This window comes from Nannocystis bainbridge (assembly GCF_028368995.1).
Classification (GTDB): Bacteria; Myxococcota_A; Polyangia; order Nannocystales; family Nannocystaceae; genus Nannocystis; species Nannocystis bainbridge.
This window is the reverse complement of record NZ_JAQNDL010000001.1, coordinates 57,672-115,342: the sequence shown is the minus strand read 5'-3', so window position 1 is coordinate 115,342 and position 57,671 is coordinate 57,672. Positions and strand designations below refer to the sequence as shown.

Genomic DNA, 57,671 nt, shown 5'->3' with positions numbered 1-57,671 from the left:
CTGCAACGCGCAGGCGAACAACTCGATCCAGACCACCAACTTCCAGTTCTCGCAGGCGGTCAACAACTCGTGGCAGGTGGCCAAGGGCTTCGGCACCTACACCTACGATCACGACAACGATCCGGCGACCCCGAACAAGCTGCTCTACAGCCCGCGCGAGGGCGACGCCTTCCTCATGCTGTCGTCGGGCTTCATCGCCGCGCCGAACGGCCAGGGCGTGGTCACCGAGGCGCCCAACTCGCAGACCCACGACAACAACGGCAACCCTGACGGCAACGTCGCCCAGGTCCCGCTGCCGCCGCCGTTCAAGAACCAGAACGGCAGCAACAACGGCGCCGGCGGCACCCCGTTCAAGAGCTGCGACAACGGCGTCCCGAACGGCGACAAGGACTGCTCGGACACCTTGCAGGCGCAGTGGGCCATGACCAACGGCCAGGCCAACGACCGCATCTACTTCACCTTCAACACGAAGGTCCCCGCGGGCACGTTCGGCTACCGGTTCGACTTCGTGTTCTGCTCGGCCGAGTGGCCGTCGTGGGTCGGCTCCTCGTACAACGACCTGCTGATCGCCTACCAGGTCGACCCGACCGCGGACGATCCCAACCAGGTCCCGCCGGTCGATCCGTACAGCGGCAACGTCACCTTCATCCCCAACCCGAACAACCCGGCCAGCGGCCTGCCGCTGACCATCACCGCGCTCGATCCGTACTACGACGGTCCGGGCTACACGTACAACGAGCCGCAGCTCGCGGGCACCGGCTTCGAGTCGCACGCGTGCTCCGACTGGTTCACGGCCAAGGGCGGCGTGCAGCCGGGCGCCGATGTCACGATCGGCTTCTTCCTGGCGGACATGTCCGACCAGTACCTGACCACCGTCGCGCTGCTCGACAACTTCCGCTGGGACTGCGAGGGTTGCGTCCCGAGCGAGGTCGACGACTGCGGCGTCCAGCCGATGTGATCGCCTCGCAGGCTTGAGCTCGAAGGGCGCGCACGGCGACGTGCGCGCCTTTGTTGTGTCCGCTGCGGACCTTCGTCCGTGTGATGTCGAGGCGAGTCGAACAATCGCGACGTCCAATCATCACCCATGGTTGGAGCGGGCGTGCGCCCTGTCAGGGCGCGTCTTCGCCAGCTTGGCGCAGGATCGGGCCTCGAGCGGGTCGGCGCTGGGGACGGCTTGATAAGCCGCGAAAGATGGGAAATCGTGGCGGCGCCGTCCCGCACTCGAGGACGGCCGTACTCTTTGCGAGTAGGACACGACCATGACGACTCGACCGATCATTCGACTCCTTACGACTGGTTTCATCGCTTCGGCGCTCGCTGCGTGCGGCGACGACGGCAACAACGTCACGGGCGCCTCGGAGGGCCAGACCCAGGGCACCGACGCGACCACGGACGACACGAACGCGACGCCCGGGACCACCGGCAACTCGGAGAGCGACAGCACGCCGACGACGACCACGCCGACCACCGGCGTGAGCGACAGCGACACCCAGGGCACCACCGACGCGACCTCGACGACCTCGACGTCGACCACGACGGAGGGCGTGACCGAGGCCGCGCCGGAGTGCGGCAACGGCGTGCAGGAGGGCAACGAGGAGTGCGACGACGGCAACGACGTCGCCGGTGACGGCTGCGAGCCGACCTGCACCAACACGCCGGTGTGCGGCAACAACATCGTCGAGGGCGGCGAGGTGTGCGACGACGGCAACACCGAGGACGGGGACGAGTGCAGCGCGGACTGCCTCACGGCGACGCCGACGCAGGAGTGCGGCAACGGGACCGTCGAGGATCCGGAGCAGTGCGACGACGGCAACCAGGAGCCCGGCGACGGCTGCGAGCCCGACTGCACGTTCTCGCTGGCGGAGTGCGGCAACGGCATCAAGGAGCGGGGCGAGCAGTGCGACGACGGCAACGAGGTCAACGGCGGCCCCGGCGACTTCTGCCTCAACAACTGCACCCCGTTCTTCCCGGCCAACTGCCAGGCGCCCGCGGACTACGTCGTCTGCGACAACGCGCCCGCGGTCGTCACCGACAAGAACGACAAGACGAACATGCTCAAGGCGATCGGCATCTGCAACGCGATGCCCAACAACTCGATCGTCACCACCGACTTCCAGCACTCGAGCCCGGTCAACAAGAGCTGGCAGGTGGCCAAGGGCTACGGCACCTACATGTTCGACCACGACAACGATCCGGCCACGCCGAACCAGCGGCTGTACAGCCCGCGCGAGGGCGACGCGTTCCTGATCATCTCCAACGGTGACATCGTCGCGCCGAACGCCGACGGCATCGTCATCGAGGCGCCGAACAACCAGGGCACCACCAACAACGGCAACCCTGACGGCGGCCCGCTGCCGATGCCCTTCAAGGCCAAGGACGGCAGCAACAACGGCGCCGGCGGCACGCCCTTCATGGGTTGTGACAACGGCGCCGGCGACAACGACTGCTCGGACACCATCCAGGCGCAGTGGGAGATGACCAGCGGCGACGGCAACGACCGCATCTACTTCAGCTTCAAGACGGTCGTGCCGCCGGGGACCTTCGGCTACACCTTCGAGTTCGCGTTCTGCTCGGCCGAGTGGCCGACCTACGTCAACAGCTCGTTCAACGACCTGCTGATCGCCTACCAGGTCGACCCGACGCCGGACAACCCGAACCAGGTCCCGCCGGTCGATCCGTACAGCGGCAACGTCACCTTCATCCCCGATCCGAACGACCCGACCAAGGGCCTGCCGATCAGCATCACCGCGCTCGACCCGTACTTCGACGGCCCGGGCTACACGTACAACGAGCCGCAGCTCGCGGGCACCGGCTTCGAGTCGCACGCGTGCTCCGACTGGTTCACGGCCAAGGGCGGCGTGCAGCCGGGCGCGGAGATCACGGTCGGCTTCTTCCTGGCCGACATGTCCGATCAGTACCTGTCGACCGCGACGCTCATCGACAACTTCCGCTGGGACTGCGAAGGCTGCATCCCGAGCGAGGTCGACGACTGCGGCGTCCAGCCGATGTGAGCCATGTGGCGTGCGACGCGGGCCGCACCATCGGGGGCGGCCCGCGTCGCCGTTTAACCGTGAGATGTGTCGTCAGGGAGACGTCGCCGCTTGCGGGCTTACGCCCTTGAAAGGCGGGAGCGGATGGGAAACGCTGGCGTTCGATCGGCCAGGCGCGCGTGCGGACGGCCACGACCTTAGAACCCCAGGAACATGACCATGAAGACCTCCATGCTTCGACTCTTCTCCACCGGGCTTTGCGTGACCGCGCTCGCGGCGTGCGGCGACGCTGTCGACAATGTCACGGCCTCGGGCGGCCAGACCCAGGGTGACACCTCGACGAGCACCACCAGCAACAACCCGACGCCGGGCAGCAACAGCAACTCGGAGAGCGACACCACGCCGACGACGACGACGCCGACGACGGGCATCAGCGACAGCGACACGCAGGCCACGACCGACGCGACGACGTCCTCCACCACCGACGCGACGACGACGACCGAGGGTGTGACCGAGACGTTGCCGGAGTGCGGCAACGGCGTGCAAGAGGGCAACGAGGAGTGCGACGACGGCAACCAGGAGCCCGGCGACGGTTGCGAGCCGAACTGCACCAACACGCCGGTGTGCGGCAACAACATCGTCGAGGGCGGCGAGGTGTGCGACGACGGCAACACCGAGGACGGCGACGAGTGCAGCGCGGACTGCCTCACGGCGACGCCGACGCAGGAGTGCGGCAACGGCTCCGTCGAGGATCCGGAGCAGTGCGACGACGGCAACCAGGAGCCCGGCGACGGCTGCGAGCCCGACTGCACGTTCTCGCTGGCGGAGTGCGGCAACGGCATCAAGGAGCGGGGCGAGCAGTGCGACGACGGCAACGAGGTCAACGGCGGCCCGGCCGACTTCTGCCTCAACAACTGCACCCCGTTCTTCCCGGCCAACTGCCAGGCGCCCGCGGACTACGTCGTCTGTGACAACGCGCCCGCGGTCGTCACCGACAAGAACGACAAGACGAACATGCTCAAGGCGATCGGCATCTGCAACGCCGCGCCGAACAACTCGATCGTCACCAAGGACTTCCAGCACTCCAACCCGGTCAACGTGAGCTGGCAGGTGGCCAAGGGCTACGGCACCTACATGTTCGACCACGACAACGACCCGGCCACCCCGAACAAGCGGCTCTACAGCCCGCGCGAGGGCGACGCCTTCCTCATTATCTCGAGCGGTGAGATCGCCGCCCCGAACGCCGACGGCGTGGTCATCGAGGCGCCGAACAACCAGGGCACCACCAACAACGGCAACCCCGACAACGCCCCGCTGCCGCTGCCCTTCAAGGCCAAGAACGGCAGCAACAACGGCGCCGGTGGCACCCCGTTCAAGAGCTGCGACAACGGTGCCGGCGACAACGACTGCTCGGACACCATCCAGGCGCAGTGGGAGATGACCAGCGGTGACGGCAACGACCGCATCTACTTCAGCTTCAAGACGGTCGTGCCGCCGGGGACCTTCGGCTACACCTTCGAGTTCGCGTTCTGCTCGGCCGAGTGGCCGACCTACGTCGGCACCTCGTGGAACGACCTGCTGATCGCCTACCAGGTCGACCCGACGCCGGACGACCCGAACGCGGTGCCGCCGGTCGATCCGTACAGCGGCAACGTCACCTTCATCCCCAACCCGAACAACCCGGCGCAGGGCCTGCCGATCAGCATCACCGCGCTCGACCCGTACTTCGACGGCCCGGGCTACACGTACAACGAGCCGCAGCTGGCCGGCACCGGCTTCGAGTCGCACGCGTGCTCCGACTGGTTCACGGCCAAGGGCGGCGTGCAGCCGGGCGCCGAGATCACGGTCGGCTTCTTCCTGGCCGACATGTCCGACGAGTACCTGTCGACCGCGACGCTCATCGACAACTTCCGCTGGGACTGCGAAGGCTGCGTCCCGAGCGAGGTCGACGACTGCGGCGTCCAGCCGATGTGAGCCGCGCCTCGCGGCGCGCACGTCGAGGGCTCCGGAGCGTCGCTCCGGGGCCCTCGGGCTTTTAAGCGGCCGCTCTCGCGGTCACCTCGCCGGGGAGCGAGCGCTCCGCGGGGGAGAGGCGGGCAGGGCAGGGCGCGATGCGGAGCGGCGAGCGCTCGGAGCGGCACGTGGGGAGATGGTGGCGCTCGCAGCGAGCGCTCGTGGCGGGCCCGGTGCCGGCTGCCACACAGGACGCGCCTGGTGCCGGCTGCCACGCAGGGCGCGCGCCACGGCGAGTCAGCCCGGACGGCCCGCGCCCCATCCGCTCGTTCGCGCGGACAAGCATGTCCCCGAGGACATGCGCTGAAGGACAGGCCCGAACGGGCATGTCCGAGCGGACATGCCCGCGAGGTCAGCCGGGGCTCAGGGCTTCTTCTCGACCGGAGTCGCGGCCGGGGCGGGCGCGGCGGCGGGCAGGGCCTTGGGGGCGACCTGCTGCTGGGCCTTGAGGCGCTTGCGACGGGGCTCCCACACGGCCTTGGGGCGCAGCGGGATCCGGCCGCCGAACAGCGAGAAGTAGCGCTGGGCGCCGTCGTTGCCGCCGCCGACCAGGCCGAACAGGGCGCGCCAGTGGAGGCCCTTCTTGACGCCGATGTCCTGGCCCTCGGCGTCGCTGAGCTTCTGCTCGGTGCGCCACCACCAGCCGAGGCCGGGGCCGAGCACCTGGACGTCGCGGCCGCGGCCGCGCTGGCGGGCCCACAGGGCCGGGACGACCTGGGTGACGCGGCCCTTGCGGCGGATGTCCCACCACATGAAGGCGCCGAAGGTGCCGGAGCTCTCGCCGCGCTCGATGTGCCAGATCAGCGGGAACTGGACCCAGTCGTTGTCCTGGCCGCGGCGGCGCTGGAACACCAGGGCCGGGAAGACGCTGGTGAACGAGCTGTCCTTGGCCCAGTTGTTGTCGCGCAGGAACAGCGGGAGCAGCCACGTCATGCGCCGCTCGGCGTAGCTGTGCGCGGTGAAGAAGATCGGCGGCGCGACCACGGTCGTGACCTTGTGCGGCCGGCGGAAGTTCCACACCATCAGGCCGGCCTGGAACCACCGGTAGTCTTCGCGGTGGGCGCCGACGAACAGCGGCGGCAGCACGACGGTGGTGCTGCGGTCCTGCGTCCGGTAGGCCTTGCGGAAGAACAGCGGGAAGAAGACGGTGGTCTTGAACTTCCGCGTGGTGGTGTGGCCGAAGTTGAGCGCGTACCAGGTGAGGCGCTCGCCGGGGCGCACGTTGGCGCCGCCCAGCAGGGTGAGGAACCGGCGGCCGCCCGGGTCCTTGTCGAAGTAGTAGAGCATCAGCGCGCCGTGGCTGGTGCGGCCCTTGCCGTCCTTACCGTAGAGGAACAGCGGCCACGAGCCCCACAGCGTGTAGCGGCAACGATCGTCGTCCTCCTCGCGGAAGCCACACTTCTGGTAGCGGAACGCGAACGGGACCACGCCGGTGAAGCGGTAGTTCTTGTGGAGGCGGAAGATGTCGTAGAAGATCGGCGGCGTCAGGCTGAAGCGGGTGAAGTTGAACTGACCCTTGACGCCGACGACGAACGGGAAGGCGACCCACGAGCGGCGACCGTTGGCGCGGCGGCGGTCGAACCACAGCGGCACGGCGATGGTCGTGTGCTCGAGCTTGTTCTTGTCCGCCTGGTGGAAAATGAGCGGCAGCGAGATCAGGCGCCGCTTCTCCGCCGAGTCGTGCCACCAGTAGACGGGCACCACGCCGGCGTTCAGCGAGGTGCGGGTGAGGCGGTGGAACGCCGGGCCGGCGATCAGCGTGTGCGTGCGCCGGACCTTGTCGCGGCTGTAGAAGAACGGGAGGATCAGGCCGGCGTCGACGTCGATGCCGTCGGGCTGGCGCTGACGGAAGTAGAACGGGATGACCGCGAGGTTCTTGCGCGGCTTCTCGCCGCGGGTGACCGTGCGCCAGACCAGCGGCGACCACATGTCGAGGTCTTCGCTGGGCGCGCGGTGGCGGGCGAACAGCGGCGCGACGACGACGTTGCTGGCGACCCCGCCGTCGACCTTGCGGCGGTCGTAGAAGACCAGCGGGATGAGGCCGAAGCCGCGGCGGTCCGGATCCTTGATCCCGCGGAAGCCGTAGAGGATCGCGGCGGCGGACCAGGTGCGCTGCTCGGGCGTGCTGTAGGCGCCGCCCAGCGGGGTGAGGGTCAGCGTCTTGCCCTCGCTGTGGCGGCGGTAGAACAGCGGGAACAGGGCGGTGTGGCGCTCGCCGCCCGGGCGCTTCACGTCCCAGAACAGGTTGAGGACGCCGAGCGTGCGGTGGTCGGGGCCCTTGTCGCGCGCGAACACCAGCGACACCGTGCGCGAGCGCTGGGCCTCGACGTCGTGGACGTGGCCGAACAGCAGCGGCGGGACGATGCCGTAGCGGAACTTGTCGTCGCGGCCGGCGAACACCAGCGGGGCGAGGCCGCCGTGGCCGCCCGACTTGACCTTCTTGGCGTAGGCCGGGCCGAGCACCCACAGGTCGCTCGGGTTCTGCGGGTCGGTGTCGCGGCGGTGCCAGAACAGCGGGGTGATGGTCTGGTACGAGCGGGTGCCGTCGCGGCCGACGAACGCCAGCGGGGCGAAGCCGGCGTCCCAGCGCTCGCCGCGGCGGCTGTAGTAGCCGAGCACCGCGGCCGAGACCGTGCGCGAGCCCTTGCCGCCGTAGGCGCTCGGGTCGTGCGAGTGGCCGAACAGCGGCGTGACGACCTGGAAGCTCTTGCCGCCCGGCTCGTTGCGGACGAAGGTCAGGAGCGGGGTGATGCCGAAGCCCCAGCGGCCGTCCTTGCCCGAGCGGCCGCCGCCGAGCAGCGTGTAGACCCGCGTGTCCTGCGGGCTCTTGCGCGCGTACACGAGGGGCACGAACACGCTGCTGGTGACGCCGGACTTGACGTCGCCGAACTGCCAGAACAGCGGGAACAGCACCCGGTTGCGCTGCTCGGGGTCGCGGTAGCTGACCCACGGGAACACCGACCAGGCGACGCTGCCGCGGTCGCGGTTCTCGGCGCGCCACACCAGCGGGGTGGCCGAGAACAGCTTGTGCGTCGGGGTCTGGCGCGAGAACGTGAGCAGCGGCGGCACGGCCCACGAGCGCTGGCTGCGGGCCTTGTCGCTGCGCTGCACGTACAGCAGCGTCCACAGATCCTTGCGGTTGCCGTACTCGCTCGACTGCCAGTGCACGAACGGCAGCACCGTGTGCCACTGGACCCCGCGGGCCTTGTTCTGACCGCCGAGGTACAGCGGCACGCCGACGTTGACGGTGCTCGGCCCGCGGGTCACGCGGTAGAACAGCGGGAAGCCGACGAAGTAGCGCAGGTCGTTGAGCGGGTCCTTGTCGGTGGTGTTCTTGTGACCGTACCAGAACAGCACCGCCGAGAAGCCGCGCAAGCTGTCGGGCGTCTTCTGGTGGTAGTGGAACGGGACGACGACCAGGTTCTTGACCGACTTGTTGCCCCACCGCCAGACGAACGGGAACTGGCCGAAGCTGTACTGCTCGCCGACCCGCTTGTAGCCCATCAGCAGCGCGACCGAGCCCCAGCCGGTGGTGCGCTCGCTGAACGAGCCGAAGAACAGGATCGCCGGCGACAACCACCTGCGCTTCGCCGTGCGCTCGCTGTACCAACCTGTCGTGAGGGACAGGTTGAAGTGGAACAGCTTCTCCGGGTGGTTGGCGGTGCCGTTGCGGTGGAAGAACAGCGGCGGCAGCGTCAGCGCGCGCGTCCGGTGGGTCGTGAAGGTGCGATCGATCCAGAACGGCGGGACGCTCTTGCCCTTGAGGAGGCGCGGCGTCTCCTCCTGCGGCTCGGGCTCGGCCTGCGGCTCGGTGGTGGCGATCGGCGCGAACAGCTGACCCTCGGCGACGGCGGCCGGGGCAGGGGCCGGCGCGGCGGCCTCGGTCTCGTCGCCCTCTTCGCTCTCGGGTGGCGGCGCCAGGTTGGGCGCCGGCCGCGTCAGCGGGCTGCCCGTCGGGGCAGGTCCCGAAGACCCTGTCGTTCCGGACATGTCCTCCGGAGCAGGTTCAGTCGGCGGCTCGCTCGTCGGCGCTTCGGAGGTCGACTCGCTCGGCAGGCGGCGCGGGGTGGTCCGCGGCGGCGGTGCGAGCAGCAGCGGCGCGCCGAGGCCGGCGACCAGGTCGCTGGCGCGCAGGCCCGGGGCGGCGCGCAGGCTCGGCAGCAGCGGCGGCGCGGGCGGGGCGACGACGCCGAGCGCGGCGCTGCGGGTGCGGGCCTGGCTGTCCCGAGGGACAAGTGCGATCAGACAGGCGCCGACCAGGCACGACACCGCGAGCACGCGCGAGCGACCGGCGGAGAACTCGAGCCGCGGCTCGGCGAGCGGCGAGACGTCGCCGGGCGCGTCGAGGCGGGGGCTCGCGTCGGCGCCTCCGAGGCGCGCAGTGGGCTCAGAGGCGACCAAGGGCCGGGAGGCAATAGCCAATCCGCGTTTGCCGTGTCAACCAAAGGATCTGGGGCTGGCGGCGAAAGGATCCGGGCTGGCGGCGGTTTGACAGCCCTGGCGCCACGCGCTACATGCGGCCGGATGAAGGCCACGCCCCGCGACGACGGCACGCAGCTCCCGCCGGAGCTTGACCTCGATCTCGTGGCCCTGGCTCGCTCCGGGCTGGGCCCCTACGAGGTCCAGGCGGAGCTCCCGGCGCCGTGGATGGCGACGGTGCTGGCGCACACCGACGCCGAGGTCACCAGCGGCGGCGCCACGTCGCTCGAAGTCACGGCCATCGGCGAGGGCACCAGCTATCTGGTCCGCGGCCGCATCCAGGGCGGCTACAGCGTCCCCTGCGCCCGCTGTTTGGCGCCAGCGCCGGTCTCGGCCGGCGGGGAGATTTGCGTGCACTTCGTCCGCGATCGCGTCAGTGACGCCGACGACGAGGAGAGCGAGACCGAGTCGCCGGACGAGCGCAGCTTCTCCGGCACGCACATCGATCTGCGGCCGCTGCTCGTCGAGCAGGTGCTGCTGTCGTATCCGATCCGGGCGCTGTGCGCCTACGGCGAGGCGTGCCGCGGTCTGTGCATGCGCTGCGGGGCCGAGTTGAACGGTCAGCCGCTGGGCCCGTGCGCGGCGTGCGGAGCGACCGACGCCCAGGTGCCGATCGTCACCCTCGCGGAAGAGGATGACGACGAGGCGCCGGCCAAGCCCACGACCTCGTGGCAGGCGGCCTTGCGGCAGCTCGCCGACGCGGGCGTGGACGGGGACGACGACACGGACGCCGACAACCTGGGCTTCGCCGGCCCTATTCCCGGGGTCGACGATTTCGATCCCGGGTTCGGCGAGCCCGAGCCGCGGCCGGGCGACAAGTCCCCCTCGGCCGGCAAGCGATCCGGTCCGCCGGTCGCCAAGCCCGCGAGCAGATCGTCCGCGGCTCCGGCGGGCAAGTCGGGCCCCGCGAGCAAGTCGGCCGGTGCGCCGAGCAAGACGTCCAAGTCGCCGGGCAAGGCGGCCAAGCCGGCCAAACCGGCCAGCAAGGCGTCTGCCCGCCCGGCGCCGAAGTCCTCGGGTAAACCCCCGAGCAAGAAGAAGTAGTGATCCCGGCCCGGAGGTTTGAGTTATCTCAGGTCCTCCGGGCGCTCTACCGCCCCCTGCGCCGATTGTGGCGCCGGGAAAAGCGATAGACTCCCGCCCCCGCTTCCAAGGCGGTTCGTGCCATGGCTGTCCCCAAGAAGAAGAAGTCCCAGTCCCGCCGCGACATGCGGCGCGCCCACCACGACAAGCGCTCGGCGCCGACTCTCGTCGCCTGCCCGAACTGCCAAGAGCGCGTTCGAAGCCACCACGTGTGCCCGGCCTGCGGCCACTACAAGGGCCGTGAGGTGATCACGATCGCGCAAGAGTAAGTAAGAGGTGGCGGCGACGAGGAAGATCGCGCTCGACGCCTTCGGCGGTGATCACTGTCCCTTCGTCGAGGTCGAGGCCGCAGTCCTCGCCGCGCGCGCCGGGCAAGAGGTGATCCTCGTCGGCGACCGGGCGCGCCTCGTGCCGCAGCTCGCCCTCCTGGGGATCTCTCGCTACGACGGGGAGGACGGGATCACCGTCCACCACGCGTCGGAGACGATCACCATGGAGGACACCCCCTCCAAGGCGGTGCGCTCGAAGCCCGACGCGTCGATGGTCGTGTGCTTCGACCTGGTCCGGCGCGGTCAGGCGGCCGCGGTCGTCTCGGCCGGCAACTCGGGGGCGATGCTCGCCTCCGGGCTGTTCCGGTTCGGCCGGCTCAAGGGCATCGACCGCCCGGCGATCGTCTCGAGCTTCCCGCGGCCGAAGGGCGGCCCGTGCGTGCTCATCGACATGGGCGCGAACGTCGACTGCAAGCCGATCAACCTCGTGCAGTTCGCGGTGATGGGGGCGATCTTCTCCAGCACCGCGCACGGCAAGCGGCCGCGCGTCGGCGTGCTGTCGAACGGCAGCGAGGAGGGCAAGGGCACCGACCTCACGCGCGCGGCCCATCGCCTGCTGGCGGCCCACCCGAGCCCGGCGTTTTCGTTCCACGGCTACGTCGAGGGCAAGGACTTCTTTAAGGACACCGTCGACGTGATCGTCACCGACGGGTTCACGGGCAACGTCGCGCTCAAGGTCATGGAGGGCACCGCGGGCGGGATCGTCGGGTTCCTGCGCGCGGCGGTGATGCAGACCGCGCGCACGAAGCTCGGCGGGCTGATCCTGCGCCCGGCCTTCCGCGCCCTCGGCGAGCAGCTCGACCCCGACTCCTACGGCGGCGCGCCCCTGCTCGGCGTCGACGGGGTGGCGATCATCTGTCACGGCGGCGCCGGCCCGAAGGCGCTGGCGACCGGCATCCGGATCGCCGGCGACTACGCGGCGCGCGACCTCACGCCGGCGCTGCGGACCGCGATCGGCGATCACCGCGAGCTGTTCGCCGCGGCCAAGCGCGAGGAGTCACCTGCATGAACGAACATGTCTCTTCGGACAGCGCTGGGGTCGCCCGGCCGCTGGCGTTTATGTTCCCCGGCCAGGGCAGCCAGGAGCCCGGCATGGGCAAGGCGCTGGCCGAGGCGTTCCCGGCCGCGCGGCGCGTGTTCGCCGAGGCCGATGACGCGCTCGGGGAGCCGCTGTCGCGGCTGTGCTTCGAGGGCCCGGCCGAGGCGCTGGCGCAGACCGCCAACACCCAGCCGGCGATCCTCACCTGCAGCATCGCCGCCTGGACGGTGGTCACGAGCGAGCTCGGGCTGCAGCCGGCGGCGCTGCTCGGGCACAGCCTCGGCGAGTTCTCGGCGCTGGTCGCCGCGGGCGCGCTGGCGTTCGTCGACGCGGTCAAGCTGGTGCGGCTGCGCGGCCTGGCGATGCAAGAGGCCGTGCCCGCGGGCGTCGGCGCGATGGCGGCGGTGATCGGCGCCGACCCGGCCGCGCTCGAGCAGTGGTGCGAAGAAGCGAGCGAGGGCGGCGAGATCGTCAGCCCCGCCAACGAGAACGGCGGCGGGCAGATCGTCGTCGCCGGTCACGCGGCGGCCGTCGAGCGGGTGGTCGCGCGCGCCAAGGAGAACCGCGCGCGAGCGATGAAGCTCAACGTGTCGGCGCCCTTCCACTGCGCGCTGATGCGGCCCGCGGCCGAGCGCGTGGCCGCGGCGCTGGTCGACATCGACATCGCCGCGCCGCGTGCGCCCGTGATCGCGAACGTCGACGCCGAGCCCTATCCTTCGACGGGCGATCCGCAGGCCGTCCGCGATCGACTCGTTCGTCAGATCACCGGCCGCGTCCGGTGGGAGGCGAGCGTGCGAACGATGATGCGCATGGATATCTCTCGCGGGCTCGAGCTCGGCCACGGCAAGGTGCTGAGCAACTTGATTAAACGCATCGACAAGGGCTTCTCGGTCATCGGCCTCGGTTCCCCGGCGGACCTCGATGTGCTAAAGCTCGGCACCTAGTGTCGGGCCTCGAAGCCAATCCTCAAGCCAGGGCGCTGCCGCCGTCGCTCGCGCTCACCGGGCGCGTCGCGCTGGTCACCGGCGCCTCGCGTGGCATCGGTCGGGCGATCGCCCGGGTGCTGGCGCAGCGTGGCGCGACGGTGGCGGTCAACTACGCGGCCCGCGAGGACGCGGCCCGCGAGCTGTGCGACGAGATCGTCGCCGAGGGCGGCGCGGCCAGGCCGTTCGGCTTCGACGTCGCCGACGCCGCCGCGGTCGACGCGGGCGTGCAGCGCATCGTCGCGGAGCTCGGCGGCCTGCACATCCTCGTCAACAACGCCGGGATCTCGATCGACGCCCTGCTGATGCGCGCCGCCCCGGCCGACTTCCAGCGCGTCCTCGACGTGAACCTCAAGGGCGCGTTCCACTGCGCCAAGGCGGCCGCCCGCCACCTGCTCAAGGCCAAGGCCGACGGGCGCATCATCAACATCAGCAGCGTCATCGGCGAGCAGGGCAACGCCGGGCAGGCGATGTACGCCGCCGCCAAGGCCGGCCTGCTCGGGCTGACCCGCTCGCTCGCCCGCGAGTTCGCCGGCCGCGGCGTGACCGTCAACGCCGTCACGCCGGGCTTCTTCGAGACCGACATGACCGCCGCGAGCGTCCACGGCGACGCCCGCGAGGCGCTGCTCAAGCAGATCCCGCTCGCCCGGATCGGCCGCCCCGAAGAGGTCGCCGAGGCCGTGGCTTACCTGGCCGCGCCGGCCGCCGCCTACGTCACGGGGCAAGTCCTCGCGATCAACGGCGGCCTGCGTATGTGAGCCCGACGAGTTCGTTCGCTTGTTTGTGACCCCGACTGGAGAGGGAACCACCATGACGACATCCGACATCGAGAAGCAGGTCATCGAAATCGTCCGTGAGCAGCTCGACGTGAAGCCCGAGGACTGCACGCTGGACAAGATCTTCACCGACGACCTCGGCGCCGACTCGCTGGCGATCGTCGAGCTCGTGCTCGCCTTCGAGGAGCACTTCGAGATCAAGATCCCCGACGAAGAGGTCGAGAACATCAAGACCGTCGGTGACGCCGTGAACTACATCCGCGCGCGTCGCAAGGCCTGAGAGGTCGCTGTGACGGGGCGCAGGGTCGCGGTCACGGGAGTGGGGCTCATCAGCCCGCTGGGCGTCGGCAACGACGACAACTGGCGGAGCTTGTGCGCAGGGAAGTCGGGGATCGGGCCGATCACGCGGTTCGACGCGAGCGCGATGACGACGCGCATCGCCGGCGAAGTGCGTGACTTCGACGCGACGCGCTGGGTCCCGAAGAAGGAGGTCCGACAGATGGACCTCTTCATCCAGTATGCGGTCGCGGCGGCGGCGATGGCGGTCGAGGACGCGAAGCTGGGGCCGCCCGACGACCCCGAGCGCTTCGGCGTCTACGTCGGCGCCGGCCTCGGCGGCCTGCCTGTCCTCGAGGCCACCCACGACTCGCTGCGCGAGAAGGGCCCGCGCCACGGCATCAGCCCGTACTTCGTGCCGGCGATCATCGTCAACCTGGCGCCGGGGCAGATCTCGATCCGCCACAATTATCGCGGGCCGAACATGAGCCATGTGTCGGCCTGCTCGACCGGCGCGCACAGCATCGGCGAGGCGTTCCACCTGATCGCCCGCGGCGGCGCCGACGTGATGATCGCGGGCGGCACCGAGGCGACGGTCTCGCCGCTGTGCATCGGCGGGTTCGCTTCGATGCGGGCGCTGTCGACCCGCAACGACGAGCCGACGAAGGCGTCGCGCCCGTTCACCAAGAGCCGCGACGGCTTCGTCCTCAGCGAGGGCTGCGGGCTCGTGGTGCTCGAAGCATGGGAGCGCGCCAAGGCCCGCGGGGCCCGCATCTACGCCGAGATCGTCGGCTACGCGGCGACCTCCGACGCGCATCACATCACCGCGCCGTCGCCCGACGGCGAGGGCGCGCAGCGGTGCATGCGGCTGGCGCTGCGCGACGCGGGGCTGCCCCCCGAGTCGGTCGGCTACATCAACGCGCACGGCACCTCGACCAGCGCCGACGCGACCGAGACCAGCGCGATCAAGGCGGTGTTCGGCGCGCACGCGCGCAAGCTGGCGGTGTCGTCGACGAAGTCGATGCACGGCCACCTGCTCGGGGCCACCGGCGGGCTCGAGGCGGCGATCTGCGCCCTGGCGCTGCACCACGAGGTGCTGCCGCCGACCATCAACCTCGACGATCCCGACCCCGAGTGCGACCTCGACTACGTGCCGCACGAGGCGCGCAAGGTCGCGGTCGACGTGGTCCTCTCCAACAGCTTCGGCTTCGGCGGCACCAACGCGTGCCTCGCGTTGAAGCGCGTCGGGTAGACGAGCCATGCGCGTACACCTCGGCAGCGACCACGCGGCGATCGAGCTCCGGCGCGAGCTCGCGGCCGCGGTGGTCGCGTTCGGCCATGAGGTCGGGAGCGAGTCGGGGCCGGCGACGGCGAGCGAGTCGGTCGACTACCCCGACGTCGCGGCGACCGTCAGCACCTGCGTCAAGGCCGACCCGGGCTCGGTCGGCCTCCTGGTCTGTGGGACAGGTCAGGGCATGGCCATGGCCGCCAACAAGCAGATCGGCATCCGCGCCGCGGTCGTGATGGATCCGTTCAGCGCGGCGATGGCCCGCGAACACAACGACGCCAACGTGCTCTGTCTGGGCGCGCGGGTGGTCGGCGTCGAGCTGGCGAAGGTCCTGCTACGGACCTTCCTCGACGCGCGCTTCGCCGGGGGGCGTCACGCCCGGCGGGTCGAGAAGCTGGAGCCCGGGGGGTAGAGATTTGCTCTGCCCGGTCTGCCGCAGCGGGAGCATCAAGGTCCTCGACTCGAGGGAGAGTCGGGACGGCGGCGCGATCCGGCGGCGGCGAGCCTGCCTCGACTGCAACCACCGCTTCACCACGTACGAGCGGATCGAGACGACCCCGCCGATCGTGCTCAAGCGCGGCGGCGGCAAGCAGGCCTTCGATCGCAACAAGATCGCCGCCGGCCTCCAGCGGGTCTGTCACAAGCGGCCGGTCGACGACGAGCAGATCGAGGGGCTGATCGTGGCGGTCGAGCTGTGGGCCGCGACACGCGGGGAGCGAGAGATCCGTGCCGAAGAGATCGCCGATCGCGTGACGCGGTTGCTGCGCCCGCTCGACCTCGTCGCGTATGTCCGCTACCTCTCCAGCCACGGCGTCTATCACAACGTCGACGAGTTCGTGCACCTGCTGAACCAGATGGAGAAGGCCGCGCACACCAGCCCGGAGGGGCAGCGCACGCTGTTCGAGATCGACGCGCGCGGGCAGATCCAGCTCAGCGCGCCGAGCCGGCTGTTCGGCGAGGCCGAGGACGAACCTGACTCTGGGGACAGGTCGCCTGCGCCGGACAGCGAGGTCCCGTGATCTCGCCGGAGCCGGCCGACCTGCTCGGCGGCGCCGACGGGGTCGCCGACGCCGGGCCGGCCGCGATCGCGGCGGCGCTGACCAGCACGCCGGTCGCGGGCGAATCAGCCGAGGCGCGTGACGTGCGGTGGATGGGCGTGGCCGTGGCGTTGGCCCGCTCGGGCACCGGCGCGACCTATCCCAACCCGTGCGTCGGCGCGATCGTCGTGCAGGGCGATCGGGTGGTCGGCGCCGGTCGCAGCGCGCCCACCGGAGGCCCGCACGCCGAGGTCTCCGCGCTCGCGCAGGCCGGAGCGGCCGCGCGCGGCGCCACCGTCTACGTCACGCTCGAGCCCTGCTCGCACTTCGGTCGCACCCCGCCGTGCACCGGGGCGCTGATCGCCGCTGGCGTCGGCGAGGTCGTGGTGGGCGCGCTCGATCCGGCGGCCCACGCCAGCGGCCGCGGCATCGACCTGCTGCGCGCCGCCGGCGTCCGCGTGCGCGCCGGCGTGCTCGCCCATGCGTGCGCGTCGGCGCACGAGCACTACCTGCACCACGAAGCGACGCGGCTGCCGTTCGTGACCCTGAAGATCGCGTCGTCGCTCGACGGCCAGATCGCGGCTGGCTCGGGGGACAGCAAGTGGATCACCGGCGAGGCGGCGCGGCGGCTCGGGCACTGGTTGCGCGCCCGTCACCACGCGATCGCCGTCGGCGCCGACACGGTGCTCCGCGACGATCCCGCGCTGTCGGTGCGCATGGTCACCGGCGTCGATCCGCTGCCGGTGATCTTCGACAGCGGCCTGCGGGTGGCCGGGGCCGCGCAGCGACCGACGCTGCTGCGGCCGGGCACGGTGGTGCTGCACACCAGCCGCGCGCCGACGGCGGCGCAGCGATCGATCGACGACCTGGGCCTGCGGCGCATCGAGCTGACGGGAGACGCCGAGGGTCGCGTCGATGTCGCGGGGGCGTTGCAGGCGCTGGGCCAGCTGCCGCTGCGCTCGCTGCTCGTCGAGGGCGGCGGGCGGATGATCGCCAGCTTCGTCGCCGCGGGCGCGTGGCAGCGGTTCTACTGGTTCCATGCGCCGGTGATCCTCGGCGACGGCAAGCCCGCGGCGGCCGGGCTCAAGGTCGCCGCGGTCGCCGACGCCACGCGGCTCCGGCCGCTGCTGCGCACCGAGGTCGGGGTCGATGGCCTCACCATTCTCGGCCCGCCCGTGGAGCCCGCCACGGAGCCCGCGACACGCGAGAGTTGACGCCCGCGGCGGACCTCACGAGACGCGCGTGCTGATGCCTGCGGCGGGCGCCGCGGGCCGTCGCACCGGCCGGTGATCTGTGCCATAACCCCCGCATGTTCACCGGCCTCGTGCGCGGCGTCGGCACGGTCGAGCGCGTGATCCCCGGCGCGCAGCGACGCACCTTCGTGATCGCCTATCCGCTGTCCGAGAGCGATCGCAGCCTCGGCGCCAGCGTCGCGATCTCCGGCGTTTGCCTCACCGTCACCGCCGCCACCGCGCGCGACTTCACGGTCGAGGCGGCGTTCGAGACCCTCGCGGTGACGACCCTCGGCGACCTGCGGCCGGGCACCCGGGTGCACATCGAGCCGGCGCTGCGCCTCGGCGACGCGCTCGGCGGGCACCTCGTGTCGGGCCACGTCGATGGCCTCGCGCGCGTGCGCAGCCGGACCGTCCGCGGCGACGCTCTCGAGGTTTGGTTCGACGTCCCGGACGAACTGGCGCGCTACGTCGCCGTCAAGGGCAGCGCGTGCGTCGACGGCGTCAGCCTCACCGTCAACGCGGTCGACGCCCGCGGGTTCGCCGTCGGGCTGATCCCGCACACGCTCAAAGAGACCACCCTCGGCGAGCGGCAGGTCGGCGACGCGGTCAACCTCGAGGTCGACCTGCTGGCCCGCTACGTCGCCCGCCTGCTCGGCGCCGGCGGCGAGCCGGCCCGCGCGGCCGCGCCGGCGGTCACGCGCGAGGCGCTGGCCCGCGCCGGCTACCTCGGCGCCGACGACTACACTGACTCTGGGGACAGGTCCGATGCGACATGTCCCGACGTACCTGTCTCCAAAGACAACCAGTAGCACCATCATGAGTGAAACGACCAACTACGAGCACGTGGAGCGCTGCATCGAGGTCATCCGCCGCGGCGGGATGATCGTCCTCGTCGACGACAAGGACCGCGAGAACGAGGGCGACCTGGTGACCGCGGCCGAGCACTGCACGCCGGAGCAGGTCAACTTCATGTGCCGGTGGGGCCGCGGCCTCATTTGCCTGGCGCTGACGGCCGACCGCGTGCGTGAGCTGCGGTTGCCGATGATGGTGCCGACCGACCCGGGCCACATGGGCACGGCGTTCACGGTCTCGATCGAGGCCCGCAACGGGGTCACGACCGGCATCTCGGCGGCCGACCGCGCGCAGACGATCCGCGTCGCCAGCGACGAGAAGTACGGCCCGCAAGACGTCGTCAGCCCCGGCCACATCTTCCCGCTGCGGGCCCAGACCGGCGGCGTGCTGGTCCGCTCGGGCCACACCGAGGGCTCGGTCGATCTGGCGCGCTTGGCCGGCCTGCGCGCCGCCGGCGTGATCTGCGAGATCATGCGCGACGACGGCGAGATGGCCCGCATGGACGATCTCGAGACGTTCGCGCGCACGCACGACCTGCCGATCCTGACGATCGCCGATCTGATCGGCTATCGCCTGCAGCGCGAGACGCTGATCGAGGAGATCGCCCGTCAGCCGCTCGAGTCGCCGATCCTCGGCATCACCGCGCAGGACGGGTGGACGATGCACACGTTCCGCTCGACGGTCGAGCCGGCCAGCTTCTACGTCGCGCTGTGCAAGGGCGACCTGCACCAGCGCGAGGACGGCGACGACGCGGTGCTGCTGCGGGCCCAGCGGTCGCAGGTGCTCGAGGACGTGTTCGGGGTGACGGGCGACGGCGCGGCCAGCCGGATGCGCGCGAGCCTCAAGCAGATCGATCGCGCCGGCCGCGGGGTGTTCCTCTACGTGCTCGGCCACCGCTGGCCGTCCGACCCGCTGCTGACGGCGCGCACCGCCGAGCCGGCGCCGGCGCTCAAGCCCGCGGAGGCGGGCTTCCGCGAGTTCGGCCTCGGCGCGCAGGTGCTGCGCAGCCTCGGCATCCACCGCATCAAGGTGATCACCAACAACCCGCGCAAGATCGTCGGCCTGACCGGCTTCGGCATCCACACCGTCGGGGCCGAGCCGCTGCAGGAGGATCCGGTTGGCTGAGGCTGGCTCGACGGACATGTCCTCAGGGACACGTCCGCGCGGCCGTCGCGTGCTGCTGATCGTCAGCGGCGGGATCGCGGCCTACAAGACGCCGGAGCTGGTGCGGGCGTTCGTGGCGGCCGGCTGCGAGGTCCAGGTGGTGATGACGCCGGCGGCCGCGGCGTTCGTCAGCGAGCTGTCGCTGGCGACGGTGTCGACCCGGCCGGTGCGCAAGCGGCTGCTCGACCCGGAAGAAGAGGGCCACGTCGGTCACATCGAGCTCGCCGACTGGCCCGACCTCGTGGTCGTCGCGCCGGCGACCGCCGACCTGCTGGCGCGCGCGACCGCGGGCATGGCCGACGATCTCGCTGCGACGGTGCTGCTGGCCACGCGCGCGCCGGTGCTGTGGGCGCCGGCGATGAACACCAACATGTGGCGGCACCCGGCGACGCAGGCAAATCTGGCGACGCTGCGCACCCGCGGGGCCGAGTTCGTCGGGCCCGATCGCGGGCAGCTGGCGTGCGGGTGGATCGGCGAGGGCCGCATGATCGATCCGCCGCTGATCGTCGCCGCCGCGCTGGCCAGGTTGCGCCCGCCCGCGCGCGGGCCGTGGACGGGGAAGCGCGTGCTGGTCTCGGCCGGCCCGACGCGCACGTACATCGATCCGGTCCGCTTCGTCACCAACGCTTCGACCGGGGCGATGGGGTTCGCGCTGGCCGAGGCGGCCCGCAGCGCCGGCGCCGAGGTGACGCTGGTGGCAGGGCCGGTCGAGCTGGCGACGCCGCCGGGCGTGCGCCGCGTCGATGTCGAGACCGCGGAGCAGATGTTCGCGGCGCTGGAAGGCGAGCTGTCCCAGGGGCCCTATGACTGGGTGGCGATGGTGGCGGCGGTGCAGGACCTCGAGATCGACGGCGGGGCCGCGCGCAAGCTCGAGAAGGCCGAGCTGCTGGCGAGGTTGCCGACGTTCGGCTGGCGAGCCGCGCGCGACATCCTCGCCGCGCTCACGGCTCGCTTCGGCCGCGGCGCGCCAGCCGGGACCCCGCGCTCGCGCTTCCTCGGGTTCGCCGCGCAGACTGTCGAAGATGGCCCCGAGGACAGGTTGCAGCAGGAGCTGATCCGCCTCGGCGAGGCCAAGCTGCGGGCCAAGGGCGCCGACGCGATCTTCGTCAACCGTGTCGGTGCGCCAGGGGTCGGCTTCGCTTCGGCGACCAATGCGGGGCTGCTGCTGACTCGCGACGTCGACGCGATCGCCGTGAACGCCTCGGGCCCGCCGATCGCCAAGGCGGCGCTGGCTACGTGGTTGCTGGACGCGCTCGCGGCGGCGTGAAGCGGAGGATCTCGTGGAGGGCGATCGACACGACGCGAGGCGAAGACTGGCGGTCCAGTTCGCCGCGCACCTGCGCCACCTCCGGGAGTTCCGGGGCTTGGCGTACGTGTCGGCCGCGGCGTCTCCACGCCGCACGCCCGAGCCGGGTCCGCGCGCGGATCCTACCTGGCCGTCCGGACAGGTGACCGAGGATCGATCCGCGAGCGCGGGCGCACCGACATGGCCCGAAGGCCAGGCCGGATCCGCACCGCGCGGATCTCACGAGCCGTCGAGTCCGCCGCAGCGCGATGCAGGAGCCGCCAGCGCACCGAGCCGAGAGGGCTTCGCAAACCCCGGCCGCGCACCGACGCGAGAGAGCCCGCCGCTTGCGGCCGCGCCCGGTCGCGCGTCGCCATCGCCGGCGCGAGAGACCGGATCGCCCGGTCGCGCGCCGATGCGAGACGAGACGTTCCTCGTCGCAGGCCGCGAGTCGCACTCGTCGGACGACGAGCCGCCGCCGAACGACTGGGAGGACGAGGTGACACCGCCTCGATCGGCACCGCCGCCGGCGCAGCGGCCCGCGAGCCCTCCGCCCGCGGATCGATCGCGCGAGCCACAGCGGCCCGCGAGCCCTCCGCCCGCGGATCGATCGCGCGAGCCGCAGCGGCCCGCGAGCCCGCCGTTCGCGGATCGTTCGCGCGAACCGCAGCGGCCCGCGAGCCCACCGTTCGCGGATCGATCAGGCGAGCCGCAGCGGCCCGCGAGCGCGCCGTCTTCGCGTGCGCCTTCGGAGCCGCCGGCGCGACCGCGCAGCGCGAGTCTGCCGCTGGCGGATCCCTCAGGGCCGCCGCGCGCGGCCGAGAGCGAGGGTCCGCCGCGAGCGGCCGACGCGGGGCTGCGCGCGCAGGCTCAGGCGTGGACGCCGGCGCAGAAGCTCGAGTATCTGCGGACCCGCAACGTCGGTGACTGCACCCGCTGCAAGCTCGCCAAGACCCGCACGAACATCGTATTCGGGGTCGGCGACCCCAACGCCCGCGTGATGTTCGTCGGCGAGGCGCCCGGCGCGGACGAGGATCGGCGCGGCGAGCCGTTCGTCGGCGCGGCGGGCCGGCGGCTCACCCAGTGGATCGAGCGCCTCGGCATGAAGCGCGAGCAGGTCTACATCGCCAACGTGCTCAAGTGCCGGCCGCCTGGCAACCGCGAGCCGGCCGCTGAGGAGATCGAGCGGTGTTCGCCGTTCCTGCGCGCCCAGGTGCGGGCGATCCGCCCCGACGTCATCGTGGCGCTCGGCAGGTATGCGGGGATGTTGCTGCTCGGCGCCGATCAGGATCTGAAGTTGGCACAGATGCGCAACCGTCGTTTTACCTACGACGACGCCGGTGCGGGCCTGCAGATCCCACTTCACGTCACGTATCATCCATCGTACGTGATCCGCCGCGAGGGTGAACTCCCGCCGGGTCAACGAAACCCGGCCGACGACACGGTGATGTCGGACCTCGAGCGAGCGCTGCGCGTGCTGCGAAGTTGATCGCCTCATGCACATGCAATGCCCGGATGATCGACGGAATTTTACGTGCGAAGCGCTGTGAAGAAGTGCGTCGCGCGGCGCGGCGGAAATTTCCAGCGTCCAATTTTCGGCGCGCGCCTCCCTGTCAGCAGCTGATGCTGTTCGGCAGTACAGTTGACGTGTCGCGTCGCCACTTCTACAGTCACCGTTCTGTGGCGACGCGATGACGAAGGCTGAACTCATCGAAAAAATCGCACGCAATCGGGAGCTGCCGCCCGATATCACGAAGAAGTGCGTGCAACAGATCCTCGAGATCGCGTTCGGGGAGCTGTCCGCCTACTTCGTCAAGGCGAGGGTCACGCGGGCTCAGAGCCCGCGCTTCACGTTCCCGGGCTTCGGCACCTTCACCAAGAAGAAGCGCTCGGCTCGCAAGGGCGTCAACCCGCGGACGCTCGAGCCGATGACGATCGACGCGGCGTTCACGATCGACTTCCGCCCCGGCGTCGAGCTGCGCGCCAGCCTCAACACGCCGACCGGCAAGTCGGCGCCCGCGGCTCGCAAGCGGCGCGCCAGCCCGGCGCAGCTCGAGCTGCAGCCGCCGAGCGTCGATCCGACCGAGCTCGACGAGGTCGACGAGGACGAGCTGGCCGACGAGGTCGAGGAGACCGACGAGGCGCCGATCCTCCGCCGCCGCTTCACCGCGCGCGAGGACCTCGAGGTGGAGGACGCGGACGACGAGTTCGACGAGGTCTCGCTCTCGGTGCTGCGCCGCCAGGGGCCGGTCGACCCGCGGCTCGAGCTGCCGCCCGCGCCGATGCAGCGCGCCGACGTGCCCGGGCGCCGCGCCCACGTGCGCACCGGCTCGCGCTCCTGAGTCGGCCCTGTCCGAATGGACATGTAGAAAGGGCCATGGCCTCGCGGTCATGGCCCTTTGAGCCTGTCTGAACGGACATGAACGAAGGGCCATGACCTCACGGTCATGGCCCTCTTGTCACGGCCGGGAGCTCACTGCGGCGCGGCCAGCCGGGTGTCGCTCTTCGGCGGCTCGGTGGTCTTCGGCGCGGCGGTCAGGCTGACGGGGGCGGCCTTCGGCGCGGGCTTGCTGGCGCCGGCGATGGTGCCGGGGCCGGTCCGGGGCTTGCTGTCGCCGGCGCTGATGGTGCCGACGCCGGGCTTGGGCGCCGCGCCGTCGCGCGGGGTCACGAGCGAGGCGGAGCGCGGCTCGGTCGGCGTGGTGCCGGGAGCGGCGAGGCGGGCCGAGGTGGCGACGGTCGGCGTGCCGGCGCGCGACGGGGTCTCTTCAGCGACGGGGGTCTCTTCGGCGGCGGGCGTGGGGTCGGCCGCGGGGGCAGGCTCGGCGGCGGGGCTCGGAGCAGGTGTGCTCGACGAATCGACCGCGGCCTGGCGCGCCGGCTTGCCCTTGCCCTTGCCCTTCGGGTTCTCGTTCTGGGTGCCCTGCTTGCCGCGCGACGACGAATACGAGAAGGAGCAGGCGGGCAGGGTGAAGGCGAGGGTCATGAGGACCGGAAGCAGCTTGCGCATAAAACCTCGGCGTCCAGGACGCGCGACTTAGTGTCTTATTCAGGAGGGGGTCCGGCCAAGGGGTAGCGTCGCGCCGGGCGGCATCGCCCTCCAGCAGCGAGCTCACGAGGACGGAGATCGACGCGTTTCGGGGCCGATACCGCCCGAAAAACCGAGACGGCCCGATCCGCCGGCCTGGCCCGGTCTACGCGGCCTTCCACGGCAGGAGGGCCGATATCACCCGTCGTTGTTGAGGCTGCGAGGCGGCTTTACAGACCGAGGGGGGTCTCCGTTAGCGTGGAGTGCAGGGGGCGCCGCCGCGGCGCCGGGAGGGTGGGAAGCAGCGATGACACGCCAGAAGATCGACGACCAGCGCAAGCAGCAGATCCGGGCTGCGGCGACGCGGTGCTTCGTGCGCCGCGGCTACTCCTCGACGCGGCTCCTGGACATCGCCCGCGACGCCGGCCTCAGCAAAGGCGGCGTGTACTTTCATTACAAGGCCAAGGAGTCGCTGTTCCACGACATCCTCGACGCGCAGCTGCTGGCCTTGCAAGAGCGCTGGGCGGCGGACGTGCCGCCGGATCTGCCGGCGGACCGGGCGCTCGCGCAGGTGGCCGCGAACCATCTGCGCCTGTTCGTGGACCACGGCGACGAGGCCAAGCTGTGCAACCTGCTGGTGACGATGTCGGGCCAGATCCAGGAGTACCGCGAGAAGCTCGAGCGGACCTTCGCCGAGATGCGGAGCTGCTACGCCGAGATCGTCCGCCGCGGCGGCGAGCAGGGCGTGCTGAGCGGCGATCCGCAGGTGGTCGCCCGCGGCATCATCGCCGTGATCTACGGGCTCGCGGCCCAGGCCTCGGTCGACCCGCAGGGACGGATCCCGCTGACGGTCGAGCAGGCCGTCGAGCAGGTCATGCGACTCGCGGGCGCGAAGGCCTGAAGTCGTCGTCGTCGTCGTCGCCGTCGTCGACGGGTCGCGTGAAGCGGGCGCCGCCGAGGCCGATCCAGCCCTCGTCGGCGCCGACCGGGCGACCCGCCGCGTAGGCGACGAGGTCGGCGCCGTAGCCGACCGGGAACAGCCGGGCCGCGGTGAGCAGCGCCGCGGTGCCGCTCGGCGGATCGAGGCCGGGCACGTCCTTGCAGCAGCGGCCGAGCTGCTCGGGCCGGCCGTCGGCGAGCGCGGCGAGCACGGCCCGGTCGCGGGCCATCAGCGCCGCGACGCGATCCTTCGTCAGCGCCGGGCGGCCGAACGCCGGGCCCTCATGCCCCAGCTCGGCGGTCACCCACCACAGCACGCGCCTGTCCTCGAGGACATGTTCCATGGTGGCCAGGAACGCCTCGACCGGCCCGCCCTCGTCGAGCTCGACCGCGCCCGGGCCGCACAGCACCGGCAGCACCGGAGGACATGTCCCATCGTACAGGTGCTGAAGGACAGCCGCCGCGAGCTCGAGGCTCATCGCCTCGCGGTGACGGATCTCCTCGCGGCGGATCCACGGCAGGCGGCGGTCGAGCGCCCGCACCAGCGCCGGGTCCGACGGCAGCTCGCCGCGCGGCGTGGCGTAGCGCTTGTCGGTGACGACGAACGGCTGCAGACCGGGGTGGTAGTCGGTGCCGAGGATGACGACGAGGTCGATGTCGCGGGCGCGCGGGAGCCCGCGCAGGACCTCGTCGGCGAGGCTGGCGGCGGCGCGCACGGCCGCGTCGGCGGGTGCGTCGGGGCTGGGCAGCGGCTGGTGCGGCAGGAGCACCCCGAGCGCGGCGTCGGTGTCGGTGAACCTGGCTGAAGGGTCAGGTAGGGTCGCGGCCAGCAGCTCGGCGAGCGCGGCCGGATCGTCGGGGTAGAGCAGACCGGCCCAGCGCGGGCGCCTCGTCGGGTTGGTCAGGAACTCGCGATGGATGGCCTCCCAGCGGGCGCGGAAGGCGGCGTCGTCGAGGTAGCCGGCGACCTCGAGGTCGCGCACCAGCGCCTCGAGCTCGGCGAGCTCGATCTCGAGGATCCCGCGCATCGCCAGCGACTGGCGGATCTGCGGCACGGTGCGCTGACCGTCGAGCGCGTCGAGCACGACCGACGCTTCTTGCGGGAACGCGACCTGATCGCTGAGGCCGGTCGGATCGCGCAGGACGAGCAGCGCCTCGTCGCCGCGCTGGAGGTTGAGGCGCTCGACCTTGCGGAGCTTGGGCTTGTCGCGGCCGGTGGACATCGTCAGCCGCCCGCGCAGGGATCGTCGAGGTCGGGGAACAGGCCGCGAACGGCCCGCTGGGCGCTGGTGGCCAGCTCCTGGCGCTTGCCGGCGGCGCACAGGGCCTGGCGCACGTCGTCGCTGGCGGGGCCCTCCAGCCGCTGCAGCGCGCGCACGAGGCGGAGCGCGACCCCGAGGTCGTCGGAGCTGCGCAGCACCGCGGCGACGACGTCGGCGCCGGCGGAGCCGTGGCGGTCGACGAGCTGACGCGCGGCCTCGGCCCGGCGGTCGACGTTCTGTTCGGCGTCGACGACCACGGCCTGCAGCGCGGCGAAGGCGTCGGGCCCGCCGCAGCGACCGAGCGCGACCAGGACCTCGCGCGCGACCGCGGCGTCGGGCTCGAAGGTGTCGCCGCGGGTGACGGTGCCGTCGCGCAGGCGGCGGAGGATCGCCGTCGAGCACGGCGCCTCGACGCGGGCGAGCGCGGCGGCGCGGACCTCGGGCCAGGCGTGGCGCTGGCCGACTTCGAGCCAGGCGCCGCTGGGCGGCAGCGCGGCGACGGCGAAGGCGGTGGTGGCGAGGCGCGGGGCCGCGGCGCTCATGAGCTGCAGGCGGTCGACGACGGCGGCGGCGCGGGTGGCATCGAGGCCGGCGAGGGCGAGGCTGCCGAGGATCTCGCTGCGCAGGGCGGTCCGCTGGTCGGCCGGCAGGTGCTGCTCGGCGAGGCGCGCGAGCACGGTCTGGGTGGCGGGGTCGCTGCGGCGAGCGACGAGCACGCGGATGGCGGCGACGCGGGTGGCAAACTCGCCGGCTGTGTCCTCGGCGAGGGCGGCGGCGCGGGTGGTGAAGGCGGTGTCGCCGGCGCCGCCGAGCGCGGCGCGCAGCAGCACGAGGCCGGGCAGGCGCGCGGGCTCGCGAGCGGCGAGCGCGGCGTCGACGACCTGGATCAGCTGCGCGCGCTCGGCCGGCGAGGAGTGGGCGCGGCGGACGATCGCCTGGCGCAGCGCGGCGCGCAGGCTCGGCGCGCCGAGGCCGACCAGCGCGACCAACTCGGGCAGCTTGTCGGCCGGGGTGACGGCGACGAGGTCGGCGAGCAAGAGGCCGCGCAGCTCCTCGCTGAAGGTCTTCTCGGCCACCAGCCCCGTCAGCGCCGGCGCGGCCGCGGGGCCCTGCGCGCGCAAGATCTCGCGCCACGGCTCGGCCGCCGGCAGCTCGACGCCTTGCTCCTGCGACTGCTTGACCGCGGCCGCGACCTCGCGGCGCATCGCGTCGGCGAACAGCGGGATGTCCTCGGGCCGGGCGATGCCGCCGAGCAGCGCGAGCAGGCGGCGCTGCTCCGGCATCGTCGGCGCCGGCGTGGCGGCCAGGCGCGCGGTGACCCGCGGCGCGGCGACATCGGCGTGCTGCTCGAGGCGCGCGCGCGCCTGCAGGTAGTCCTTGCCGCGGCCGGTCAGCACCACCTCGATGTCGGCGGCGGCCTGCTCGGGGCCGTAGGTCGGCGGGGCCAGGGTCGGCTCGGGCGCCGGTGCGGGCGCCGGGGTCTTCGGTTTGCCGCCGCGGGCCGGCGCGAGGGCGATCAGGGCTGGCCGTTCGGACATGTCCGAACGCACCTGGCCGATCGGACCTGCGCTGGAGGACATGCTCGAACCGCCAGGTGCCACGCCGGCGAGCGCGAGCCAGGCGAGGAGCGGGACGGCGGACAGGGGGGTCGCCACGGGGGACAAGACTGCCACGCCTCGGCGCTCAGCGCAGCACGATCGTCTCGATCTGCCGGCGCGAGAGGACGTAGGACAGGAGCAGCGCGCGCTTGTCCGTGGCTTGAGTCACGTCGAGCAGGCGCAGGAATTCGGCGCTGTCGGAGTCGGCCTCGGCCTGGTTGGCGATCATCCGCTGGACCACGTCGACCAGCGCGCCGGCCTTGAGCGGCGTGTCGGTCGGCATGCGGAGGAAGAAGCCGAAGTACTCGTGGGCGACGCCGGCCATCTGCAGGCCCTCGGGGCGCGGGAGGAGCAGCTGGAGCAGGCCGCGGCGGCCCTTCGACATGTTGCCGAAGCCGAGCTCCTGGACCGCGGCCTCGGTGGCGACGGCGAAGAAGCCGGCGTCGACCGGCGTGCCGACGACGAGGCGGTCGACCTCGCGGGGCAGCGTGCGCTTGCCGCGGGCGAAGTTGGCGGCGATCTCCGTCATCACCGCCGGCGGCGCGACCACCAGCTCGCCGGTGTCGAGCACGCGCAGCAGCACCTCGCCGCCCTGGTAGCGCAGCGGGGTGAGCGCCCAGATGCCGTCGCCACGGACGACCAGTCGCCCGGCGGCGGTCGCGGCGGCCAGCTTGGCGGCGAGGTCGGGGATCTCGAGGATCGCGGCGGAGCGGCGGAAATCGCCGTGCGCGAGGGCGAACGCGCCGCGGGTCCAGGCCGCCACGGTGTCGTCGCCGAGGGCCCGCGCGACCTGGCAAGTGGCGTCGGCGAACACCGGCTCGTGGCGGCGCGGTCGGCCCTCCGCCTCGGCCTGGGCGCGCCGCTTCTTGTAAGCCTCGCTGCGCTTCTTCTCCTCGGCGACGACGTCCGACATGGCCTTTTGGACAGGCACACCTGTCTCTCTGGACTTGCGCTGGGCCTTGCGGAGGATCCGCAGGTCGTCGAGCTGGCCGCGCACGTGCGGGTCGCAGGTCATGACGAACTCGGCGATCTCGTCGAGCTGCTTGGCCAGCGGCGAGGCCACGAGGCGCCCGATGTGGGCGTGGAACAGGACGTCGAAGTCCTTGGGCAGGAAGCGGGCGGTGTAGGGCAGGTGGCCGCGGCGGCTGTCGGTCTTGCCGGCGTCCCAGAAGCGGCGCAGCGCGGCCTTGAGGTCCTCGGGGCGGTCCTCCTTCTCGTACAGCTTGACCAGGCGCAGCAGGCCGTCGGTGACGAGCTCGCGGCGATCGGTGCGCTCCTCGAGCAGCGCCTCGAAGTGCTCGATCGCGCAGTCGCGGCGCTCGATCTCCTCCATGCAGTGCACCCCGCGGCGGTGCAGGATCTCGGCGCTCGACTCGCCGCCGCGGGCGGGCGCGGGCGCCAGGGCGAGCAGGGCCAGGGAGGCGGCGGCGACGAGCGTGTGGCGGGGCACTGCCGCGAGCATGGACCGTCGCCGCGGCCCGGGCCACTTGTGCGCGGCGGCGCGGGTGTGCCAAAACCCGCGCGTCTTCATGGGTCCTGAAGCCTACGACTACGTGCTGCCGCCGGAGCAGATCGCCCAGACGCCCCCGGCCCGGCGCGGCGACGCCCGCTTGCTGGTGCAGCGCGACGCGGGGCCGCCGGTCCACGCCCACGCGCGTGAGCTGCCGCGCTTCCTCGATCCGCGGGCGCTCGTGGTCGTCAACGACTCGCGGGTGGTGCCCGCGCGGCTGCGGGTGATGCATGGCAGCCGCGAGCTGGAGCTGCTGGTGTGCGACCCGCGGCCGGGGCTCGGGCCGGGCCAGACGTTCTGCGCGTGGGTCCGCGGGGCCCGGCGGCTACGGCCCGGCGACGTCGTGCAGTGCGGCGAGTGGGTCGCCCGCTACGTCGAGCCCGACGTCGTCGACCCGCGGGCGCGGGTGTTCGCGGTCGAGACCGGCGAGTGGATGGGCGCGCTGCAGAGCCGCGGCGAGGTGCCGCTGCCGCCGTACATCCGCCGGCCCGAGGGGCCGACGAGCGACGATGCCAGCCGCTATCAGACGATCTACGCCGCGCAGCCGGGCTCGGTCGCGGCGCCGACGGCCGGCCTGCACTGGGAGCCCGAGGTGCTGGAGCAGCTCGACGTCGTGCGCGTGACGCTGCACGTCGGGCCGGGCACGTTCTTGCCGCTCGAGGCCGAGGACGTGCGCGAGCACCGGGTCGGCGCCGAGCGGGTCGAGGTCGACGCGGCGGCGGCGAGCCGGATCGCCGCGGCCAAGGCCGAGGGCCGCCCGGTCGTCGCCGTCGGGACCACGGCCACGCGCGCGCTCGAGGCGGTGGCCCGCGCCGGCGGCGGGACGGTGGCGCCGTTCTCCGGGGCGACCGATCTGGTGATCGCGCCGGGCTTCGAGTTCAAGGTGGTCGACGCGATCGTCACCAACTTCCACCTGCCGCGCAGCTCGCTGTTGATGCTGGTGTGCTGCCTCGGCGGCCGCGAGCGGGTGCTGGCGGCCTACGCCGAGGCGGTCGCCGCCGGCTACCGCTTCTACTCGTACGGCGACTGCATGCTGCTGACGCGCGCGGGCGCGTAGTCGCTGCGCCGTCGAGCGGCAGATGCCCGATCGGGCATGTCCCTCTGGGCATGCTCTGAAGCGCATGTGTGATAGGACATGTCCATGCGGGCATGTCATTCGGGCATGTTCATCCGGGCTCGAAGGTCGCCGACCAGAACTCGGTGCCGACGGCGCAGCGGTCCTCGATCCGGAGCGCGGCGCGGTGCATGCCGCCGCGAACGATGAGGCCGAAGTCGAGCGCCAGCCACACGCCGCTCGCCGCGGTGCCGCAGGGCAGGTCGGCGGGCAGGTTGCCGATGCCTCCGCCGCCCTCGATCTCGTCGGTCACCTCGGTCGTCTGCATCCCGCACGCGAGCGCGCAGCCGGGGTGCTGGTAGGGGACGAGGACGGCGACGCGGCTGCCGATCACGATGGCTTCGGGTTCGGCGAAGGCGCCGTCGACGAGCCACCGCGGCTCGCCCAGAGTGGGGACGCCGCGGCACGGTTCGGGGTCGCACCATTCAGCGGACGGGTCGGGTTTCCACCACTCGAGGCCATCGAGCCCGCTCGCCTGGCTGGGCCGCAGCTCGACCGGGAAGATCCGCAGCTCCGCCTCCGGCGCTCCGGTGGTCCCGGAGCTGGCGTCGGTGGTGCTCGCTGGCTCCGTGGTGATGCCCGTCGTCGGCGCGGGACCCGAGGTGCTCGTGGTGGATTCGGAGGTCGGTGCGGGACCCGAAGTGCTCGTGGCGCCGTCGCCGTCCGAGGTCGAGGTGGGCTCGCCGTCGGTCTCCGACGGCAGCTTCGGGGCGCAGGCGAACAGGAAGGGCGAGCAGAGGACGAGTCGGCGCAGCATCGATCGAGGATAACGAACCGGGCGAGACGGAGCCGTGCGGCGATCGGACGTCGCATGCTGCGGGCGGGCGAGCCCGAGAATTCGCGTCGCCGCGCGATTGGAAGTCACGCGGAGAGTCGACGGTCGCGCGCGCTCAGCCGAGGATGAGGACGCCGAGGCCGAGGATGACCAGGTAGGGCACGAACGGCATCACGCCGACGCGGACCAGCAGGACCAGCAGCACGCGCAGGGTGGCGACGCCGACCACGAAGCTGACGACGAAGCCGATGGCGAACGCGACCGGGTCGGCGCTCGGCAGGCCGTCGCGCATGAGGTCGAGGGCCTCCTTGAGCGAGGCGCCGAGGATGGCGGGGATCGCCAGCAGGAACGAGAACCGGGCCGCGGGCAGGCGGCCGAGCCCGAGCGCCATGGCGGCGGCGATCGTCGAGCCGCTGCGCGAGATGCCCGGCAGGATGGCGACGAGCTGGGCGAGGCCGATGAGCAGCGCCTGCAGCGGGCGCGGGACCTGCTGCGGCCACGGCTGCCGGCGGGTCCGCCACTCGGCGAACGCGAGCATGGCCGCGGTGACGAGGAAGCAGGCGCCGATGATCTTCGGCTGGAGCTCGGCGGCGATGACGAGGCCCTCGACCGGCGGGGCGAGGGCGGCCGCGAGCGGCAAGGTGCCGAGCACGAGCGCCAGCAGCAGGGCGCGGGCGTCGGTCGGCGCGCTGCCCGAGCTGGCGCGGCCCAGGCTGTCCTCCGGGACAGGTGCAGAGGCGCCGCCGCGGTCGCTAGCTCCGTGCGCGGTGGGGCTCTCCGGAGGGCCATGGGGGGCCGCGACGCGTGGGTCGTGACCGTCCGGAGGAGCGGTCCCGGGAAGCCTGTCCTTCGGGGCATGTCCGGAAGCACCTGGCGTTTTGGGCATGTCCTCGGGGACATGTCCAGGACGCAGGACGCCGCGGGCGATCGCCAGCAGGTCGGCGCGGTAGTGGAGGAGGACGGCCAGCAGGGTGCCGGCGTGGACGACGATGTTGAACGAGTGGCCGCCGGCGGACGCGTCGAGGCCGGCGACCCGCTGGGCCAGCGAGAGGTGGCCGGACGACGAGATCGGCAGGAACTCGGCGACGCCCTGGAGGGCGCCGAGCAGGGCGGCGAGGCCGTAGGTGAGCTCGGTCGCGGGCATGACTCAGGCGACGGTCGCTGCGGCCGGGGCGGTCATGTCGCGGGGGCGAGGGGCGAGGGGGTCGCGGTGCGCGGCGAGCATCACGCCTCGTCTTCGCCCGGGAACGCGGTGGGCCGCTCGATCATGCCGCGCTCCCACAGGTGATTCTCGATCGCCTGCATGAGCGGGAAGGTGCTGCGGCGGTCGAGCGCGCTGATGAAGAAGGTGTCGGGGCCGCTGTCCTCGCGGCGCATCTCCAGCTCCTCGGGCGGCAGCAGGTCGCTCTTGTTGAAGACGAGCAGGCGCGGGACCTTGCCGGCCCCGAGGTCGCCGAGGATGGCCTCGACGGCGGCCTGCTGCTGCTCGCGGTCGGCGTCGCTGGCGTCGACGACGAGCAGGAGCAGGTCGGCGTCGGCGACCTCCTCGAGGGTGGCGCTGAAGGCCTGCAGCAGCGCGGGCGGGAGGTCGCGGATGAAGCCGACGGTGTCGAGCAGGACGACCTCGCGATCCTCGGGGAAGCGGATCCGGCGGACAGTGGGATCGAGGGTGGCGAACAGCTTGTTCTCGGCCAGGACCTCGCTCTGGGTCACGGTGTTGAGGAGGCTCGACTTGCCGGCGTTGGTGTAGCCGACGATCGCTACCACCGGGACGTTGGTGCTGCGCCGCAGGGCGCGGCGCTGGTCGCGACGCTGACGCAGCTCGTCGAGGCGGCGCGTGAGCGTGTTGATGCGCTCCTTGGCGCGGCGGCGATCGATCTCGAGCTTGGTCTCGCCAGGGCCGCGCCCGCCGATGCCGCCGGCCAGCCGCGACATCGCGGTGCCCTTGCCGACCATGCGCGGCAGCATGTAGCGCAGCTGGGCCAGCTCGACCTGCAGCTTGCCGTCGGCGCTGCGGGCGTGCTGGGCGAAGATGTCGAGGATCAAGGTGGTGCGGTCGATGACCTTGAGCTCGGTCTCCTCGGCGATCGCGTGGGCCTGCGAGGGCGTGAGGTCGGGGTCGCAGATCAGGAGCTCGCAGTCCTGCTCGAGCGCGCGGACGATCACCTCGCGCAGCTTGCCGGCGCCGAAGAAGGTGCGCGGATCGGGCTGCGCGCGCCGCTGGGTCACGAGGTCCATCAGCTGGATGCCGGCGGTGCGACACAGCTCGCGCAGCTCGGCGATCCGGGCCGGGACCTCGGGGCCGCCGCCGTGGATGACCAGGGCGGTGGCCTTGGTGCCGCGCGCCTCGGCGCGCGCGTCGGTGGTGGCGGCGACGAGCCGGGCCTCGAGCTCGCGGATGAAGCCGGTGAAGTCGATCGGGAGATCGGGGGCGCCCGGCGGCGGCGGAGTGGTCTCGTCGGGCCGGGTCGAGAGGTCGGGGCTGAGCGTCGAGACCGGGACTCTCGGCCAGGTCCGGACCGTGAACACCTCGGCGGCCCCGGGCGCGGCGGGGGTGAGGCTGGCGAGGTCGAGCTGGATGCCGGCGGGGCCGCGGTGGACGGCGGCGACGAGGTCGAGGCGCAGCTTGGTGAGGTCGGCCAGCTCCTCGCGCGAGAGCGGGTCGGGCACGAGGTGAGTGACGATCAGGCGGACGCCGCGGAGGCGGCCGAGCGCGCCGCGGACGCGGGCGAACTCCGGCAGGCTGAGGCTGTGCGCGTCGCCGAGGATGACGGCCTCGACCTGCCCGCGGCGATCGATGAAGAGGCCGAGCTGGCGGCCGAGCTGGTGCGAGAGGTCGAGCAGGTCGCGGGCGAGCGCGGCCGAGACCACGCGATCGGCGGGCACGCGGCGCTCGCCGAGGCGCTGCAGGGCGCGCGACTGGCTGCTCTTCAGGTTGGCGGTGTCGCCGTGGAGACGGTCAGCGCTGCTCACGGGGTCGGTCCTCGAAAATGGCCTTCAGGACAGGTCATGTCTGATCGTCGTCTTCGAGCAACTTGAGGCCGACGGCGAGGGCCTGCTGGGCGCGCTGGGCGGCGTCGCGGCGGCGGGCGAGCAGGGTCTCGGCGCGGTCGAGCTGGGCGCCGAGCTCGTCGACCTGGTGCTCGAGGCCGGCGACGCGTCGGGCGTGGTCGGCGGCGGCGTCCTCGGCCTGGACGCGGCTGTCGGACAGCGCGGCCTGCAGCGACGCGAGCTCGCCGCGGGTGGTCTCCTCGGCCTGCGCGAGGGTGTACTGCAGGCTCTGGATCTCTCGCCGCGCCGCCTCCTCGGTGGCCGACAGCGTCTGCGTCAGCTGGCTGACCTGCAGGCGGGCGTTCTCCTCGGTCTCCATCAGCGCCTGCGACATGCGCTCGCGCTCCTGCTGGCCCTGCTCGCGCAGGCTGTTGATCTGGGCGTGGAGCTGCTCGAGGGCGCCGCGGTGTTCTTGGTCGCGCTCGTCGATCTCGCCCTGGTGCTGGCGCGCCAGCGACTCGAGCGAGGCGACCCGCTCGGTCTCGGCGTCGGCGAGCGCGCGCTCCATCTCCTGGCGGTGGTGCTCCATCTGCGTCTCGAGCCCGGCGACGCTCTTGCGCGCGCTCTCGAAGCCGTCGACGAGGGTCGAGACCTGACCGTTGGACTCGAGGAGCTGAGAGGTCAGGCGCTCGCGCTCGGCCTCGAGCTCGGTGAGCATGCCGGTCTGCATCTCGAGCCGCTGCTGGGCCTCGGCGAGGGCGATGGCGGCCTTGTCGCGGTCCTGGGCGGTCTGGGCGCGGAAGGCCGCGAACTCGGTCTCGGTCTCCTTGAGCTTCTTCTGCGTGACCTCGAGCCGGGTCTTGACGCCCTCCTCGCGCTTGAGCGCGGTCTGCTTGTCGCGCACCGCGGCCTCGATGTTCTCGCGCGACGACAGGATCTGCTCCTGGGCGGCGAGGACCTGGTTCTCGAGCTCGCCGATCTGGGCCTGCAGCTCGCGCTGGAGCTTTTTGGCGTCGCCGAGGTTGCGCTCGCGCGAGTCGACCTCGTCGCGCAGCGTGAGGATCTCGCGGCTGCGCGCGTTGAGCTGGCTCTTGAGCTGGAGCACCTCGCGCTGGGCCTTGAAGCCGCCCACGGCGGTGGCGTCGGACATCTCGCCGTCGGGCGGCGGGACGGCGCCGGAGCCCTCGCGCGGGATGGCCGACGAGGGCTCGTCCTGGAGGGCGTTGAAGCCGTCCTGGAACTCCTGCTCGAAGGCCTGGCGGGCCTCGCCGCGCGCGGGGGCGTCGCGCAGCTCGATGTCGAGGCGCTCTTTCGGGCGCCCCGAGCGGGCCGGCCTGGCGGCCGCCTGGGGTGGGTTCGCGCCGTCGCGGCCGGGGTGCGCGGGGGCGGCCTCGGCCTTGGCCTCGCCGATCGGGAGGACCGGGCGGATGGCCGAGATCAGGCGGCCCTCGTCGAGCGGCAGGCGCAGGTAGTCGTCGGCGTGGGTCTTGAGGTTGCGGTGCTGCTCGAACACGTCCTCGCTGACGTTCGAGGAGTACATGATGAGCGGGATGCGCTTGGTGTCCTCGTGGCGCCGCAGGCGGTTGCACACCGAGAAGCCGGAGGTCAGCGGCAGCTCGGCGCGCAAAAAGATGATGTCCGGCGCGGCCTGGCGCGCGACGTTGACAGCTTCGGGCCCGTTCTCCGTGATCGTGAACTCGAAGCCGTAGGGGGCCAGGATGTTCTTGAGGGTGGCCGGGGTCTTGCCGTCCGCGTCGATGATGAGCGCTGAGTGCACGTGGGCCAAAATATCCGGCCTTGCTCGCTTCTACCAGGGGCCACGGGCCGGTCGCTGGCAGCCCGCACAACGACGTTTCACGGGGGGTCGCGGGGGTCCGTGGCGGTGGCTTCGGCGGCGTCTTCGCGCGGTCACCGCGAGCGCTCGCGGGGCTTCACGCGCAGGCGAGCAGGCGAGCCGCGAGCGCGGCGAGGACCGTGGAAGGGGTCGAGACAGGACGCGCGCATGCAAGCGCGCACGCTGGCGGAAGCTGGCTGCGAGCTGCGAAGGCCACGGGCGCGCGGGCGTCGGCGTCGACGAGGGCCGGGATCGCCCGGGTGTCGCCGTCGCGGGCGATTGCAGCGCGAGACGCCGGAGGGCGGCAGCTCGCGGCGCAGGGCCCGGCGAACCGCGTGCACGCGCCGGCCCTCGGGTCGGCGAGCGGCGCAGACGAGCGCAGGTCTTCGACTAGGCGCGCGAGGCCAGGAGCATCAGCGCGCCGGCGTGATCGAGGTCGACCTCGACCTGCATGCCGGCGCGGATCTGGCCGCGCAGGATCGCGTCGGCGAGCAGGGCCTCGACGCTGCGCGTAAGGACATGTCGCAAGGGACGTGCCCCAAGGGACATGTCCGTTCCGCACAGGCCGACGACGTGGCGGGTGGCGGCGTCGGTGAGGCGGTAGCGGATGCCGCGCTCGCGCAGCAGGCGGTCGGAGGAGGCGCGGACCAGGCGGGCGCAGATCCGGGAGAGGTGGGCCTCGCCGAGCGGGTGGAGCACCAGCGGGGCCTCGATGCGGTTCCACAGCTCGACCGGGAAGGCGGCGCGGGCGGCCTCGAGCACGCGGGCCTCGTCGAGCCGGGCGTCGCCGGTGGCGTCGAGGCAGCCGGCGCCGAGGTTCGAGGTCATGAGGATCGCGGCGTGGCGGAAATCGATGGTGCGGCCGCGGCCGTCGGTGAGGCGGCCCTCGTCGAACACCTGCAGCAGCAGCTGGTGGACGTCGCGGTGGGCCTTCTCGATCTCGTCGAGCAGGACCACGCAGTGCGGCTGCTTGAGCAGCGGGTCGGTCAGCGCGCCGCCCTGCTCGTGGCCGACGTAGCCGGGCGGGGCGCCGACGATGCGCGCGACCGCGTGGGCCTCGGCGTACTCGCTCATGTCGAGGCGGACGAACGCGTCGGGGCGGTCGAACAGGGCCCCGCACAGGGCCTTGGCGATCTCGGTCTTGCCGACGCCGCTGGGGCCGAGCAGCAGCACGGTGGCGATCGGGCGCTGCGAGCCGAAGCCGGCGCGGTTCCTGCGGATCAGCTGGGCGACGGCCGACAGCGCGTGCTCGTGGCCGACGACCTTGCGCGCGAGCTCGGCCTCGAGCTCGAGCATGTCCTGGTGGCCCTGGCCCTCGAGGCGCTCGCGCGGGACGCCGCTGCGCTCGCAGACGATGTCGATCCAGGTGTCGCGCTGGACGCTGCCGCGGCCCTCGCGGGCGGTGCGGGCGCAGGCGAGGTCGAGCAGGTCGAGGCTGCGGCCGGGCTGAGCCAGGCCGGCGAGGAAGCGGTCGGCCAGGCGCACGAGCTCGGCCAGGCGGCCACCTGACCCGAGAGACAGGCCATGCTGGGCCAGCACCGCGGGCGCGGCGGCGGCCACGGCGGCGCGCAGGTCGTCGCCCTCGAGCGGCTGGAGGGTGACGAGGTCGAGCGCGGCGGTCAGGCCGGGCGCCCAGGCGCCGAGGCGAGCCTGGCCCTCGGGCGAGGCGACGGCGACGATCGGCGGCTGTCCCGAAGACCAGGCCTTGGCGAGGGCGCCGAGCAGCGCCGGCGGGCCGTCGCCGCCGAGCCGATCGAGGTCGTCGAGGATGGCGACGCCGCCCTGCTTGGCGACGGCGGCGAGGTCGGCGCGCAGGCCGTCCTCGTCTTCGTAGCGGGTCGCGGACAGGTAGAAGACCGGCTGGTGCAGCAGGCCGGCGAGGTGCTTGGCGACCAGGGTGCGGCCGCTGCCGGGCGGGCCGACGAGCAGCGGCGGGCGCGGCGAGCGGCGCAGGACGGCGTCGGCCAGGCGCGCCAGCTCGCCCTCGCGACCGTGCAGCGGCGGCAGGGCCGACGGGTCGAGCGGGGCCAGACGGTGGTTGCGCGGCTCGGGCTGCGACACCGGAGCGAGGCGCGGCTCGGGCTCGACGGCGGTCGCGACCTGGGCGTTGGGACCTGGCCGCGGGGACAGGGCGGTAGCGGGTCCGGGGCGAGGATCGGTGCGGGCCAGCAGGCGCGGCTGCTCGCGTGCGGTGCGGCGAGCGGGGCGGGCCTCGGGCTGGTCTTCGGGCCAGGTGCGGGCGCGCGGGCCGTCGCCGGCGGCGTCGAGGCGGGCGCGCGTGGGCTGGTCTTCGGGCCAGGTGCGAGGCTCGAGGCGAGCGCGCGCCGGCGAACCGTCGCTGGCGTCGAGGCGGACGCGCGCGGGGTGGTCGACGGGCCAGGTGCGGACGTCGGTCGGGCGCGCGGGGACGGGGCGGGCGCGCTCCTGGTCTTCGGACCAGGTGCGGGCGCCGCCGCGGGTCGGGCGCGGGGCGTCGCCGGCCTGAGATGTCCTCGGGGACAGGTCAGCAGGGCGGGCGTCGGCGAGCGAGCGCCGGACCGGGCGCTCGCCGGCCCGGGCGGTCGACATGCGCTGGACGACGGGGCGCCGCGGGGCGGATGTCTCGGAGGACATGGCCGATCCGACATGGCGCGAAGGACCTGTCCCATTGAGCGCGGCGGCCTCGAGCGCGCGCAGGCGGTCGATCAGGAGCTTGCGCAGGGCGCCGCAGGCGGCGCCGGCGCGCTCGAGCAGCTGGTAGGCGTGGGAGTCGGCGGAGCGGACGAGGGCGAGCAGGAGATCGAGGTCGGGATCGGCCGCGCGGCCGCCGCGCTGGGTGATCCGCAGGCGCCAGTCGGCCGGCTCGGTCTCGACCTCGGCGTGGAGCTCGTCGACGACGGCGCGCAGGCGGGCGACGTCGAGCCCGTGCGCGGAGAGGACGCCCTGGACGGAGTCGGCGGCGCACAGCGAGAGCAGCAGCTCGCACGAGCAGCCGGCCCGCGGCGCGGCTGGCGAGGTTCGGCGCGAGCCGCTGCGCACGCCAGGCTCCGTGGGTCCGATCATGGAGCGACGCTACTCGCCGCGCGCCGGACCGCCAAAAAACCGGCAGACGGGCGACTTGCGGGGCCTGGGCGTTGTTCGCTACAAGGCCCGGGCGTCATGCGTAGGTTCCAGATCCTCGTCTGCGACGGCCCGAGCTGCGGCATCACCCACGAAAGCGATCGCCTGGTGACGCTGCTCAAGGCGGGGGTCGCGGCCGATCCCGGGCTGAAGGCCCGCTGCCATGTGGTGGCCTACAACTGCTTCGGCCGCTGCAGCGACGGGCCCAACGTGTTCGTGCGGCCGCTGGCCCCCAACGAGAAGGGCGAGGAAGAGCCGCGCGACGTGAGCGGGCCCGGCTTTTATCCCGGGGTGACCGAGGAGAAGGCGATGGTCATTCTCGAGCGCCACGTCGGCGAGGAAACACCGATCGCGGAGTGGGTCGAGGACTACTGAGGCGCGGCGCTCGCCGGATGTCCTTCGGGACAAGCGAGTGACGCGACAAATCGAGGTCACGAGACGACCCGCGGATGGGCTGTCCCTTGGGTCATGTCCAACTTCGGCGCCCGAAGGACCTCGCGCGTCGTCCTGCGCGCGAGGTCCAGGGTCCGCGGCGGCTCAGCCGACGCTCTCGATCACCGGCGACCAGAACAGACACTCGTCGCCCGGCTGCTCGCCGCGGGTGACGCCGCCGAGCTTGCAGCGGTCACCGCGGAGGACGTCGATGGTGCGGACCAGGACGTCCATCGGCACGTCGCCCTCGGCGGTGATCGTGACGGTCGACTCGGCGGGGAACAGGTGCTTGAGGTCGCGGGCGGCGGTGGCGAGGGCGGCGTAGTCGTAGTCGCCGCCGCTCATGGGGATCGCGCCTGGCCCGGCGTCGGCGCCGCCGGAGCGGGTGCGGAAGCCGTCGCTGCCGATGGTGACCTTGAAGCCGAGCTCGGGCTGGCTAGGGTCTCGCGGCTGGGCGGTCGGGCTGCTGACGGTGCGAGGCACCGCGATCGAGATCTGGGCCATGCTCGCGAACTCCATCGCCAACAGCAGGGCGGGGATCAGCAAGAACATGACGTTCATGACGGGCAGGAGGTCGGCGTTGACGGTCTCTTCCTCGGTCGGCTTGCGGGTGGGCACGGCGGGATCCTCCACGGCGATGCAACTGTCTCAAAGGACATGTAGCGACGGACATCGCGGCCGCACATCGGCCGCACGCGTCGCTTCGGAGGGGCAGACAGCGGGCCGGGGGCGAGGTTCCCGGGGAATATTCAACGGGGGTGGCGCGTGACCGCGATCTTCAGCCGAGCGATCGGCGAGGTCGGTGGCGCGCGACTGGAGTGATGCGTGGGCGCGAGGGTCTGCGCTCGCAGGTCGATGAGCGGAGCTCGCTCGTCGAGCGTGAGCGTGACCGCGTTCGCGCCAGGGGAGTGGGACCGCGAGGTGACGACGAGGGCGCGGTCGATGGCAGCGCTCGCTCGTCGAGCGCGAGAGGCGTGGCCGGGAGTGACGGCTCGCGCGTCGAAGAGCGGAGCTCGCTCGCCGAGAGTTGCGTTCGCGCGTTCGCTAGCCTGAGGCCTGTGAGCGGTGACTGCGATCGTCCGCGCCGTGGGAAGCCCGGGCGAGGCGCGCGCGGCTCAGGTGAGGCGGGTAATGATGTCGGCGCTCTCGGGGAAGGCGCGGACCAGCGCGGCGCGGTCGGCGAACTCGAGGTCGGCGAACTCGAAGCCGGGCGCGACGGTGCAGCTGACGAGGGCCCAGCCGCCGGGCCGCTCGACCTCGGCGCCGAACCACGCGCCGGCGGCGACCCACTGCTGCGGGGCCTCGGCGGCGGCGAGGTCCAGGCCGAGGCGCAGGACGCTGTGACCGTCGTCGGCGAAGACGTGGACCTGCAGGCCGTCGCCGGCGTGGAAGTGCCAGAGCTCGTCGCTGCGGATCCGGTGCAGGCGCGAGCGCTCGCCGTGGCGGAGCAAGTAATAGATCGCGGTCGAGGCGGTGCGCGGCTGACCGTCGCGCACGACGCCGAGCGCGGCGCGGTAGGTCTCGCGGTAGTGCCCGCCCTCGGGGTGCGGGACGAGTCGGAGCGCGTCGATCCAGGCCTGGGGGTCGTGCGGCACGGGCCGAGGGTAGCGCGCCTGCGGGACGGGCGGGGCGAAGAAGCGCGGGTGGTCGGTCGAACAGCGCCCGTGCGACTCGTCGCACGCGGCCTGTCCTTCGGTGCATCTCGGCGGCGGGGGAGCTGTCCCCGGGGACACGTCAGCCGACCGGCGCGCCGGGGCGCGTGGGGCTCATGCGACGGGCGGCGAGGATCTGCTCGCGGGTGCCGACGACCGCGAGCACGTCGCCCTGCTGCAACGGGGCGTTGGGGTCGAGCGGGAGCGGGGCCTCGCCGCGCAACAGCTCGACGACGGTGGCGCCGGTGTGCGAGCGCAGCGCGAGGTCGGCGAGGGTGCGGCCGGCCCAGCGGCGACCGACGATGATGTGATCGAGGATCATGCCCTTGCCGAGGCCGACCTCGTGGCCGTGGGCGCCGCCGCCGGTGGTGTGCATGTGCACGGCCTCTTCTTGCTGGCCGAGCACCTTGTCGCTGTAGTGGGCCATCAGGTCGCCGCGGCGCAGCACGCCGACGAGGCGCCGCTCGGGATCGACGACCGGCAAGACCTCGGCGCTGCAGCGCGCGGAGGCCAGCATGGCGCCGGCGAGGGTGTCGGTCGGGTAGAGCAGGGCGAGCTGGACGTCGGACATGAGGTCGCGCGCGGCGGCCTCGGGGGCGACGTCGCCGTGCAGGACCCGCTTGGCCAGCAGGTCGGCGTCGATCCACCCGACCACCGCGCCGGTGTCGTCGATGACGAACGGCGAGCGACCCTCGTCGAGCGCGACGCGCCGGACCTCGGCGGCGGCTGTCCCTTCGGACAGGGCGCGCGGCGGCGGGCGCATGAGGTCGGCGACGTGGCCGCGCTTCATCACCTCGACCTCGGCCTCGTGGCCGAGCACCACGCCCTGCTGGTGCAGGGCCTCCTGGAACAGGCTGCGCGGGGTCATGCGGCGGGCGACGAACACCGCGAGGATGCAGCCGAGCATCAGCGGGAGGATGATCTCGTAGTCCTGGGTGAGCTCGAAGATCATCACGATCGGCGTCAGCGGGGCGTGCATGGTGGCGGCGAAGATCGCCCCCATGCCGACGAGCGCGTAGGAGCCGGTCGACTCGGCGGCGGGGCCGAGCGCGAACTGGGCCAGCGCGCCGACGACGGTGCCGAGGCAGGCGCCGATGTACAGCGAGGGCATGAACACGCCGCCGAAGCCGCCGCTGCCGACGGTCATCGCGGTGGCGACGAGCTTGAGGCCGAGCAGCGCGAGCGCCATCTGCCAGCCGAGCGAGCCCTGCAGCGCCTCGCTGACGGTGGCATGACCGGCGCCGAGGATGTCGTTGGAGACGATCGCGGCGAGCAGGCCGACGCCGAGGGCGCCGAGCGCCGGCTTGAGCAGCTCGGGGGCCTTGAGGCGCTGGAACCAGCGGGTGGTGCCCAGCACGGCGCGGCCCATGAGCGTGCCGATGACGCCGGCGAGCGCGGCGAGGGCGATGAAGAGGCCCATCTCCGCGAGGCCGGCGTCGCCGTGCTCGACTGTCGCAAAGGTCAGGTGCTCGCCGCGGATCACGTGCGAGGTGAAGGTGCCGGCGACCGCGGCGACGATCAGCGGCACGAACACCGACATGGTGCCGATGTTGCCGCCGATGGCGCCGCCGAACACGATCTCGACGGTGAACACGACCCCGGCCAGCGGGGCGTTGAAGGCCGCCGCGAGGCCGCCGGCGCACCCGGCCCCGACCATCGCCAGGTGCCAGCGCATCCGCAGGCCGAAGAAGCGCGCCAGGCTGCTGCCCACGGCCGCGCCGATCGCCACGCTCGGACCCTCGTGCCCGCACGAGCCGCCGCTGCCGATGGTGATGCCGGTGCCGACGCCGACGACGACGGCCTGGCGCCCGTGGATCGTGCCCTGCTTGCGCGCGATGGCCTCGATGACGCCCGGGATGCCGAGCACCGGCGCCTGGCGGAGCAGGCGGCGGAGCACGAATTGGAGGCCGCCGGCCGCGAGTCCGCCGAGCACCGGGACGCCGATGACCGCGGCCCAGCGGACCAGCGCGCTGCTCTCCTCGGGCCGCGGGAACAGGCGGAAGGCGTACTCGATCCACGCCAGCAACGCGCCGGCCGCGACGCCGCTGGTGGTGCCGACCACCGCGGCCATCACGAGGAGGAACACGTGGTCGTCCTGGACCACCCGCGCGAGCTGCTGGCCCATGAGCAGGCCGAAGCGGGCCCACAGGCGCATCAGCAGGGTGCCGTGCGGCAGGGCGTCGAAGAAGCCGGTGGTCTCGGCGCTGACGAGCCGGTGGGCGCCGGTCAGCCGCGCAGCAGGCGAACTGCCGGAGGCCGCGGCGGGGTCGGGGGGCGAACCACGCGCGGGCGCTGGGGGCTCCGTCTCGGGCACGAGGATCGAAGATAACAAAATCGCGGCCAGCGCGGACTGTTACGATATGTCCCTCGGGACAGATGGATCGAGGATGTCCCCGGGGACAGGTCGAGACCGCGCGAGCGAAGGCGGTGGCGATGGAGAGACTCCTGGGGTCGTCGGGCCGCGCGCCAGGGGCGGCTAAGGAGCTGCTTAACGCTTCGCGGTCGAGGACGAGGTCTGCTCGGGAGATCGCGGGCGAGCGGATGAGGCCGGCATCGGGGCGAGGTCGGAGGAAGCCACGAGCGAGGCCGGCCTGATTGCGGCGCCGTCACCGTGACGATGCACGAGGATGCGAGAGGCGGGCCTCGAGCACGATCGCGTCGTTGCTCGGGGGTCGCGGCGACCTCGTGCGAGGACACGGAAGCGCCGCGACCCCGAGCACGACCTCGTCGTTGCTCGGGCATCGCGGCGATGCTTGCGACGCGGGTGCGTCAGTTCTTGATCGCCTGCGTGTGCGAGCGCAGGGCGTCGGCGAGGCCGGGCACGATGTCGGCGCCGACCGGGACGGTGATGCTCGAGCCGGCGAGGTCCTTGCCGACCGGCTCGACGCGGCCGCCGAGGCAGGTGCCGAGGAAGCCCTCGGCGGCGGCGGTGAAGGCCTTGTTGTTCTCCGAGCGGGCGAAGCCATGGCCCTCGTCGGGGAACAGCACGTAGGTGACCGGGATGTTCTTGGCCTTCATGGCCTCGACGATCTGGTCGCTCTCGGCCTGCTTGACCCGCGGGTCGTTGGCGCCCTGGGCGATGAGCAGCGGCTTCTTGATCTTGTCGACGTGGCTGATCGGCGAGCGCGCGAGCAGCTTCTGCTTGCCCTCGTCGGTGCGCGAGTCACCGACGCGGTGGTACCACTGCTGCATGAAGCTGGCCCAGTAGGCCGGGAAGGTCTCGAACAGGGTCACCAGGTTGGAGGGGCCGACGACGTCGACGCCGCACTTGAAGGTGTCGGGCGTGAAGGTCAGGCCGACCAGGGTGGCGTAGCCGCCGTAGCTGCCGCCCATGATCGCGACCTGGTCGGCGGTGGTGATGCCCTGCTTGATCGCCCAGTCGACGGCGTCGATCAGGTCCTCGTGCATCTTGCCGGACCACTCGAAGTTGGACTTGTTGACGAAGTCCTTGCCGAAGCCGGTCGAGCCGCGATAGTTGACCTGCAGCACGGCGTAGCCGCGGTTGGCCAGCCACTGCGGGGTGGAGGCGTAGCCGTAGCTGTCGCGCGCCCACGGGCCGCCGTGGACGTGCAGCACCAGCGGCGCGGGCGTGTTCGGCTTGCCGTCCTGCTCGGGGTCGGACTGGTGCGGCAAGGTCAGGTAGCTGACGAGCGTGAGGCCGTCGCGCGAGGGAATCTCCTGCGGCCACTGCTTGGTCAGCGGCTTGCCCTCGAGCGCGGGCCGGGCCGCGAACAGCTTGGTGAGCGAGCCGCCGCTCCGCGTGTAGCGGTAGTAGATGGCCGGGGCCTCGGCGGCCGCGTAGGCGACGATCCAGGTGCTGTCGTCGAGCGTGGTCGAGGTGACGCTGACGACCCCGGGGCCGATGGCCTTGAGGTTCTCGAGGTCGCGGCTGATGCTGTCGTCGAGCGCCTTCCACTCCTCGCGCAGGTAGTTGGTGGCGACCGCTCGCACCACGCCGGTGCGTGGGTCGGCCATGGCGCTGCTGATGTCGGCCCGCGGATCCTCGAGCAGCAGCTTCTTGGCGCCGGTGTCGAGGTCGACGGCGTACAGGGCGACGGTGTTGCGGTCGCGCGACTCTCTCAGGTACGCGGTCTTGCCGTCGGTGGTGAAGCCGCCGAAGCCGGTGCTGAGGGAGTCGTCGAACGGGATCTGCTCGAACACCTTCCACTTGCCGGGGCCGTCGGGCTTCAGGACCTCGGTGCCGCCGTCGTCGCGGGTGCGGGTGGCCAGGCGGACCTTGAAGTCGGGGTCCGTGACGTAGCCGGACAGCTTCTGATCGTTGCGCTCGACCAGGGTCCGTGCGCCGGTCGCGAGGTCGACGCGGTAGAGGTCGTGCCACTGCTGGTCGCGGTCGTTCATGCCGACGAGCACGACGTCCGGATGGAGGTGGCTGACGCCGTTGACGGCGGCGCGCGTCTTGGGGAACGGGGTCAGGTCGCGGCTCTCGCCGGTCTTGAGGTCGAGCGAGTAGAGGTGGAAATCCTCGTCGCCGCCGGTGTCGCGCATGTAGAGCAGGGTGTCAGGGCGGTAGGACCAGAAGTACTGGGTGATGCCGCGGGCCTTGTCGGCAGTGACCGCCTTGGCCGCGGTCGGATCGCCGGCCGGCGCGACGTGGACGTTGAGCACGCCGTCGACCGGCGCGACGTAGGCGAGGTGCTGGCCGTCAGGGCTGATCTGGACGTTGACGCGCTCGGGGTTGCCGAACAGGAGCTCGCGCGGGATGAGCTCGGGGGCCTCGGCGGCGGGCGCAGCGGCGGGCGGCGTGGCGGCCTTGGTGGCGGGCGGCGCGGCCTTGCCGGCGTCGGCGGGCGTCGGCGAGGAACAGGCGGGAACGACGGCCAGGCCGAGGGACAGGAGCAGAGATCGACGCATTCGGGGTCCTCCAGGGAGCTTGGGGCGAGGGTTTGGAATCCGCGGAACCCTGGTTGGATTCACGGCATGGATGAAATGTGATCGCCGGGCCCGGCGCAACCGCACGCGCGGCCCGAGCGGGGCGTGGCCGAGACGGGCACGCTGTTTCGTCGGCCGCAGCGGGGCCGCATCGCGGGCTCAGCCCTTGACGCCGCCGGCGGTGAGGCCGGCGATGAGGTGGCGCTGGGCGATGTAGAAGAGGATCATCACCGGGATCGAGACGATCAGCGAGCCGGCGGCGAACTTGGGCCAGTCGGCGCTGAACTCGGAGATGTAGCGCTGCAGGACCACGGGGACCGTGTACATCTCCTCGCGGCCGAGCATGGTGTGGGCCAGCACGAACTCGTTGTAGGCGCTCATGAAGGCGAACAGGGCGGTGACGGCGATCGCGGGGCGAGCGGCCGGCAGGACGACCTTGCGGAAGGCCTCGAAGCGGGTGGCGCCGTCGACCATGGCGGCCTCCTCGAGGTCGCGTGGGATGGTCTCGAAGGCGCCGCGCAGCTGGAAGATGGCGAACGGGACGGCGGTGGTGGCGTAGCAGAGGACCAGGCCGGAGCGGGTGCCGAGCAGGCCGAGGCCGTCGAGGATGATATAGAGCGGGATGGCGCTGGCGACGGCGGGGAACATCTGCGTGGCCAGCAGGGCCCGCATGCCGCCGTTCTTGCCGACGAACTCGAAGCGGGCGAGGGCGTAGGCGGTCGGCACGGCGATGACGACGCCGACGAGGGCGGTGGCGAGGCTGATGACGATGGAGTTGGCGAGCTGGAGGCCGAACAACCACCGGTCGGGCTCACCGGGGACCTGGAGGGTCGAGAAGGCGACGCCGCGCAGGTGCTCGAGGGTCGGCTCGATCGGGACCGGCAAGACCCGCGGGGTCGGCTCGACGGCGCCGGAGAAGGCCAGCGAGACGACCCACAGCAGCGGGTAGAGGGCGAAGGCGACGGCGACGACGAGCAGCAGGTGGGCGCCGATCGACTCGGCGAGGCTGACCTTGCGGCCCTGATCGGCGGGGCTCATCGGCGCACCTCGCGGGGGGGAGCGTGAGGCGTGTCGTTCAGGGCATGTCCGTGGGGGCATGGCCGGGAAGACATGGTGGATGGGACATGCCAGCCGCTGGCGCCGGCGCGCGCGGGTGTCGAGCGTATGGCCGATGGGGCATGTCCGCGGGGACAGGGCCGATAGGGCATGGCCGAAGGGACATGTCCGATCGGGCTCATCGCGCGCCTCGCGGTCGCCGCGCCAGCCAGGCCGGCAGGCGGGTGGTGACGAGCAGGAGCAGGAAGATCAGGACGGCGTAGGCGGCGGCGTAGCCGTACTGGGCCTCGCGGGTGAAGGCCCAGCGGTACGCCTCGCTGACGAGGATGTCGGTCGAGCCGTCGGGGTCGCCGCCCGAGACGAGGAAGACGACGTTGAACATGTTGAAGGTCCAGATCGCGCCGAGGGTGACGGCCGGGGCGAGGGCCGGGCGGATCATCGGCAGGGTGACGCGGGTGAGGCGCTGCCAGCGGCTGGCGCCGTCGACCTCGGCGGCCTCGAGCACGTCGGCGGGCACGGCCGTGAGGGCGCCGAGCGTGACGACCATCATGAAGGGGAAGCCGAGCCACACGTTGGTGGCGACGTTGGCGGCGAAGGCGGTGGCGAAGCGCGAGAACCAGGCGATCGGCTCGAGGCTGGTGCCGAACCACTCGTTGATGGCGAGCACGAGGCCGGTGACGGCGCCGTACTGCTGGTGGAACATGCCCTTCCACGCCAGGGCGGTGACGTAGCTGGGCACGGCCCACGGGAGGATGAGGAGCACGCGGTAGAGCGCGCGCAGGCGCAGGGTCGGGCGCGACAGCACGAGGCCGAGCGCGAGGCCGATGCCGAGGTGGAGGACCACGTTGACGGCCGTCCACAGGAAGGTGACGAGGAGGACGAACCAGAACGAGCCGGTGGCCAGCAAGGGGCCGCCGCGGGCGGTGAGGATCTCGAAGAAGTTGGCGAGGCCGACGTAGTAGCCCTCGCCCGGGCGACCGGCGAACAGCGAGGTGGCGGCGCCGACGATCAGCGGGAGGAACACCAGCAGGCCGACGACGACGACGCTGTGGGCGACGTAGCGGTAGGCCGGCAGCGAGGCGCGCAGGGCCTGGCGGGCGGCGGGGTCGCGGGCGCGGCGGACCAGGTGAAAGGCGACGAGCAGCAGGCCGAGGCCGAGCAGCAGCAGGGCCGGCGTCGGCGAGGCGGCGGGCGGCGGTGGGCGGCGGACGTCGGCGAAGCGGCGGGCGGCCTCGGCGAGCGCGTCTTCGGGGCTGGCCTGGCCGCGCAGGACCTTGCGGATGGCGCGAAAGGCCGGCTCCCAGGTCGAGCGCATGGCCGGGTCGGCGGACATCGGCGCCGCGAGCTCGGCCTGGGCGCGGAAGCCGGCGAGCACGGGGCTGTCCTCGGGGACAGGTACGTCTGTCCTGACGGACAGGGTGCCGGCGAGCCGCTGGCGCACCGCGGCCGCCTCGGCGCTGGCGAGCGCGCGGACCAGGTCGAGGGCGGCTGGCGAGGCGGAGCCCTGCGGCGACAGCATGGCGGCCTCGACGGTCAGCGGCGGGCGCATCGGCAGGCCGGTCTCGCCGACGATCGGCAGGGGCACGACGCGCCAGGCGAACTCGACGCCGGCGAGCTGACCGACCAGCCACGGGCCGCTGATGGCGAAGGCGGCCCGGCCGGAGCGGAACAGGTCGGACACGAGGGCGCCGTCGGCGTCGCGCGGGACGGCGCCGCGCTCGACGAGCTCCCTGGCGAACGCGAGCGAGCGGGCCGCGGCCGGGCCGACGAAGCCGAAGCTGGCGTCGTCGGCGAGCATGCGGCCGTCAAAGGCCGCCAGCAGCGGCATGTGGCCGTAGGCGCTCTGGGCCTCGTAGGCCAGCGGGTAGACGCCCGCGGGCATGGGCAGGGCGGCGATACCCTCGAGGGTGTCCGGGACGGCGCCGGCGAGGCGGGTGTTGACGAACAGCGCGACCGACTTGGCGTTCAGCGGGACGCCCCAGCGCGCGCCGTCCTGGGTGACGGCGGCCAGCGACTGCGCGCTGTAGTCGGCGTCGGGCCCGAGCGCGGGCCCGGCGTCGCCGAGCAGCGCGCGCAGCCGGTAGTCGCCGATCCGCTCGTGCGAGTCGATGAAGACGTGCGGGCCCTGGCCGCGCGGGATGGTGGCGGCGAGCTTGCTGCCGAAGCTCTCGTGGGCGACCGCCAGCAGCTCGACGCGGTGGCCGGTGCGGGCGGCGAATTCTTCGACGATCTCGACCAGGGCGGTGGCCTCGGCGTCGCGGTAGGCGTGCCACAGCCGCAGCTCGTCGGCGCGGGCGAGGGCGGGGGCGAGCAGGGCGAGCACGGCGAGCAGGGCGCCGAGGACATGACCGGGCGAGCATGTCCGGGAGGACATGCGAGCGAGGGCGGCGTGCCTCAGCAACCGGACCTCAGGGACATGTCGCAGGGGACATGCGCGAGCGGACATGTCTGCACGGACATGCTCATACGCGCAGGCTCTGGCCGGTCTCGGGGTCGAACAGGTGGAGGGCGCGCACGGCCAGCGGGAGGCGGTCGCCGCGGGCCACGCCGCTCTGGCTGTCGAGGCAGACGGCCAGCGGGCGGCCGCCGAGGCGGGCGTGGATCTGCAGCTCGGGGCCGAGCAGCTCGACCAGCTCGACCTCGACCGTCAGGTCGGGGGCGTCGGGGCGGACCACGAAGTCGTGCGGGCGGACGCCGAGGCTGACCGTTCGGCCAGGTTGAAGCCGGTCGCCGAACCGCTCGGGGTCGCGGATCGCGAGGCGCTGGCCGCCGGGCAGCGCCAGGCCGCCGGCGTCGACCTGGACGCCGTCGAGGAAATTCATGGCCGGGCTGCCGAGGAAGCCGGCGACGAAGCGGGTGCGCGGGTGGTCGTAGACGTCGCGCGGCGGGCCGACCTGCTCGACGACGCCGCGGTTGAGCACGAAGATCCGGTCGGCCAGGGTCATCGCCTCGACCTGGTCGTGGGTGACGTACACGCTGGTGGCGCCGAGCTGGTCGTGGAGCTTGCGGATCTCGACGCGCACCTGGGCTCTCAGCGCGGCGTCGAGGTTGGACAGCGGCTCGTCGAACAGGAACAGCTGCGGGCGGCGGACGATCGCGCGGCCCATGGCGACGCGCTGGCGCTGGCCGCCGGACAGGGCGCGCGGCAGGCGGTCGAGCAGGAGGTCGAGGCCCAGCATGGCGCTGACCTCGGCGACGCGGCTGGCGATGGTGGCCAGGTCGGTCTTGCGCAGGTTGAGGCCGAACGCGAGGTTGTCGCGCACCGTGAGGTGCGGGTAGAGGGCGTACGACTGGAACACCATGGCGATGTCGCGGTCGCGCGGGGCGAGGCGGGTGACGTCGCGCTCGCCGAACCGGATCTCGCCGGCGGTGACGTCCTCGAGGCCGGCGAGCAGGCGCAGCAGGGTGCTCTTGCCGCAGCCGCTGGGGCCGACGAGCACGGCGAAGCCGCCGTCGGGCACGTGGACGTCGACGCCGCGCAGGACCTCGGTGGCCCCGAAGCGCTTGACGATGGCGCGCGCGGTGACGGCGACCATGGAGCGTCAGACGTCCTGCTGCGGGACGAGGAGCATGCCGGACACCGGCGGGAGGGTGAGGTCGAGGGTGCCGCCGGCGCCGACGGTGTACTTCTTGTTGCCGCCGAGGACGTCGACCAGCACGGCGCCAGCGGGGGCCGAGACGGTCATGGCGGCGCCCTCGAACTGGGTCCGGCTGTCGTGGCTCTGGTGGGTGTTGAACACGACCAGGACGTAGTTGCTGCCGGCCTCGCCGCCGGCGCGCTCGAAGGCGAAGATGCCGGCGTCGGACTCGTCGCCGGTGCGCGTGGTCGACCACACGACCTTGGTGTCACCGCGGCGCAGGGCGGCCAGCTTCTTGCGGTACGCGATCAGCTTCTTGGTGAAGGCGAAGGTCGCGCCGGTGGTGTCGAACGCCGGCGGTGGGGTGGTCTCGCCCAGGTACGGATAAGGACGCCACATGTCCTCGCGGTTGCTCGGGTCGTTGCCGCCGCGGTACTCGAGCTCGGTGCCGTAGTAGAGGCAGGGGATGCCCTCGGCGGTCATGAGCATGAGCAGGGCGTTCTGCAGCATGGACCGCAGCCGCAGCTCCTTGTCGCGCAGCGACTTGCCGGCGAACGCGGGATCCTTTTCGACGCGCTCGCGGGCGAAGTAGAGGAAGCGCGCGACGTCGTGGTTGTCGATGAAGTTGACGAGCAGCTTGTGCGGGGCGACGCCGGCGCTGTCCTTGGGCGCGACGGTGCCGTAGTTGGTGGTCTTGTTGGCCCACAGGCCCGCGATCCGGTCGGTCGAGGCGGCGTCCTGGAACACGTCGCGGAACACCTGGTAGTGCTGCGGGAAGTAGAAGGCGCTGTCGAGCTGATCGCCGGTGAGCTTGGGGCCGTCGTCGCACGAGTTCTCGCGCGCGAGCTCCTCGTCGCTCGGGAGGTCGTTCTTGGTGAACGAGCCGACCAGCTCGTCGCGGCCGTCGAAGGCCTCGCCGAACATGAAGAACTTGTTCTTGCCCTGGGCCGCCAGCCGCTGGCGCACGCGCTGGGTGAAGTAGCGCCAGAACTCGTATTCGACGTGCTTGACGGTGTCGATGCGGAAGCCGTCGGCGTCGGTCAGCTCGATCCACCGCGCGTAGGAGTCGACGAACGCCTGCTTGACGTCGCAGCGGGTGGTGTTCACGTCCTTGAGGCCGCCGGGGAAGTCACCGGTGAGCAGCTGCTGCGGGTCGTCGTAATTGAAGGTGCGACCCTTGCGGTTGTAGACCTCGGGGTTCTGGAAGATGGCCGGCATCGGCGTGACGTGGCCGCTCTTCGGGTCGAACGGGAACACGACCGGCGCCGGCCCGGCCGGGCCCAGCGAGGTGAAGGCCTGGACCCCGAGCGGGTTGAAGTCGGGGTCGTACTCGGTGATGTGGGTGAAGCCCGACTGGTCGAAGCCCGGCGGCACGGGGGTGCCCTGCGGCCGCGTGCCGGTGCCCTGCAGCAGGATGTCGGGCACGCCGTTCAGGTTCATGTCGTAGAAGAACAGCTGGCCCATGTGGTTGGCGACGATGTCGATCACCACCAACATGTCGCGCTCGTGGGCGGCGCGCACGAGCGAGCGCAGGTCGTCGAGGTTGCCGAAGTGGGCGTTCGGCTGGGTCAGGTCGACGGCCCAGTAGCCGTGATAACCGTCGACGTTGGCGTCGGTCTCGATGTTCTTGATGACCGGCGAGATCCACAGGGTGTTGACGCCCAGCTCCTGGATGTAGTCGAGCCGGTTCTCGAGCCCGATCCAGTCGCCGCCGTGATAGCGGGCCATGTTCTCGCGGTCGAGCAGGTTGTTGTTGCCGTCGTCGCCGTCGTCGAAGCGATCGATGAGCACCTGATAGATGACGGCCTCGCGCCAGTCCTTGGCGTGGGTCGCCATCTTGACCGGTTCGTCGAGGGTGTCGAAGTGCAGGCAGCCGGCGGCGAGGAGCAGCGCGGGGGCGAATGCGAGGAGTCGGCGATCGTGCATGGCGAGGTCTCCGAGGTCGCTTCAGCGGAAGTAGCTGGTGCTGCCGAACCACCACTCGGCGCCGACGCCGATGAAGTGGTCGACGCCGCGGCGCGCGAACACGTCGTCGGCGGGGTAGAACGAGCGCGTGGCGCCGTCGCGCACGGTGAGCAGGTAGATCAGGCGGATCTGCGGGCGCTGGAACGCGCCGGGGCCGCCCGGGGTGATGAACGGGATGACGCCGAAGCGGCCCATCTGCGCGAACACGGGCTTGAAGAGGTTGGGCTCGGACTCGGTGGCGACGCCGCGTTGCTGGGCCTGATACGAGGCCTCGAGCGCGACGCCGGCGATCTTGGCGAACCACACCTGCGGGCGGACGATGACGATGCCCTCGTTGAGGTCGTCCCAATCGAGCGAGCGGCTGGCGTTGCGGAACTGGCGATAATAGGAGCCCATGAGCAGGCCGAAGGGGCCGCGCTCCCAGTTGCCGCTGAGGGTGACGAGCAATTCGTGGGCGCCGGTGGCGGTGCGATCGGGCCGCAGCTGCCGGGGGGCGTTGAGCTCGCCGTAGGCCGCGATGCCGGAGGCGAACCGCGCGGTGAGGTTGACGTAGGTGCTGCGCTTGCCGGTGAAGGCGCCGACCTGGGCGCCGCCGACGAAGCCCTTGTCCTTGGGGACAGCCTCGTAGACCTTGCTCTCGATCTCGCGCTGGCCCTCGGGCACGTAGTGGAGCTCGCCGTAGAGGATGCCCTTGACGCCGCCGCTGTCGCCGATCGGCCAGACGTGGCTGAGCTTGAGGCTGCTGACCAGCTTCTGGCGATCGAGGATGGCGACCTCGGCGGACCCGAATTGATTGTAGGCCGGCGGGCGCAGGATGGTCTGGCGATAGTAAGGATCGGTCGGCTGATTGAGGCCGGCGTGGAACTTGAGCTCGGTGCCGGTCTTGAAGGTGTAACCGACGCCGCCGCCGATGGTGTTGAGGTTGTCGAGCGGCCAGAAGTCGAGCAGGTAGATGTCGTCGCCGCGGTACATGCGAGAACCTGCCCAAAAGGACAGGCCCTTGACGCCGGCGTTGCGGACCTCGAGGTAGAGGTTGCGGATCGCCAGGGCGGCCGAGAACTGGCCGTTATAGTGGAAGATCGGGGTGGCGAAGGCGGTGGTGGCGACGATCCGCGTGTAGGCGCCGGTCGATTTCCAGTAGTCCTCGCGCCGCAGCTCGAGCTCGGCGTAGTTGGCCTCGTCGAGCCGCGAGCCGCGAGCGACGATGTCGCCGTTGCGGCCGGCGCGACCGGTAGAGTCGCCGCCGGCGATGACGCGGCCGTACGAGCCGAAATGGAAGCCGTCGGCGAGGCCGGGCGGGCTGTTCGGATCGTGGGGGTGCGGGCCGCGCGAGCCGGGCTTGTCGGGCTTGACCGCGGGCTCGGGCACGGGCGTCGGCGGCGGGGCCTCGGCTGGCGTCGGGGCGGCGCTCGCGGTCGGCACGGCGTCCGGCGCGGGCACGGCCGAGCTGTCCTCAGGGGCAGGTTCGGGCTCGGCCGGGGTCACCGGCGGCGTGGAGGCCGTGGGCTGCGAGGTGGTGGGCGGCGACGCCGGGCTCTGGGCGGCCGCCGCAGGGGCGACGACGCCGAGCAACGCGACGGCGAGGGACAGGAGAGGAAAATCGCAGCGCACGGGCGTCGTCGCATTCGTACTCCGAAGCGACGACGGTTGTCGAGCGTGGATCGCGGGATCAGCCGAGGCGCTGCTTCAGGGTCTTGAGCAGCTCGCGATCGCCGGCGTCGTCGGTCTCGGCGACGAGGGCCTGGATCGGCCCGACGGCGGCGTCGTGGGCGACCCGCATGGTCCGCGTGAACTGGGCCGGGGCGCCCTGGGTGTGGACGAGTTGGCGCAGCGCGTGTCGCCGATCCTCGGCGCTGCCCTGAGCGAAGGCCGGGTTGCTGAACAGGTCGCGATAACCCTCGTAAGCGGCGTCGACGTCGCCGCGGCGAAAGTCCGAGGTGATCTGCGCGAGGGCCTGGATCATCTGTTGTGACTGCATGAGTGGCTCCGCGAGACCCGTAGCACCTCCAGGCAGACGCGCACGGGGCTGCACGGAGCGGCCGCCGGACGGGCCCGTCGTGATACGCTGGGGCCGATGCGGGGCCGAGGCATGTCCGCTCGGATCGCGGCCGCGGCGATCGCGGCAGGGCTCGCTGCGTGCGAGGACGCGGCCCCTCCGCGGCGCGACTGCGCGGCGACGGTGTGGGCCCAGCCGCAGCGCGCGGGGGCGACGCTCGAGATCGTGGGCTCGTGGAACTCGTGGTTTTCGCCCGGGATCCCGCTGCGCACGAGCGCCGAGGACCCGGCGTGGCAGGTGGCGCGCTTCGAGCTGCCGCCCGGCGAGTACGGCTACCTGATCGTCGAGGACGGGGTCGATCGCGTCGATGACCACAACCCGCTTTCGACGTTCTGGCGCGAGCAGGACGACCTCGAGGTGTCGCTGCTGCGCATCGCCGATTGTGCGCAGCCGCAGCTGGTGGTCGACGGGGTGACGGCGACGCCGGAGGGCGCGTGGACGGCCTCGGCGCGGCTGCTGGCGGGCGCCGACGGGTCGCCGCTGGTGCGCGCGGAGGGCCGCGCGAGCGACGGGACGGTGGTGCCGGCGACGATCGACGCGGCCAGCGGGGCGATCACGCTGGCGCGCGCCGGGCTGCCGCGCGGCAAGCATTCGCTGGCGCTGGTGGCGGTCGACGAGGCCGGCCGCGAGGCGCGGGCAGGAGCGGTCGGGTGGGTCGAGCCGGCGGCGGAGCGGCCGGCCGAGGGGCTGCTGTATCAGATCATGATCGACCGCTTTCGCGGGCCGGGCGGGGCGACGCTGGAGCCGCCGGCGAGCCCGGGCGGGCGCGCGGGCGGGACGCTCGACGGGATCGAGGCGGAGCTGGCGGCGATCGAGGCGCTCGGGGCGACGGGGCTGTGGCTGTCGCCGGTGTACGTCAACCCGATCGAGCCCCGCGAGGGCCGCGGCGACGGGAAATTCTACGAGGGCTATCACGGCTACTGGCCGCTCGACTCGCGCGGGGTCGAGGCGCGGATCGGCGGCGAGGCGGCGCTGCGCTCGCTGATCGCGGCCGCCCACGCGCGCGGGCTGCGGGTCCTGCTCGACCTGGTGCCCAACCATGTCTACGAGGACAACCCGCGCTATCGCATGTCGCAGGCGCAGGACCTTTGGAACATGTCCGATCCGCCATGCGTGTGCGGCCTCGGCGGCTGCGACTGGGGTCGCTACATCCAGACCTGCTGGTTCACCCCGTACCTGCCCGACCTGCGGCTCGAGCGGCCCGAGGCGCTGCGCTGGGCCTACGAGGACGCGGTGTGGTGGATGGAGACGTTCGACATCGACGGGCTGCGGATCGACGCGGTGCCGATGATGCCGCGGGCGGCGACGCGGCGGATCGCGGCCGAGGTGCGCGAGCGGCTGGCGCCGCGCGAGGCCAGCTTCTTCGTCGGCGAGGTGTTCACCGGCCCGGGCGCGTGGGGCATCGAGGTGATCCGCTACTACCTCGGGCCGGATGGGCTCGACAGCGTGTTCGATTTCCCGCTGATGTGGGCGCTGCGCGACGTGATCGCCCACGAGTCGGCCGGGTTCGCGGCGGTCGAGGCGACGCTGGTCGAGGTCGAGGCCAAGACCGCCGGCAGCGGCGGGACGCTGGCGCGCATGATCGGCAACCATGACGTCACGCGGTTCGTGTCGGAGGCGGCGGGCGGGACGGCACCTGACCCTTGGGCCAGCCCGGAGCCGCAGCCGGCCGAGGCGTTGGCGTACGAGCGGCAGGCGCTGGCGCTCGGGCTGGTGCTGACGCTGCCGGGGCTGCCGGTGCTGTACTACGGCGACGAGGTCGGGCTGGCGGGCGGGCAGGACCCCGACAACCGGCGGGTGATGCCGGCCTGGGACGCGTTGCCGGAGCCGCAGGCGGCGCTGCTGGCGACGGCGCGCCGGCTGGGGACGCTGCGCCGCTGCTCGCCGGCGCTGCTCCGCGGGTCGCGGCGGGCGGTGACGGTGACGAAGGACGCCTACGCGTTCGAGCGGGTGACGCCGGGCGGCGAGCGGGCGCTGGTGCTGACGTCGCGGGCGGGCGAGGCGCAGACGATCGCGCTGGACAGGCTGTCGCTCGCCGCCGGCGAGTACGTGGACGCGCAGACGGGCGAGACGCTCGCGCTGGCGCCGGGGGTGTCGGTGGCGATGGCGCCGCGCTCGCTGCGGGTGCTGCTGCCGGCCGGCGATCCGTGCCTGTGAGCTGCGCGATGGGACATGGCTTCGAGGGCATGGTGAAAAGGACATGTCTTCGAGGGCATGGCGACATGGACATGCCCGATCGGGCATGTCCGAAAGCGCAGGCCCGATCGCGCGGCGGTTCACGCCTGGCAGGCTCAAAGCCGCGCCGGGTCGACGCCGCTCGGCGCGTGCTCGCGCGCCGATCGAGGATGAAATGCGGGACCGCCGATTGGGTTTCTGGGGGCCCTGGAGGGCCTGGGACGGCGAATGCGCGGGAGCGCGCCGTGCAGGCTCTTGCACGGGGGTGGAACGTGTTCTAGGGGTGTAGAACGCGTTTCAAAGAGGGAACCACCGTGCTGCAAGCCTTGCTCGACCGTGTCTCGCCGCCCATCGACTCGATCCCGACACCGACGCGCTGGCCGGTGTTCGGCCACTTACCGATGCTGACGCGTCACGGGATCATGCCCGTGGTCGAGGCGGCGCGGCAGAAGCACGGCGACTTCTTTCGCCTGTGCGTGGGCAAGCACTCGCTGTTCGTCGCGCTGCATCCGGACGCGGTCGAGCAGATCCTGCTGACCGACAAGGACTCGTACGGCAAGCGCGACACGTACGACTCGATCCGCATGCTGGTGGGCGACGGGATCCTGACCAGCGAGGGCGAGCTGTGGCGGCGCGAGCGGCGGATCGCCCAGCCGGCCTTCAACAAGGGCAGCGTGGCGGCGCTGGCCGGCAAGATGACGCGGCTGACCGAGCGCACGCTGGGCGACTGGACCCGGCGGTTCAAGGTCGGCGACGAGTTCAACGTGTACTCGGAGCTGCTCGGGCTGGCGATGGAGATCATCGGCGAGACGCTCTTCAGCCTCGACCTCAGCGCGCGCGTCGGCGAGTCGGCGGAGGCGTTCACGGTGGCGCTCGAGCAGGTGTCGG

Annotated in this window: 43 protein-coding genes (2 of these 43 cut by a window edge); 23 read left to right on the top strand and 20 right to left on the bottom strand. The window is 72.2% G+C overall.

Annotation, left to right across the window (positions count from 1 at the left end; genetic code table 11):
• From POL25_RS00450 to POL25_RS00440, 3 genes are all read left to right on the top strand, one after another.
• A protein-coding gene (locus POL25_RS00450) for a DUF4215 domain-containing protein (protein ID WP_272083637.1) crosses the window boundary here: on the top strand, positions 1-958 show its 3' portion. Its footprint begins 821 nt before the window's first position; the window shows 958 of its 1,779 coding nt (coding positions 822-1,779); its start codon lies beyond the left edge, outside the window; it ends in the stop codon at positions 956-958.
• A gap of 301 nt (positions 959-1,259) precedes the next feature.
• A complete protein-coding gene (locus POL25_RS00445; protein WP_272083636.1) occupies positions 1,260-3,011 on the top strand; it encodes a DUF4215 domain-containing protein in 1,752 nt (583 codons plus the stop codon).
• A gap of 210 nt (positions 3,012-3,221) precedes the next feature.
• Complete coding sequence (locus POL25_RS00440) at positions 3,222-4,964, top strand: DUF4215 domain-containing protein (RefSeq protein ID WP_272083634.1); 1,743 nt, start codon at positions 3,222-3,224, stop codon at positions 4,962-4,964.
• A 402-nt stretch (positions 4,965-5,366) separates the two neighbouring features.
• On the opposite strand, the gene POL25_RS00435 is transcribed toward POL25_RS00440, so the two are convergent.
• Positions 5,367-9,404: a hypothetical protein gene (locus tag POL25_RS00435; RefSeq protein ID WP_272083632.1), complete on the bottom strand. Its 4,038-nt coding sequence runs from the start codon at positions 9,402-9,404 to the stop codon at positions 5,367-5,369.
• Between the two features lie 123 nt (positions 9,405-9,527).
• On the opposite strand from POL25_RS00435, the gene POL25_RS00430 reads away from it, so the two are divergent.
• The 15 genes from POL25_RS00430 to POL25_RS00360 all read left to right on the top strand — a co-directional run bounded on the left by POL25_RS00430 (position 9,528) and on the right by POL25_RS00360 (position 23,171).
• Positions 9,528-10,526: a YceD family protein gene (locus POL25_RS00430; RefSeq protein ID WP_272083630.1), complete on the top strand. Its 999-nt coding sequence runs from the start codon at positions 9,528-9,530 to the stop codon at positions 10,524-10,526.
• A gap of 122 nt (positions 10,527-10,648) precedes the next feature.
• A complete protein-coding gene (rpmF, locus tag POL25_RS00425; RefSeq protein WP_096325866.1) occupies positions 10,649-10,834 on the top strand; it encodes a 50S ribosomal protein L32 in 186 nt (61 codons plus the stop codon).
• A 7-nt stretch (positions 10,835-10,841) separates the two neighbouring features.
• Positions 10,842-11,903 carry a phosphate acyltransferase PlsX gene (gene plsX, locus POL25_RS00420; RefSeq protein WP_272083628.1) on the top strand — a complete coding sequence of 354 codons (1,062 nt, stop codon included), beginning with the start codon at positions 10,842-10,844 and terminating at the stop codon, positions 11,901-11,903.
• Complete coding sequence (fabD, locus tag POL25_RS00415) at positions 11,900-12,877, top strand: ACP S-malonyltransferase (RefSeq protein ID WP_272083626.1); 978 nt, start codon at positions 11,900-11,902, stop codon at positions 12,875-12,877. Before plsX ends, fabD begins: the two co-directional genes overlap by 4 nt.
• Positions 12,877-13,674 carry a 3-oxoacyl-ACP reductase family protein gene (locus POL25_RS00410; RefSeq protein WP_272083624.1) on the top strand — a complete coding sequence of 266 codons (798 nt, stop codon included), beginning with the start codon at positions 12,877-12,879 and terminating at the stop codon, positions 13,672-13,674. Before fabD ends, POL25_RS00410 begins: the two co-directional genes overlap by 1 nt.
• A 52-nt stretch (positions 13,675-13,726) precedes the next feature.
• A complete protein-coding gene (gene acpP / locus POL25_RS00405) occupies positions 13,727-13,972 on the top strand; it encodes an acyl carrier protein (RefSeq protein WP_269040050.1) in 246 nt (81 codons plus the stop codon).
• Between the two features lie 9 nt (positions 13,973-13,981).
• Positions 13,982-15,220 (top strand): beta-ketoacyl-ACP synthase II, encoded by a 1,239-nt coding sequence (gene fabF, locus POL25_RS00400; protein WP_272083621.1) that lies wholly within the window; start codon positions 13,982-13,984, stop codon positions 15,218-15,220.
• 7 nt (positions 15,221-15,227) lie between these two features.
• Positions 15,228-15,668, top strand: coding sequence for a ribose 5-phosphate isomerase B (gene rpiB / locus POL25_RS00395; RefSeq protein WP_272083619.1), 441 nt, complete (start codon positions 15,228-15,230; stop codon positions 15,666-15,668).
• A gap of 4 nt (positions 15,669-15,672) precedes the next feature.
• Positions 15,673-16,275 carry a transcriptional regulator NrdR gene (gene nrdR, locus POL25_RS00390; protein WP_272083617.1) on the top strand — a complete coding sequence of 201 codons (603 nt, stop codon included), beginning with the start codon at positions 15,673-15,675 and terminating at the stop codon, positions 16,273-16,275.
• Positions 16,272-17,507, top strand: coding sequence for a bifunctional diaminohydroxyphosphoribosylaminopyrimidine deaminase/5-amino-6-(5-phosphoribosylamino)uracil reductase RibD (ribD, locus tag POL25_RS00385; protein ID WP_272083616.1), 1,236 nt, complete (start codon positions 16,272-16,274; stop codon positions 17,505-17,507). Before nrdR ends, ribD begins: the two co-directional genes overlap by 4 nt.
• A 95-nt stretch (positions 17,508-17,602) precedes the next feature.
• A complete protein-coding gene (locus tag POL25_RS00380; protein ID WP_272083614.1) occupies positions 17,603-18,337 on the top strand; it encodes a riboflavin synthase in 735 nt (244 codons plus the stop codon).
• 7 nt (positions 18,338-18,344) lie between these two features.
• Positions 18,345-19,505: a 3,4-dihydroxy-2-butanone-4-phosphate synthase gene (gene ribB / locus POL25_RS00375; protein WP_272083612.1), complete on the top strand. Its 1,161-nt coding sequence runs from the start codon at positions 18,345-18,347 to the stop codon at positions 19,503-19,505.
• Between the two features lie 16 nt (positions 19,506-19,521).
• The gene (gene coaBC / locus POL25_RS00370; RefSeq protein ID WP_272083610.1) at positions 19,522-20,811 is read left to right on the top strand and encodes a bifunctional phosphopantothenoylcysteine decarboxylase/phosphopantothenate--cysteine ligase CoaBC; all 1,290 of its coding nucleotides are present in this window, start codon (positions 19,522-19,524) and stop codon (positions 20,809-20,811) included.
• A gap of 433 nt (positions 20,812-21,244) precedes the next feature.
• Positions 21,245-22,318 carry a uracil-DNA glycosylase gene (locus POL25_RS00365; protein ID WP_272083608.1) on the top strand — a complete coding sequence of 358 codons (1,074 nt, stop codon included), beginning with the start codon at positions 21,245-21,247 and terminating at the stop codon, positions 22,316-22,318.
• 202 nt (positions 22,319-22,520) lie between these two features.
• The gene (locus POL25_RS00360; protein WP_272083607.1) at positions 22,521-23,171 is read left to right on the top strand and encodes an HU family DNA-binding protein; all 651 of its coding nucleotides are present in this window, start codon (positions 22,521-22,523) and stop codon (positions 23,169-23,171) included.
• Positions 23,172-23,302: 131 nt separating this feature from the next.
• On the opposite strand, the gene POL25_RS00355 is transcribed toward POL25_RS00360, so the two are convergent.
• Positions 23,303-23,839, bottom strand: a complete 537-nt coding sequence (locus tag POL25_RS00355; RefSeq protein ID WP_272083605.1) for a hypothetical protein — start codon at positions 23,837-23,839, stop codon at positions 23,303-23,305.
• A 325-nt stretch (positions 23,840-24,164) separates the two neighbouring features.
• On the opposite strand from POL25_RS00355, the gene POL25_RS00350 reads away from it, so the two are divergent.
• A complete protein-coding gene (locus POL25_RS00350) occupies positions 24,165-24,758 on the top strand; it encodes a TetR/AcrR family transcriptional regulator (protein WP_272083603.1) in 594 nt (197 codons plus the stop codon).
• Here POL25_RS00350 and amrB read toward each other — a convergent pair.
• Genes amrB through POL25_RS00335 form a run of 3 tightly spaced genes read right to left on the bottom strand, consistent with a single transcriptional unit; the run spans position 24,730 to position 29,106 of the window.
• The gene (gene amrB / locus POL25_RS00345) at positions 24,730-26,019 is read right to left on the bottom strand and encodes an AmmeMemoRadiSam system protein B (RefSeq protein ID WP_272083601.1); all 1,290 of its coding nucleotides are present in this window, start codon (positions 26,017-26,019) and stop codon (positions 24,730-24,732) included. The genes POL25_RS00350 and amrB overlap by 29 nt on opposite strands.
• Before the next feature lie 2 nt (positions 26,020-26,021).
• Positions 26,022-27,713, bottom strand: coding sequence for a hypothetical protein (locus tag POL25_RS00340; protein ID WP_272083599.1), 1,692 nt, complete (start codon positions 27,711-27,713; stop codon positions 26,022-26,024).
• A gap of 28 nt (positions 27,714-27,741) precedes the next feature.
• The gene (locus tag POL25_RS00335) at positions 27,742-29,106 is read right to left on the bottom strand and encodes a hypothetical protein (protein WP_272083597.1); all 1,365 of its coding nucleotides are present in this window, start codon (positions 29,104-29,106) and stop codon (positions 27,742-27,744) included.
• 79 nt (positions 29,107-29,185) lie between these two features.
• On the opposite strand from POL25_RS00335, the gene queA reads away from it, so the two are divergent.
• Positions 29,186-30,223, top strand: a complete 1,038-nt coding sequence (queA, locus tag POL25_RS00330) for a tRNA preQ1(34) S-adenosylmethionine ribosyltransferase-isomerase QueA (protein ID WP_373372077.1) — start codon at positions 29,186-29,188, stop codon at positions 30,221-30,223.
• A gap of 109 nt (positions 30,224-30,332) precedes the next feature.
• Here the strand turns inward: queA and POL25_RS00325 are convergent, their stop codons facing one another.
• The 5 genes from POL25_RS00325 to POL25_RS00305 all read right to left on the bottom strand — a co-directional run bounded on the left by POL25_RS00325 (position 30,333) and on the right by POL25_RS00305 (position 38,922).
• Complete coding sequence (locus POL25_RS00325) at positions 30,333-31,037, bottom strand: hypothetical protein (protein ID WP_272083593.1); 705 nt, start codon at positions 31,035-31,037, stop codon at positions 30,333-30,335.
• Positions 31,038-31,170: 133 nt separating this feature from the next.
• Complete coding sequence (locus tag POL25_RS00320) at positions 31,171-32,199, bottom strand: undecaprenyl-diphosphate phosphatase (RefSeq protein WP_272083591.1); 1,029 nt, start codon at positions 32,197-32,199, stop codon at positions 31,171-31,173.
• Positions 32,200-32,279: 80 nt separating this feature from the next.
• Positions 32,280-34,028, bottom strand: coding sequence for a GTPase HflX (hflX, locus tag POL25_RS44070; RefSeq protein WP_272083589.1), 1,749 nt, complete (start codon positions 34,026-34,028; stop codon positions 32,280-32,282).
• A gap of 34 nt (positions 34,029-34,062) precedes the next feature.
• Positions 34,063-35,823, bottom strand: coding sequence for a response regulator (locus POL25_RS00310; protein ID WP_272083587.1), 1,761 nt, complete (start codon positions 35,821-35,823; stop codon positions 34,063-34,065).
• Between the two features lie 447 nt (positions 35,824-36,270).
• Positions 36,271-38,922 (bottom strand): AAA family ATPase, encoded by a 2,652-nt coding sequence (locus tag POL25_RS00305; protein ID WP_272083585.1) that lies wholly within the window; start codon positions 38,920-38,922, stop codon positions 36,271-36,273.
• A gap of 96 nt (positions 38,923-39,018) precedes the next feature.
• Here POL25_RS00305 and POL25_RS00300 point away from each other — a divergent pair, with 96 nt between their 5' ends.
• Positions 39,019-39,354 carry a (2Fe-2S) ferredoxin domain-containing protein gene (locus POL25_RS00300; RefSeq protein ID WP_272083583.1) on the top strand — a complete coding sequence of 112 codons (336 nt, stop codon included), beginning with the start codon at positions 39,019-39,021 and terminating at the stop codon, positions 39,352-39,354.
• Between the two features lie 162 nt (positions 39,355-39,516).
• On the opposite strand, the gene POL25_RS00295 is transcribed toward POL25_RS00300, so the two are convergent.
• The 10 genes from POL25_RS00295 to POL25_RS00250 all read right to left on the bottom strand — a co-directional run bounded on the left by POL25_RS00295 (position 39,517) and on the right by POL25_RS00250 (position 54,530).
• Positions 39,517-40,029 (bottom strand): biopolymer transporter ExbD, encoded by a 513-nt coding sequence (locus POL25_RS00295; protein ID WP_272083581.1) that lies wholly within the window; start codon positions 40,027-40,029, stop codon positions 39,517-39,519.
• A gap of 497 nt (positions 40,030-40,526) precedes the next feature.
• Positions 40,527-41,006 (bottom strand): cupin domain-containing protein, encoded by a 480-nt coding sequence (locus tag POL25_RS00290; protein WP_272083579.1) that lies wholly within the window; start codon positions 41,004-41,006, stop codon positions 40,527-40,529.
• Between the two features lie 139 nt (positions 41,007-41,145).
• A complete protein-coding gene (locus POL25_RS00285; protein ID WP_272083577.1) occupies positions 41,146-43,377 on the bottom strand; it encodes a chloride channel protein in 2,232 nt (743 codons plus the stop codon).
• A 455-nt stretch (positions 43,378-43,832) separates the two neighbouring features.
• Positions 43,833-45,935 (bottom strand): S9 family peptidase, encoded by a 2,103-nt coding sequence (locus tag POL25_RS00280; RefSeq protein ID WP_272083575.1) that lies wholly within the window; start codon positions 45,933-45,935, stop codon positions 43,833-43,835.
• A 177-nt stretch (positions 45,936-46,112) separates the two neighbouring features.
• Positions 46,113-46,991, bottom strand: a complete 879-nt coding sequence (locus POL25_RS00275; RefSeq protein WP_272083573.1) for a sugar ABC transporter permease — start codon at positions 46,989-46,991, stop codon at positions 46,113-46,115.
• Positions 46,992-47,187: 196 nt separating this feature from the next.
• Positions 47,188-49,383 (bottom strand): extracellular solute-binding protein, encoded by a 2,196-nt coding sequence (locus POL25_RS00270; RefSeq protein ID WP_272083571.1) that lies wholly within the window; start codon positions 49,381-49,383, stop codon positions 47,188-47,190.
• 88 nt (positions 49,384-49,471) lie between these two features.
• The gene (locus tag POL25_RS00265) at positions 49,472-50,545 is read right to left on the bottom strand and encodes an ABC transporter ATP-binding protein (protein ID WP_272083569.1); all 1,074 of its coding nucleotides are present in this window, start codon (positions 50,543-50,545) and stop codon (positions 49,472-49,474) included.
• Between the two features lie 6 nt (positions 50,546-50,551).
• Positions 50,552-52,513 carry an alpha-amylase family glycosyl hydrolase gene (locus POL25_RS00260; protein WP_272083567.1) on the bottom strand — a complete coding sequence of 654 codons (1,962 nt, stop codon included), beginning with the start codon at positions 52,511-52,513 and terminating at the stop codon, positions 50,552-50,554.
• 21 nt (positions 52,514-52,534) lie between these two features.
• Positions 52,535-54,163 carry a carbohydrate porin gene (locus POL25_RS00255; protein WP_272083565.1) on the bottom strand — a complete coding sequence of 543 codons (1,629 nt, stop codon included), beginning with the start codon at positions 54,161-54,163 and terminating at the stop codon, positions 52,535-52,537.
• Between the two features lie 58 nt (positions 54,164-54,221).
• Positions 54,222-54,530 (bottom strand): hypothetical protein, encoded by a 309-nt coding sequence (locus tag POL25_RS00250; protein ID WP_272083563.1) that lies wholly within the window; start codon positions 54,528-54,530, stop codon positions 54,222-54,224.
• Between the two features lie 111 nt (positions 54,531-54,641).
• Here POL25_RS00250 and POL25_RS00245 point away from each other — a divergent pair, with 111 nt between their 5' ends.
• Positions 54,642-56,765 (top strand): alpha-amylase family glycosyl hydrolase, encoded by a 2,124-nt coding sequence (locus tag POL25_RS00245; protein ID WP_272083561.1) that lies wholly within the window; start codon positions 54,642-54,644, stop codon positions 56,763-56,765.
• A 332-nt stretch (positions 56,766-57,097) separates the two neighbouring features.
• Positions 57,098-57,671, top strand: partial view of a cytochrome P450 gene (locus tag POL25_RS00240; protein ID WP_272083559.1) — the start only. The gene runs 806 nt beyond the window's last position; the window shows 574 of its 1,380 coding nt (coding positions 1-574); the start codon lies at positions 57,098-57,100; its stop codon lies off the right edge, out of view.

What these genes read in the sequence shown, in the direction of transcription:
- rpiB (WP_272083619.1), top strand. Translation starts at nt 15,228, where the DNA reads ATGCGCGTACACCTCGGCAGCGACCACGCGGCGATCGAGCTCCGGCGC.
- ribB (WP_272083612.1), top strand. Translation starts at nt 18,345, where the DNA reads ATGAGTGAAACGACCAACTACGAGCACGTGGAGCGCTGCATCGAGGTC.
- POL25_RS00365 (WP_272083608.1), top strand. Translation starts at nt 21,245, where the DNA reads ATGCGAGACGAGACGTTCCTCGTCGCAGGCCGCGAGTCGCACTCGTCG.
- POL25_RS00280 (WP_272083575.1), bottom strand. Translation starts at nt 45,935, where the DNA reads ATGCGTCGATCTCTGCTCCTGTCCCTCGGCCTGGCCGTCGTTCCCGCC.
- POL25_RS00380 (WP_272083614.1), top strand. Translation starts at nt 17,603, where the DNA reads ATGTTCACCGGCCTCGTGCGCGGCGTCGGCACGGTCGAGCGCGTGATC.
- POL25_RS00325 (WP_272083593.1), bottom strand. Translation starts at nt 31,037, where the DNA reads ATGCTGCGCCGACTCGTCCTCTGCTCGCCCTTCCTGTTCGCCTGCGCC.
- POL25_RS00305 (WP_272083585.1), bottom strand. Translation starts at nt 38,922, where the DNA reads ATGATCGGACCCACGGAGCCTGGCGTGCGCAGCGGCTCGCGCCGAACC.
- rpmF (WP_096325866.1), top strand. Translation starts at nt 10,649, where the DNA reads ATGGCTGTCCCCAAGAAGAAGAAGTCCCAGTCCCGCCGCGACATGCGG.
- POL25_RS00275 (WP_272083573.1), bottom strand. Translation starts at nt 46,991, where the DNA reads ATGAGCCCCGCCGATCAGGGCCGCAAGGTCAGCCTCGCCGAGTCGATC.
- POL25_RS00320 (WP_272083591.1), bottom strand. Translation starts at nt 32,199, where the DNA reads ATGCCCGCGACCGAGCTCACCTACGGCCTCGCCGCCCTGCTCGGCGCC.
- POL25_RS00270 (WP_272083571.1), bottom strand. Translation starts at nt 49,383, where the DNA reads ATGTCCTCCCGGACATGCTCGCCCGGTCATGTCCTCGGCGCCCTGCTC.
- queA (WP_373372077.1), top strand. Translation starts at nt 29,186, where the DNA reads ATGGGTCCTGAAGCCTACGACTACGTGCTGCCGCCGGAGCAGATCGCC.
- POL25_RS00360 (WP_272083607.1), top strand. Translation starts at nt 22,521, where the DNA reads ATGACGAAGGCTGAACTCATCGAAAAAATCGCACGCAATCGGGAGCTG.
- POL25_RS00445 (WP_272083636.1), top strand. Translation starts at nt 1,260, where the DNA reads ATGACGACTCGACCGATCATTCGACTCCTTACGACTGGTTTCATCGCT.
- coaBC (WP_272083610.1), top strand. Translation starts at nt 19,522, where the DNA reads ATGTCCTCAGGGACACGTCCGCGCGGCCGTCGCGTGCTGCTGATCGTC.
- POL25_RS00250 (WP_272083563.1), bottom strand. Translation starts at nt 54,530, where the DNA reads ATGCAGTCACAACAGATGATCCAGGCCCTCGCGCAGATCACCTCGGAC.
- POL25_RS00265 (WP_272083569.1), bottom strand. Translation starts at nt 50,545, where the DNA reads ATGGTCGCCGTCACCGCGCGCGCCATCGTCAAGCGCTTCGGGGCCACC.
- amrB (WP_272083601.1), bottom strand. Translation starts at nt 26,019, where the DNA reads ATGTCCACCGGCCGCGACAAGCCCAAGCTCCGCAAGGTCGAGCGCCTC.
- fabD (WP_272083626.1), top strand. Translation starts at nt 11,900, where the DNA reads ATGAACGAACATGTCTCTTCGGACAGCGCTGGGGTCGCCCGGCCGCTG.
- POL25_RS00245 (WP_272083561.1), top strand. Translation starts at nt 54,642, where the DNA reads ATGTCCGCTCGGATCGCGGCCGCGGCGATCGCGGCAGGGCTCGCTGCG.
- POL25_RS00430 (WP_272083630.1), top strand. Translation starts at nt 9,528, where the DNA reads ATGAAGGCCACGCCCCGCGACGACGGCACGCAGCTCCCGCCGGAGCTT.
- POL25_RS00350 (WP_272083603.1), top strand. Translation starts at nt 24,165, where the DNA reads ATGACACGCCAGAAGATCGACGACCAGCGCAAGCAGCAGATCCGGGCT.
- POL25_RS00440 (WP_272083634.1), top strand. Translation starts at nt 3,222, where the DNA reads ATGCTTCGACTCTTCTCCACCGGGCTTTGCGTGACCGCGCTCGCGGCG.
- acpP (WP_269040050.1), top strand. Translation starts at nt 13,727, where the DNA reads ATGACGACATCCGACATCGAGAAGCAGGTCATCGAAATCGTCCGTGAG.
- POL25_RS00355 (WP_272083605.1), bottom strand. Translation starts at nt 23,839, where the DNA reads ATGCGCAAGCTGCTTCCGGTCCTCATGACCCTCGCCTTCACCCTGCCC.
- POL25_RS00260 (WP_272083567.1), bottom strand. Translation starts at nt 52,513, where the DNA reads ATGCACGATCGCCGACTCCTCGCATTCGCCCCCGCGCTGCTCCTCGCC.
- POL25_RS00300 (WP_272083583.1), top strand. Translation starts at nt 39,019, where the DNA reads ATGCGTAGGTTCCAGATCCTCGTCTGCGACGGCCCGAGCTGCGGCATC.